We start from the raw sequence: 57420 nt of genomic DNA on the forward strand, positions 1-57420 counted from the left end.
CTCCGCCGGACAGGCTGGCGCCGCCGATGACCACGGCCGCGATGACGTCGAGTTCCTGCCCGATCGCCACCGTTGGGTCACCCACACTCAGCCTGGAAAACAGGAGGAGCCCGCCCAGTCCGGCGAAAAGCCCGCTCATCGTGTAGACCAGCAGTTTCACACGCTCCACCGGGACGCCGCAGAGGCGCGCGGCCGCCTCACTGGAACCCACCGCCACAACGTGTCGGCCGAACTGCGTGTAGCGGAGCGCCCACGCGACGGCCACCGCCAGAACCAGCATCAGCCACACGCCGGCGGGGAAAAGCATCGCACGTTGATCCGGCCCCAATCGCGCGACAAGGTCGTTCAACCAGGTGATGGGGGCGTCGATTTTCTGCTCGTGCGCCATGCCTTTCGCGGCGCCGCGGACGATGAGGTAGGTGCCCAGCGTAACGATGAACGGGGCCACCTTCAGGCGTGTGATGAGGAAGCCGTTGACGAGTCCACAGAACGCTCCGGCGCCAACACCGGCCGCCAGCGCCGCCACGGGCCCCATATTCCGCTGGAGTATCCACGCCACCACCACCGTCACAAACGCCATGATGGAACCGACGGACAGATCGATCCCGCCCGAAACGATAACGTAGGTCATTCCCAGCGCCGACATGCTCACAACGGTGCCCTGGCGCGCCAACGTCTCCAGGTTGTCCATCGTGTGGAAACTGGGGGCGTAGTAACTGAAATAGCCGAACACGGCGAGCCACGCGAGCGCCAACCCTCCGAGGTTCACCGCTCCAGCAGGAAGACGAAGCCTCTTCTTCATCACGATCCGGTTGCCTCTCTCATCAGGGTTTCGGCGGTCGTCCGGTCCACCGGGACCGCCGCTCCGAGTTCACCCTTGTGCATCACCGCGATGCGATCGCACACCCCCATCAATTCCGGTAGGTAACTGCTGACCATCAGGATGGCCTTGCCGTCCCGCGCGGATTCATCGATGAGGCGGTAGATCATCTCCTTGCTGCCTACGTCGATGCCGCGCGTAGGCTCATCCAGCAGCAAAACGTCGACCCCGTGCAGCAGCAGGCGCGCCAACGCGACCTTTTGCTGGTTGCCGCCGGACAGGTCGCGCACGGGCTGCTGGGGCCCCAGGCACCGGATGTCGAGGCGTCGGATCCACTCCGCAGCGGCCGTATTCTGTCGCCGCGGCCGGATCGTTCCCGCCGTTCCCATGCGGTGCAGGCTGCTGAGCGTTACGTTGTCGGCGATGCTCATTGGGAGCGCGAGGCCTTCCAGTTTGCGGTCTTCGCTCAGCAGGCCGGCGCCCTGCGCCCAACGGCGGGCCGGCGACGCCCATCCGATGTGAACCCCCAGCCTGATCTCACCCCGCCGGATCGCGTCCAGGCCGAACAGCGCTCGCAGGAGTTCCGTGCGGCCCGAACCGTTGAGACCCGCGATTCCCAGCACTTCCCCGCGATGCAGGACAAACCCGGCGCTTTCGGGCTTCGATACACCGGCGAGGCCCGCCACTTGCAGCAGCGGCTCGCCGAGAGGGCGGTTCGAGCGAGGATACAAGGAATCGATCTTGCGGCCGACCATCATCGTCACGATGTCGTCGGGTGTCGCGTCGCCGGTGATTCGCGTCCCTATCATTTTGCCGTCGCGCAGTACGGTCAACCGGTCGGAAACGCGCTGGATCTCGTCCATGAAATGCGAGATGTAGACGATGGCGTGCCCCTGCGACCTCAAGATGGCGATCACATCGAAGAGCCGCTCCGCGTCTCTTTCCGACAGACTGCTGGTGGGCTCGTCGAGTACGACTACGCGGCAGCCAATCGCAACGGCGCGGGCAATTTCAGCCACCTGGCGGATGGCGATTGGCAGGCTTCGAACCGGAACGTCCGGATCGAGGTGTCCGTAGCCCAGCATATCGAGGGCTCGAAGGCAGCGGCTCTTCATCTCGCCTCGGCGGAGGACGCCAAAACGGGCGTCTTCCATGCCAAGCAGCACATTCTCGGTCACGGAAAGATGGCCGCACAGCGACAATTCCTGGTGGATCATTGCCACGCCGCGTCGGCGGGCGTCCATCGGGTTGCGCGGGCGGAACGCTTCACCGGCGAAGGTCATCGTGCCTTCGTCCGGCCGCAGAGCGCCCGCAAGCACATACATCAAGGTGCTCTTGCCGGAGCCGTTCTCCCCAACAAGGGCGTGCACTTCCCCTTCGCGCGCCTCGAAATCCACTCCATCGAGCGCAGTCGTAGCGCCAAACCGTTTGGTGATGCCGCGCATCGCCAGAAGGGGGGGTGAATCGGGAGTGCCGGGAGACTGCATTTGAACTCAGGGTAATTGAGAGGAGGACGGGGATGGGGGCCAAAACCATCCCCGTCTGCCCGCTTCTAGATCCGGGGCGGCGCGAGGAGCTTCTGGATCGCCGCTGTGTCCATATTCTCCTTCGTCGCGAGGGTCACGCCGGTGTCGATTCGCTTCTCCACCTTCGTACCCTTCAGGCTCTGCACCAACGTCTTGACGCCCAGGTAGCCCATCTTGTACGGGTTCTGCAGCACCAGGCCATCTATCTGGCCCGCCTTCAGAGCATCGACAAGTTTCTGTGACGAGTCGAATCCCACGAACCTCACCTTGCCAGCGAAACCGCCGTCCTGCAGCACGCGCAGCATCCCGAAGGTGGTGCTCTCATTGGGGCAGAAGATGCCGTCGACGCCCACTGAGCCGTCCGGCGTCTTGTAGGGCGTCAACAGGTTTTCGCCCATCTTCTGGGCCGATTCCGTGGTCGCGCCGCCATACTGATTGGAGCTCAACACCTGAATCCCCGGCGCGGCCTTGATGGCGCTCAGGAAGCCCTCCTCGCGGTCGTGAGTGCTGGCCGAGCCCTCCTGGTAGCGCATCATAACAACCTTGCCTTTACCGCCAAGCAGCTCGATTAACTGCTTGCCGGCGATCTGGCCGCCTTTGAAGTTATCCGTGGCGACGAAACTCACGTAGTCCTGGCTTTTCAGAGCGGAATCGATAATCAGCACCGGGATGCCGCTCTTCGTGGCTTCCGCGACCGGCGTCCGAAGCGCAGTGTCGTCCAGTGGCGCGAGGACGATGCCGCTCACCTTGTTGACCACGAAGTCCTCGACGACCTTGATCTGGCTCTCCCGATCGTCTTCCTTCAACGGACCCTTCCACACGATCTCGACGCCGTCTTCCTTCGCCGCATCGGCGGCCCCGGCGTGGACCGCTTTCCAGAACTCGTGGGTGGTGCCCTTGGGGATCACCGCGATTTTGAGGGATTTCCCGGCCTCGCCGGTCGGCGGCGGGGCGGACGATTTATTGCCACACCCGGTAAGAATCGCGGCAAACAGAGCCAACCCGATCATTCGCTCGAATCTCATAGGGTCCTCCCCCGGAACGACAACCATTCCCGACAAGACGGAAATGTTGTCTGTGAAATAGCAGGCATCCGCCGCCTGAATCTATGGTGTCCCGCCTGGCGCGTCGAATGCCAAAGCGGTCCGTTCGGAACGATCCACTATGGCGCCGACCGGACCAGCTACTGCCACAGCTTCCTATCGAGGCTCCGGTACTGCAACGCTTCGGCCACGTGGGCCGGCGCGATGGACGGGACGTCTGTCATATCTGCGGCGAACTCACTTCATCTGTAGTTTTCGCAGCCTGCTCTCAATATCGCGTTCCTGCCGCCCTAACATCGCTGCCACCGAACGAACGCTTTGCCCCTGCTCGTATGCGAGCCGAAGTCGCGCATCCTCAGTTTCCGTCCATGGCTCGTAGGCGCGAGAACACATTGATCGAGTATCCATTCGTCTGGGCTCACGGTTTGGTTCATCCATGCTCGCGTCAATAATGTGTGGGTCACCAAGCACGGCCATTGCGCGCGTGAGCGCCCAGCAAAGGTCGGGAGCGTGCTCTTCGAATATGAACACACCTCGCCGTTCCTCCTCGTCTCGGCGGGCGCGGCGCACATCCACCATTCGCAGGTAGCGCGAGCCAGTCGAAGCCTCGCGCACTTCTAGACGGTATTCGTGACTTCCCCCGCAAATCTCCGTTTCAAACAGCAATGGATTTGAATTCGGGAAAGGGCTACTCATAAAAGTCACTCCCTTCGCGCTATCTACTGCCACAACTTCCTATCAAGGCTCCGGTATTGCAGGGCCTCAGCCACGTGGGCGGGGGCGATGTCCGGCAGGGCCTCGAGGTCCGCGATGGTACGGGCCAGTTTTAGCACGCGGTCGTAGGCTCTTGCCGAGAGCGCCAACTGGTTGATGGCGGCGCGCAGGAGGCTCTGGGTGGCATCGTCCACAATGCAGAACTTGCGCAGGTGCTTGCTGGTCATCTGGGCGTTGGTGTAGATGCCCAGGCCGGCGAAGCGCTCGCCCTGGATATCGCGCGCCTTCTGCACGCGGACGCGAATCTCCTTGCTCGCCGGCCCCGTGCCGCCCTTCTGGACCATCTCCTCCTGCTTCAAGCGCGGGACCTCGATGTGGATATCGAGGCGGTCGAGAAGCGGACCGCTAAGCCGCTGGCGGTACTTCTGGATCTGGAACGGGTTGCATGTGCACGCGCGCATCGTGTCACCGTGGTGACCGCACGGGCACGGATTCGCCGCGCCGATGAACATAACGCGCGCCGGGTAGGCGATGCTGCCAGCGATGCGGGCTATCGTGACGACGCCGTCCTCGAGAGGTTGGCGCAGCATCTCGAGGATATCGCGGCGGAACTCCGGCAACTCGTCCAGGAACAGCAAGCCGTTGTGTGCGAGACTGACCTCACCCGGCTTGGGATACGACCCACCGCCGACCAACCCCGCGTACGAGATCGTGTGGTGCGGCGCGCGGAACGGGCGCGTTGTGAGCAAGGCGGTGTTGGATGGCAATTGGCCCGCGATAGAGTAGATCTTCGTGACTTCCAGCGCCTCGTCCAGCGTAAGGGGAGGCAGGATGGTCGGCAAGCGCCGCGCCAGCATCGTCTTGCCGGATCCCGGAGGACCAACCATCAGACAGTTGTGACCGCCCGCCGCCGCCACCTCCAGCGCGCGCTTGGCGTGGTCCTGACCCTTCACGTCGTTGAAATCGACCTCGAAGATGGGGTCTTCCAGGTCGCTGAACGGCGACGGTCCGCTGAACGGCTCCGCGCCGACGCCGTCGTTCAGCAGTCCGACGACCTCCGCCAGCGACTCCACCGGGTAGATCTCGACGTCTGTGACGACGGCGGCTTCATGTGCGTTCGCTGTGGGCACGATCAGGCGGCGCATGCCGGCGGTCTTTGTGCCGAGCGCGATCGGCAGCACGCCGGACACGGGACGCACGGCGCCATCGAGCGCAAGCTCACCAATGAGCACGGTGTCCTTCAGAGCGAGGCGTTCGATCTGACCGGATGCCGCCAGCAGGCCGCATGCGATGGGGAGATCCAGGCCGGGCCCTTCCTTGCGCACGTCGGCGGGCGCGAGGTTCACCGTGATACGCTTATCCGGAAACGCGAGGCCGGTATTGCGGATGGCGGAGCGCACGCGCTCGCGGGCTTCCTGGACCGCCGTGTCGGGGAGGCCGACGATGGGGAACTGGCCGGCCATGCCGCGGCCAACGTCCACTTCCACCTCAACGAGATACGCGTCTATGCCGTGAACCGCCGCGGAGAACGCTTTCGCAAGAGCCATGGGGCTGTGCTCCTTCGCCGTGCCGTCGTTATGGGAATGGTACGCCGAGGGGGTGGAAGCTGTCAAGCGAAGGGCTGGCAGCGGAGCCAACATGCCTCCGCCCGCGATGCCTCGCCACAGTCAGCGAGAGCCGGGCGGAGTATCGCCCGGATCTCTTCAATGCGCCCGGCGGACGGGCCGCCGCCATCCCGTAGGTGGTGCGTTAGTGGCGTATCAACTGGCGCAGTTCCGCCGGGTCCGGTGAGGTGACGAGAGCGGTTTCGTGCGTGATCGCGCGGCGCTCCACCAGTTCGGCGAGGCTCATGTTGAACGTCTGCATCCCGAAATGCGCGCCTTCACGGATCGACTCGGAGAGGCCGGCCATCTCGAAACCCTCAATCTGCCGTTTCACCGTCGGCGAACCGGTCATAACCTCCACGGTCGGCACCCGTCCTACCCCGCCGGCGCACGGGACCAGGCGCTGGCTGGCAACACACAACAGACCGCCCGCAATCTGCGCCGCAATCTGCGAACGCTTCTCGGACGGAAATGCGTTCATGATGCGCTCTATCGTCTGCGGAGCGCCGCTGGTGTGAAGAGTGGTCAGCACAAGGTGCCCAACTTCGGCCGCGGTGAGGGCAACTTCGATGGTGGCCGGGTCGCGCATCTCGCCCAGCATGATCACGTCCGGGCTCTGGCGCAGAACGGAGCGCAGGGCGGTGGTGAATGAGCGGGTGTCCTGGCCGATTTCGCGCTGCTGGATCATGCTGCGTTTGTCGCGGAAAACGTACTCGATGGGATCTTCCACGGTCACGATGTTGGCCGCGCGGGTGTTGTTGATCTCCTCGATGAGGCCCGCAAGGGTGGTGGACTTGCCGCTGCCGGTCGGCCCCGTGACGATGACCAGGCCCTGGGGCTTGCCCGCCACGTCCCTCAGGATGTGAGGCAGGTTCAACTGCTCGATCGTTCGCGGCACGAGTGGTATGATGCGCAGCGCGGCGGCAATCGTCCCCTGCTGAAGGTAGAGGTTTGCCCGCACCCGAATGAGGTTCGGGATGGTGAAGACGAGGTCAAGTTCGTCCTGCTCGCGGAGGTGGGCCAGCGCGACGTCCGCGTCAATCTGGTCGATTTCCTCCACGCGCCGTCCCGCGGCGCCCAGCTTCAGAAGGCGATCGCGGCTGGCCGTGTCGATGATGTTGAGGGCGATCGCCTCAGTGTCTTCCGGCGTCATCGCCTGCTGCTGGGCGGCGACGATGCGCCCGTCAACGCGGATAGCGGGAGGCGCCCCGGCCTTGATGAGAAGGTCCGACGCGCGGCTTTGTATGGCTTGTTCCAGTAGGTCGTGTATGCTGCTCAATGAATTATTCCCAATCCGATAGACGAAGGAGGCCGGCGAAGTGTTGCATATGCGGTTCCAGCCTCCTTACAATTGTGGTCCGCCGGAACCGCGCGCGGCCACCGGTGTAGACAGGATGCGACCGTACGGAGCATGGTATCCCCCGGGAGGCGGGCCGAATCGCCCATACGGTCCATCCGGCCGCCCGCGACAGGCTCTGTGCTTTCTGGAAAGGGATGATTATGCGTTTGACACGGCCCCGAATGGCGCGCTCCGCATTTGCAGCTTTCAGCGTGGTCACAACCACCCTCAGCCTCGGCATCCTCGTTCACGCTCAGGACGGCGCCGAGCCTCCGAAACCGGAGACCGCGGCGCACCGCTTCAAGAACATCAAGGTGCTGAAAAAGCTCCCGGCCGACCAACTGATGGGGAACATGCGGGTGTACGCCAGATCGCTGGGCGTCCGCTGCACATTCTGCCACGTTGAAACGGCGCCGCGACAGGGGTTCGAGCGGGATGACAAGCCGACGAAACTCACCGCGCGCAAGATGATCGCCATGACGGCCAACCTGAACAAGCGCGAGAAGGCGCTGAAGGGCAAGGTGACCTGCTATACGTGCCACCGCGGCCAGCACGAACCGGAACCCATGCCGGCCATGCCGATGAGGGATGCGCCTCCCGGTGGCCAGCGCCCGCCCGAAGCCGGTGGCCAGCGTCCACCCGAACCAGAGGGCGAGCGAAACGAACGGGCGGAGAACGGGGAGAAGGACTGAGCGGTGGCTGGTCGTTGGAAGTGGGAAGCTGGAGGTTAGATTTCGGGAACCCAGACTCCAGCTTCCGCCCTTAGGTGCCATGCGGGCTTCTAGTCTTCTTCCGTTTCGCCTAATGCCCAGCGTCCTCCCTCAAACCACGGCACCAGCTTGTCGGCCCGCATCGCGTTTCGCCGCAATCTCATTCGACGCGCTCGTGTGTGGATTGGGCATAATGTAACCGGCGGTGCAGTGCGATACGCGCCCGGGTACGTCGAAGCACGGACGTTACACGGCATGCCGCGCCTTTCAGTGCCTGGCGAATGGATAGGAGAAGCAGATGAACACAAGATCCGTGTTGGTTGTCGTAGCCGCGGCGCTCGCCACGGCCGTCCCGGTGAACGCGAAGTTGAAGGTGGGAGATGCCCCGCCGCCCATGAAGATCGCCCGTTGGGTGAAGGGCACCCCGGTAACCCAGTTTGCGAAGGGCAAGGTCTACGTGGTGGAGTTCTGGGCCACATGGTGCGGCCCGTGCCGCGTCTCCATCCCGCACATCACCGATCTCGCCAAGAAGAACAAGGCCGTCATCTTTACCGGCGTGGACATCTGGGAGCGCGAGAAGGGCGCCGTTCGCGTGGCGAACGTAACCAAGTTCGTCAAGGACATGGGCCCGAAGATGGGTTACAACGTTGCGATGGAGGATGACGCGGGCACCATGGCCAAGACCTGGATGACCGCGGCGGGCCAGAACGGCATCCCCACGGCGTTCGTGATCGGCAAGAACGGACGCATCCAGTGGATCGGGCACCCGATGGAGCTGGACAACGTCCTCGGTCCCGTCCAGAAAGGTACGTTTGACGCCAAGGCGGCCGCCGCACTGCGCGAAAAGGCCGAGGCGGAGCAGGCAGCCAGGGGCAAGATGCTGGAACCGATCTCCAAGGCCGTTCAGGCGAACGATTTCAAGACGGCCGTCGCCGAAATGGACAAGCTGTTCGCCGCGCAGCCGGATATGGAAAAGCAGCTCGCCGGCGCGAAATATCAGTTCCTTTTCAAGGTTGATGAGAAGGCCGCGTTCGATTACGGAAAGCAGCTCACCGAGGGAATCTACAAGGACGATGCGATGCAGTTGAACGCCCTCGCATGGCTCGCGCTCGACGATCAGCGCGGCCCGAAGGTCAAGGACTACCCCACCATCATCGCCATGGCCGAGCGCGCGAACACCGTCACGAACGGCAAGAACCCCAACGTTCTGGACACCCTCGCTTCGGCGTACGCCAAGAGCGGAGATGCGGACAAGGCGATTGCCACGCAGGAACTGGCGGTGGCGAATCTGGACAAGAGCGCTTCGGAAGTGATGAAGAAGCAGTTTGCTGATCACCTCGCGGCATACAAGGCGAAAAAAGCCTAGCGATGCGGTTAGCGAATAGACACAACGGGCGCCGCATCCGCACCGGAGCGCGGCGCCCTCCGGCGCGCCTGCCCTCGAGAACCCGCCGCCCCCGGAGCGTTTCGTGACGGAGATCGTGCGAAACGCTCTGGGGGGGTTCGTGAACCTCCCGGTGTGGGTGGTCGGGGGCGCCGTCCGCGATTGGGCGCTGGGCCGCCCGGCGAAAGATATTGACCTGGCCATCGACGGCGACGCGGCAGCCTTCGGGCGCGAGATCGCCTGTTCCGCGGGAGGCCATTTCTTCGTCATGCATCCCGCCTCTCAGACGGCGCGGGTGGCTTTTGCGGATGGCGCGTGGCTCGATATCGTGCCGCTTCCCTTAGGGCTGGATGCCGATCTGAAGCGGCGCGATTTCACGGTCAACGCGATGGCGCTTCCGCTGGACTTCTACATGCAGGCCCCCGAACCCGGGGGCCTGCCGCCGGCGCCCCCCTCACAACTGGCGGATCCAACCGGCGGATGGAGCGATCTCGGCGAGCGAATCATACGGGTGACCCATCCCCGGGTTTTCGAGGAAGATCCGCTTCGCACGCTGCGCGGGCTGCGCTTGCTGGCAACCCTCGGCGGCTCGCACATCCAAACCGAATCCCTTGCACTGCTGCGCGACGCCGCGCCCCTTCTGTCCACGACCTCGCCGGAACGGCTCCGCGATGAGTGGCTCAGCACGCTTGATGTGCCGGATGGCGGCCGCGCTGTGCTCGCCGCCGCCGAGATGGGTCTGCTGGATTCCATCGTTCCGCAATGGCGCGACATGGTCGGCGTGACCCAGAATCCCTACCACCACCTGGACGTGTGGGACCACACCCTTGCGGTGCTGCGCGAGTTCGATGGTTTCTGCGGCTCCGGAGGCGGCATGCCGGGTGAACTGCAAGGGCCAGTGCGCGAGTATCTCCGGGAATACGTTTCGCCGCCGCACAGCCGTCGGGCGCTGCTGAGGCTGGCGATCCTTCTGCACGACAGCGGTAAACCGGAGACGCGCTCCGAAGACGAAGAGGGGCGGATTCGCTTCCTCTCCCACGAGCACACCAGCGAGGGTCTGGCTCGCTCCTGGGCCGTGCGTCACCGTCTCAGCGGCCGCGAACGCGCGTTCCTGGGCGCCGTGGTGGGGCTTCACATGCGCCCGGGCGGTTTGCTTGCGCCGGAGGTGTCCACCCGCGCCGTGACGCGGTTCTTCCGGGACGCCGGCCCTGCTGCACCCGCGCTCCTGTTGCTCAATGTAGCCGACCGTCTCGCCGCGCGCGGCCCCTGGACCACCGACGAAGAGGTGGAGACGCAGGTTGAGGGCTCCTGGCGCCTGCTGGGCCAGTGGGTTGAGATGAAGAACACTGTTGCCCTGCCACTGCCCATTTCAGGCAAGGACCTCATGGAGGCGTTCGTCCTCTCCCCCGGCCCCCGCATCGGACGCATAATCCAGGCCCTTCGCGATGTCCATGCGGAAACGCCGTTCGCGGACCGCGAAAGCGCGCTGGAGGCCGCTCGGCAGATTGTGAACGGCGCCGAGGATACCGTGACGCCGCCACAGGGTATACAGTAACGTCGGCGTTCGCGGAAAAACCTCAATCTCCATTTAAGACTCCCGGCCTATACTCCTACCTAATTGGAGGGTTCTATTATGAGACTCATTGCTATTGGATTGGCCGCATTGGTTGGTTCCGGGTCGCTTGTCTCCGCGGCGGTCGATCATACTGCCCTTGTTCCGCCCAATGGCGGCGCCACGCCTATCTCCGAAAACAACTGGGGCATGGTGACCGCACCGGTGTATGGCACCTCGGAGTCGGGGGTGTATAAAGACGCCGAACTGTTCGCCGGGCCTGCCAAGTTCCATTCGACCTACTATCACGGCGTGCTCCCTAACGGGCGCATCGTCAAGCCCGCGGGGATCAGCGTGCAAGTCGGGATGAACCCGCTGGCCATCCGCCTGACGCCGGACGGCAGGTACCTGGTTACCAGCAATGACGACGAGCGCAACGGCAGCGTGGACAGCCCGTCCGGCAAGTCGCTGCGGAGCGATGTGAACAAAGGCGGGTATTCGGTGTCGGTCGTCGATGCGAAGACGATGTCGGTTGTGTCCCAGATCGGCGCGGGGCCGGTTTTCGCCGGGTTGCAGATTACCGGGAAAGGACCCTACACCGTCTGGGCCTCGGGCGGACCATCGAACAGCATCAAGGTATTCACCATCTCGCCGGCCGGCGTGATCGCGTCCGGCGGTCCGGACATCCTGATCGCCCCGATCCTGCCGTCCGACAAGGGATATGTGTCCAACTACACGCCGGCGCCGGCTTTCAACACTGCAAACACCGACGGCGTAAGGCCCGCCGTTCCCATCGGGTTTGACCGGGCATCCGGAGCGCATACAACATACCCGGCGGGCTCGGCCCTCAGCCCTGACGGGCGCTTCCTGTACGTGGCGTGCAACGGTGACAACAGCGTTGCCGTCATCCGCACGGCATCGCGAAAAGTCGTCCGCCAGGTCCCGGTCGGATATTTCCCGTACGACGTGGCCGTAAGCGCTGACGGCGTGACGGTGGCCGTATCGAACTGGGGCATCACCGAGTACAAATTCAAGGCGCCGGAGTACGACGAAGCAGGCCGGTTGACCGCCATCAAACCGTTGAACGGCAATCAGCCGGACGGTTTCTATGTGCCCACGACCGACACTGAAGGCAAACTGCCGAAGACCTCGTCGGTGTCTGTACTGATCGCGGCAGGTGGAGACGGCGCCCGCCTCGAAGCCTCCAATTCCGTTTACCACGGGAAAGCCCTCGACGCCTTGAACCAGGTTGGCGACACTCACCCCTCCGCGTTGGCGATCGCCAAAAGGACAGCGGGCAGAAAGTCCGAGAACGTGGTCTTCGTCGCCAAGGCCAACTCGGACAGCCTGGGCGTCTTTGTGCCCGGTGCGAAGTCGCGGATGCCTGATGTTGATCTTTCGCCGGTGCGCGTCTCCCTGAAAGACGGGCATCCCGTCCACGGAGCCTACCCCAACGCCATCGCGTATTCACCCCGGGACCGGAGGCTATACGTCGCGGAGGCCGGCATCAATTCGGTCGCGGTTCTGGATGCGTCCAACCTGCTGCGTCCACGGTTGATCGGCCGGATTCCGACCGGGTGGTATCCCACGGGTGTGACGATCAGCCCCGACGGCCGATCGCTCTACATCCTGAACGCCAAGGGCATCGGCGAGGACATCAACCCCCGTACACCGGTGCCATCGGAACACAATCCCACCGGCCTGGAGTCGTTCGCCGACAGCAACTACGTGTTCGGCAGCGTGCAGAAAATGGACCTTGCGGGACTGCGACTGGACAACACGGCCGTCCTTCAGAGCAATTTTGCGCTCCACAAGCCGGCAGACACCTCTGTCGTCCCGGCCGGCGGAAAGCCGTCATCGAAGATCGACCACGTGTTCTTCATCCTGCATGAGAACAAGACGTTCGACTCCATGCTGGGGTCAGCCGGCGACCATTTTGGCCCGTACGCCAGCCTCGCCTACAACAACCCCGATGGCTCTGCCTACACCGACCGCCAGTACACCGGCGTCTCGGTCAATACGCAGTCTCTGGCCAGGAACTTCGCCACCGCCGTGAACTACTACTCCGATTCCGAAGAAAGCGATGCCGGCCACATGTTCGCCAGTTCGGGAACGGCGACCGATTACACGGAGAAGACGCTGCTCGTTAAGCGCGGCCGCGGAACGTTGGTGGAAAAGAACATGGAGCCCGAGGATTACCCGGAAGGCGGCTTCATATTCAACAACGCCGCCCGCCACGGCGTCTCATTCAAGGACTTCGGAGACCTGATTCGGATCGCCGGCACCGACGAGGGGACAAGCACTCCCACAACGATGGGCGATCCTCCCAGCGGCCTGGCGGGATTCCCGGCCCTTGCGCCGGACGCGTCGTCGGTTTCGAATCCGTTGAGCACGGTCGGCGACGTTGATTCGCCGACGCGCGGCCTTGGACAGTCCTACTTCCTGTCGCTGCCGATCCTCGCCATCCTTGGTGGCAAGAACGCAAATGGCGAGGATCGGCTGGACCGAAACTACCCGGGTTACAATTTCAATATTTCGGACCAGCGCCGCGCGAAGGAGTTCATCCGCGATTTTGACCGGATGGTCGCCAATAACACGCTTCCGAAGTTCGTGCATATCTACCAGCCCAACGACCATACGGGCGGTCTCCAGGCGCCGAACAAGTCCGAGGTTGGGGGGGCGCCGCTCCAGCAGGTTGCGGACGGCGACGTGGGGCTCGGGATGGTGGTCGAGCATATCATGCGCAGTCCCGCCTATTACAATGCGGCAACAGGCAAGGGCAGCGCTATTTTCGTGAGTTACGACGACGCGCAGGGCTGCCTCGACCATATCCACCCGCACCGAACCCCGCTTCTCGTTATCAGCCCATACGCCAAGCCGGGATACGCCGGGAAACGGCACTACGTGACGGCCTCCATCGTCAAGACGGAGGAGCTGCTTCTGGGCCTGCCGCCGAACAATCTGGGCGACCTGTTCGCCACAGATCTGCGCGACATGTTCCAGTCCGGGTACAACGGCATCACGGCCGACAGCCTCCACATCACCAAGGTTGCCCGCTATGACGCGACTCCCGAAGGCAAGAGGATCTGGAAACTGGTTGACCGCCTGGACCTGTCCGGTCCGGACCGCGACAGTTACCGCGTAGCGCGTCTCGGCCGGATTTCGGCGCAGGCCGACACGTGGCACCGGGAAGCAGCAAGGCGCAATCGCCTTGGCTCGCCGGCGTACGCGAGATTGCAGGACCGGCTCTTCGGCGCGGCAACGCGCCTAGTGGCTTCAGCGTCAAGGGACGACTAGTCGGGTGACAGGTGGCTATGCCGCAGTGTGGCCGGCCTCCGCGCCGGCCACCCGTCATTTGACACCCGCCACCCGGCTACAATGAGCGTATGCAAAGAGCCGATCTCCACCTGCACACAACCGTCTCGGACGGCGTTCTCGAGCCCCTCGCCCTAGTCAAGGCCTGCTCCGCGCTGGGCCTCGCCGCTATCGCCATCACGGACCACGACGTGACCGACGGCGTGGAGGAAGCGGTGGCTGCGGGGTTGAAGCACGGCGTGGAGGTCATCGCCGGCGTGGAGATCAACACGGACCACGGGCCAACCGAGATCCACATCCTGGGTTATGGGCTGAATCTTGCCGACCCGGGCTTTCAGAAGACGATGACGTGGCTGCGCGAAGGCCGCGTGAGCCGCGCCCGCGAGATGGTCGGCCTGTTGCGCCGCCTGGGCGCGCCCGTATCCTGGGAGCGCGTGCAGGAGATCTCGGGCCGCGGCGCCATCGGCCGCCCGCACCTGGCGGAAGCCCTCATCGAGGAAGGCCATGTGCCCAGCCGCGCGGAAGCGTTCATCCGCTACCTCGGCAACGACGGCCCGGCCTATGTGCCGCGTGAGCGTTTCAACGCGGTCGAAGCCATCGCCACGATCCGTGGCGCGGGCGGGGTGGCCGTTGTCGCACACCCGGTGAAGATCGGTGACGACACGCTGATTCCGGCGCTCGTGGAATCAGGCCTCGGCGGTATCGAGGCATACCACCCGGACCATTCCGACGAAGATGCTGCGCGATATTGCCGAATGGCGGATCAACTGGGCGTCGTCTGGACCGGCGGAAGCGATTTCCACGGCAACAACGAATCCCGCCCCCTCGCCTGCCGCACCGTACCGTACTCCCAGGTGGAAGCGCTACTCGCGGAGACGCAACGATTCCGAGCCGAATTGAACCATTGACCAATGGTCAACTGACATTTGCCATTGATCGGACCCTTCGCCCGGCCAATGGCAAATGACCAATGGCGAATGCTCAATGGCTGATTCCTGAACTAGAATAAGCCTATGAGCACAGAACAGAGTCCTCTCAACGGCAAGACCATCATCCTGGGCGTGACGGCCAGCATCGCGGCCTACAAAGCGGCGGACCTCTGCAGCCGCCTCGTCAAGGCCGGCGCCGATGTGCGCGTGCTGATGACGCCCAACGCGACGAAACTGGTCGGGCCCTGCACTTTCGAAGGGCTGACCCACCGGCCCACCGCCGTGGATATGTTCGCGCCGGACGACACGTGGGAGGCCGTGCTGGAGCGCGAAGGCGCCGCCGACCTCTATATCATTGCGCCGTGCACCGGCGACTGCCTCGCGCGGATCGCCGCCGGCATGGCCAATGATTTTGTCTCCGCCGCCGCGCTCGCCGCCACGTGCCCGGTTCTGGTGGCGCCCGCGATGGCCACGCCGATGTGGCTCAACTTAAGGACCCAGCGCAACGTTGCCGAGTTGAAAGCGGATGGTATCCACTTCGTCGGTCCCGATGAGGGACGCCTCGCTACCGGCCGCACCGGCCCCGGCCGGATGAGCGAACCGGCGGACATCGTGGAAGCCGCGGAAAGACTATTGTCAGTGGGTCAATGGGTCCATGGGTCAACCGGACAAGGCCCGGATCCGTTGACTCGTTCACCCATTGACCCATTAACTCGTTCACCCCTTCCCGTTTCCCATCGCTTCCTGGTGACGGCCGGGCCGACGCAGGAAGCGCTGGACCCCGTGCGGATGCTCACAAACCGCAGCACGGGCAAAATGGGCATCGCGGTGGCGGAAGCCGCCGCCGCGCGCGGCGCCGATGTGACGCTCGTCCTGGGGCCAACTCACTTATCGGACCCGCCGGGAGTCAAGACCGTCCGCGTGACGACCGCCGACGAGATGCGCGCCGCCGCGATGCAGGCGTTCGAGACCGCCGATGTCGTGGTGGCCGCCGCCGCCGTGGCCGACTATCGCCCCGCCATTTCGTCGCCCCAGAAAGTGAAGAAGTCGGAAGGTCCGGCCTCTATCGCCCTGGAGCGCACCCCGGACATTCTGGCGGAAATGGGCCGCAACAAGCGTCCCGGCCAGATCCTCATCGGATTCGCCGCCGAGACGGAAAACCTCATCGAAAATGCCCGCGCGAAACTGGCCGCCAAGAACCTGGACGCGGTGGTCGCCAACGATGTGACGCGCGAGGGCGCCGGCTTCGGCGCGGACACCAACGTTGCCACGCTGATAACGGCGGAAGGCTGCTCGGAATTGGGCCCGATGCCCAAGCGCGCAATGGCGGAGGCCATCCTGGATGCCGTTCTGGAGCCTGGAGTCCAGGGCGGAGCACCCGAGCTCGAGTGACCTCATCCAACTTCCCACCTCCGTCTTCCAACCTCCAATGAACGGCACGCCGATTGCTGGTGTTTGACCTCGGGAAGTCTCGGGTCTAGCATGAACGCTGGTGGCTGGGATCCAACTTCCAATATCAAACTTCCAACCTCCAATTTCCGTTTACCCGCAGCCCGTATGGGCTAGCAAGAAAGGAGCTGAGACGAGATGAGCAGTGAGAAACACCTGTTCACGTCGGAGTCGGTCACAGAAGGCCACCCCGACAAAATGGCCGACCAGATATCCGACGCGGTACTGGACGCCATCCTGACTGAGGACGAGAATGCGCGCGTCGCGTGCGAGACGTTCCTCACCACCGGCCTGTGCGTCGTCGGCGGGGAGATCACGACGAACACCTACGTGGACATTCCCACCCTGGTGCGCCAGACCATCGCGGACATCGGCTACACGCGCGCCAAATTCGGCTTCGACGCCGAGACCTGCGGCGTGGTAACGGCCATCCAGCACCAGAGCCCCGACATCGCGCAAGGCGTGGACATCGGTGGAGCGGGCGATCAGGGCATGATGTTCGGTTTCGCGTGCACCGAAACCGAAGAACTCATGCCGATGCCCATCATGATGGCCCACAAACTGTGCCGCCAGTTGACCTACGTTCGCAAGACCAACCAGATCCCGTACCTGCGCCCGGACGGCAAGAGCCAGGTAACCGTCGAGTACGATGGCACGAAGGTCGTCCGCATCGACACCGTGCTCATCTCCTCCCAGCACGCGCCGACGATCCCCGCGGAAACGATCAAAGAGGACATCATTGAGCGCGTCATCAAGCCCATCCTCCCGGCCGGCCTCTGGGATGCCGACACCCACTTCCTGGTAAACCCCACCGGCAAGTTCGCCGTTGGCGGCCCGCAGGGCGATACCGGCCTCACAGGCCGCAAGATCATCGTGGATACCTACGGCGGCGCGGCCCCGCACGGCGGCGGCTGCTTCTCCGGCAAGGATCCGACCAAGGTTGACCGCAGCGCCACCTACATGGCGCGTTATGTGGCCAAGAATATCGTGGCCGCCGGCCTGGCCGAACGCTGCGAACTCCAGGTTGCGTACGCGATCGGCGTTGCGGAACCGGTGAGCCTCGCGGTGAAATCCTTCGGCACCGGCAAGATCAGCGACGCCGAAATCGTGGCGCTCGTGCGCCGCTACTTCGATATGACGCCCAAGGGCATCATCACGAAGCTCGGCCTGCGCCGGCCGATCTACAAGCAGACGGCCGCCTACGGCCACTTCGGCCGCACGGACCTTGCTGTGCCGTGGGAAGAGACCGACATGGCGGAGACGCTGAAGACCGCCGCCGGCCTCAAAGCCGCCGAAAAGCTGATCGAAGCGTAGGCTAAGGGCTGAGGGGCAAGGGCCGAGGGCTGAGACCCGAAAACCCAAAACGTGACCGGGGGGTCGTCCATTCGGACGGCCCCCTTGTTCGTTTTACTCCAAGGAGATTCTAGGGTTCTGCTGGAAGCCCCTTTTCGAGCATTCCTGCGACGGCGGCTCGCAACACTGGAAGCTCAGCCGTGGCGGCATTCCAGATGATGGTCTCATCGGCGGCGAAGTAGGCGTGCACGATTACGTTGCGGAAACCACGTTCACGCCGCATAGAGCACCTTCGCGCTGGTCAGGACCTCGTCGCGGATCAGTGGTTTGAGGCCGCGCTTGGACACAAGGTCAACCCGGCGCCCCAGCAACTCCTCCAATTGCTGTTGCAGGCCGATAAATGCGATCAGGCCGATCTTCGCGTCCGGCTGAAACGACACGAGGAGGTCAATGTCGCTGTCCGCGCGAAAGTCTTCACGCACGGCGGAACCGAAGACCGCCAGCTCGGCGACTTTGTACCGGCGGCAGAGGTCCTCTATCTTCTTTATCGGTATGTTCAGATCCTTCAGCATGTCTGTTTCCAACACAGATTGTAGCCCAAACTGTGCTCCGTCGCCACAACCGGCCAGGTGACTTCCATCAGGGCGCGGCCCCCTTTGGTTTGCCGGTTTCACCTGCGCGGCTCCAAACTGAGCTTGTTGCCTCTTTAGCGTACCGGTTCGGAAAGGGACTCTCCCGACTATGAAATGGATATTCCTGGTAACGCTAGTGGTCTTCGCCTGGAGGGCTGTCGATGTAGGCCTGTACCTGCTGCACAAGAGGACGAAGGAACCCGTTCTATATTTCATCTACTACCTGGCATGCCTGCTCCTGCTGGTGCCCATCGTGCTGCAAGCCTTCAGCACAAACCATGGAAATGAAATTGAAGGCTGGTGGGGTTGGCTGGTCGCTGTTGTGTTCCTGGGTCCGGAGATTATCGACCGACTGTGCGGAAAAGAAAGCGAATGGCAATACCTCTGGCGCCACCGCCACGACCCCGTGTGGCCGTACGGGCGTAAGCAAGATGAACCACCCTCAGGCGAACCTGGTGAGCGGCGATGAACCAGGCATCCTCGGGTCCGGGTTCCGGATTCCAAGACTCGAAACCAGGAACTCGAAACTCGGAACTGAAAAATAATTTGTAGGTTTTGGTAGAAATTTGTTGTATTAGTTTGTTTTAGGCTATTTGTTGCATGACGACCCTGGATCGCCACTCTTTCGAGAAAGGGACACACCCATGCGACACCGGTTCAGCTTCGCGACCCTCGCAATGCTCCTCTGCCTGACGGCCGTTCCCGCCTCCGCGACGACCATCCTCTACGTAGACGACGCAGCGCCCGGCCCCGTTCACGACGGCTCCACGTGGGGAACCGCCTTCACCACCATCCAGCCGGCCCTCGACATCGCGCCGGCCGGGTCGGAAGTGTGGGTGAGGGGCGGTCTATACTCCGTAAGCCTCGTCGTCACCCGGCCCGGCATCACCCTCCTCCAGAAGGAGCAGGACTACTCGGTGACGCTCTCCGCCGCCGATCCGCTCCTGCCGATCGTCAATATCGCCGCCACCGCGACAGGTTTCACGCTCGGCGGCTTCAACCTAACGGGGGCCGGGACGCGGGGCGCCATCCGATGTGACGCAACCGGCGTTGCCATCACCGGCTGCCGGATACTCAACAACGGCGTCGCCGGCGGCGATGCCGGAGGCATCTACTGCCGCGCCGGTTCCTCCGCAACGATCAGCCACTGCGAGATCGGCGGTAACAAAGCCCGGAACGGCGGCGGGATACTATGCCTCAACGCCACGACCAGCATCATCAACAACGTGATCAGGGACAATGCTGCGTCTTACACCGCCACGGGTAACGAGGGCACCGACGGCTTCAGCGTCGAGGGTGGCGGCGTAGCCGTCTTCGGCGGGACGGCCGTCATCCGCGACAACGAGATCCACCACAACACGGCAACGGTCACGGTGACGATGCCGATGGCGGGGATCATCTACTCGGCGGGTGGGGGCCTGGCGGTGGACGGGGCCAGCGCCACTGTGGTGAACAACACGGTGGCTTATAACACGTGCAGCCACAACAGGGAGAACCCGAACGGCTCGGCTTACGGAGGTGTGTTCTTCTACGGATCGGGTACGTTCGGCAACAACATCGTTGCGTTCAATACCGCGTTCGTCAACGGTTCGCCCTCGGGCTATGGCAGCGGGTACATCGTCCCCCGGTGGTGGACCTCGGACACCCTTACGTCTCACAACAACCTTTTCTGGGGAAACACGCCGGACGACAGCGCGCAGTGGACCGTTTCGGGCGGCAATTTCACGGGCGATCCAAAATTCGTCTCGGGCGGCGTGAGCCCGTACGACTATCGGCTGTCACTCGGATCCTCGGCGATCGATGCCGGCGACGACAGCTACGTGCTGCCGGGCGAGATCGACCAGCGCGGCAACCCCCGCCTCATCGGCCTGCATGTTGACTGCGGCGCGTATGAGTACCCGGAAGCCGTCGTTCAGCCCGTTCTACGCACCTATGTCCGCGCGGACGGCAGCGACGCGGCCGACGGCACAACCTGGGCGACCGCGAAGGCCACCCCCAACGCGGGCATCAGCGCGGTATCGCCGGGCGGCGAGGTTTGGGTTGCCCAGGGCGTGTACACCGGCAAGGTGTATTTCCGGACGAAGGTATCGCTTCTCGGCGGATTCGCTGTCGGCGATACGGACAAGTCGGCCCGCAACCCCGCCACCCGCACTACCGTGCTGGACGGCGGGCAGTCGTCGCCGGTTGTAACGATACCCGACACGGCCAGCCTGGTGACCGTGGACGGCTTCACTATCCGCAACGGCAAGATCGGCTGGGGGCAGAGCCCGTATGGCGCCGGCATCTACTGCCTCGGACAGAGCGCCGTCATCTCCAACAATATCATCAGCGGCAATGTCATTGACTTCGGGGAGGACAATCCGGAGGCGTACGGCGCCGGGGTGTACGTGCTGGGTGGATCGGTTGCTGTGCGGAACAACGTCTTCAGAGCGAATAGCATTCACCTTGTCCAGTGGATGACGTTCCCCCAGTTTGGCAATATCGTCATCACGCAAGGGGGGGCGTTGTATCTTCGCAACACAAGCGCCCAGGTGGTAGGTAACTTATTCGACTCGAACTACCTGAGGTCAGTCGCCGAAGGCGCGGCGGCCTCCCAGAAGGAAGCGCTGGGCGCCGCGATCTTCGCATCCGGCACTTGGGGGAGCATCACGAACAACACCATCGTGTCCAACACCGTAACGGATTCGATGAGCTTCTCGCACCCCGGGGCGCAGGGTGGCGCGGTTTACCTGGAATCGGTCGGTAGCTCACTGGTGTTCGGCAACAACCTGATCGTGCAGAACTCATCGGGTGTAATGGGCCTCACCGCCAACCCGCCGCTCTCGAACAACGACGTGTGGGGCAACGCCGGCGGTAACTACGGCCTGCCGGATCCCACCGGTACAGGCGGCAGCATCAGCGCGGATCCTCTATTCGTTGACTCTATACACGCCAACTATCGGTTGGCCGCCGGTTCGCCCGCGGTGAATACCGGGTCGAACGCCATCGCGTGGCCGGTGACGGACCTGGACGGCAAGCCCCGCATCATCGGCGGCACGATCGACATGGGCGCCTACGAACGTGGGCCAGCCACTGCCATCACCATGGGGGACGTTGCCTCCGCCCTTCGCATCGCCGCCGGCTTGGCAACCGCAACGGGCGCAGATATGGACCGCCTCGACACCGCGCCAACCCCACCCCGAACGATCGACGTGCTGGACGCCGTCATTCTGGCGCACGCATTCTAGTTTCGAGCGGACCATCACGCAGATATCAACCGAGGGGGATGTCGACAAGGACAGCCCCCTCGGTTGATTCCTCACCGCCTTGAGTTCACTCCTCAGGTTGAGGGGGTTCTCTCTGCGGCCATATTGATTCCAGGTCCCGTGCGCCGTGGACGAAGGCGAGTATACAGATGCGCTGCGGAGAGACCTGATAGATTAGCCGGTAGCGTTGGACAACGATTTCACGGATGTCGTTCAGCTCAACTTCCGGGACGATCCGCCCGCTCCCTGGGAATAGGCTCAGCCGCTCTACGGCGAAAAAGACTGCCGAAACGAGGGCGGCAGCGAACCGTGGAGAGTCACGCGCTATGAACGCCGCCGCTTCATCCACGTCGCCGAGCGCAACATCCGTCCACTCTATGCGTCTAGCCATCGGGAAAGTCGTCGCTCCGCGTCTTCGTGGCTCATAAGCCGTCCCTCCTGCACGTCGAGCAGGCCTCGCGCCACCTTCTGCCGGACATAGATGTGGTACTGGATATCCTCGTACGACACATCGTCTGGCAACTCCTCGAGCATGCGCGAAACCTCGAATTTGGCTGATCCCATCTCGTCCTCCTGTACTATTGTGCCATGGGGCGAGGGATACCGCCAACCAGGCTGGTCCGGCCTTAGGCAGATCGAGGTGTAAGCAGGGATACCGCGTGCCGGGTGGCGGGTGTCAGCACTTGAAACTCGACGCCCACTACCGGAAACCCGACACGGGGGCCGCATCCACATCGAATGCGGGCTGTTAGGTCGTGAGGTTTCGGGGTCTGCCACGTCAGACACCTATACTGACCGTGGCATAGTGTACAATCGCCGGGCGGAAGGGGTCTGATCACCGTGAAGTGGTTCTTGCTGGCGCTCGTAGTCTTCGTGGGTTTGAGTGTCATCCTGGAGATCCGCGCGGTCTATCGGAAGCCGACGAAGTACGAGGTGCTCTCGCTCGCGTACTGGGTCCTGATGCTCCTCTTGCTAGTGCCGTTGGTGCATGAGTTCCTCGGCCTTCACAGAGAGGCGGAGATCAACCGGCGCTATTTCCCACTGCTCCTTGTCTGGTTTTTTGGACAGGAGATTGTCAACAGGTTGTGTGGCCGAGAGGGCCTGTGGAGCGGAGTCTGGCGTAATCACAACGATCCGGTTTGGGCGTCCAAGCCGGAATCGGACGCCGCGAAGCCAGGGGCGCAAGGTCCGACGCCCCCGTCAGGAACCTAGCACGCTTCCTCTGTGCTCTAGGTGCCTCTGTGGTTCACAACCTCGGCGCTATCCACACGCCTCAACTGTGGCGTCCTCGACCGTCCAGACGGCGGCATCCTGCAGGAACGCGTGCGGGAAGCGGCGGGTGTGGGTGCTGGTGATGAACGACTGGCGGCCGGCCATCGCAAGGTCCACAAGGCGCCGCGCGCGGTCGTCATCGAGTTCGGCGAGGATCTCGTCCATCAGCACCACGCAGGGTTCGCCGGCCTCTTCCTCCATCAGGCGCAGTTCCGCCACGCGCAGGCTTAAGGCGACGCTGCGCTGCTGGCCGAGACTGCCGTAGGTTCGGGCATCCGCCTCGCCAAGCGTGAACGTGAGGTCGTCCCGGTGCGGGCCGGCCAGCGTGATGCCACGGACGTACTCGTCACTCCGGACGGCTATCAGCCGCTCCTGGAAATTGGCCTGGATTCCCTCCACCGTGCCACCGTCCAGCGGAACGTTCGGCCGGTATTCAACACACAGGCGTTCGGTGCCGTCCGTGAGGCTGCCGTGGACGTCGCGCGCGCGTTCGTTAAGATCGGCCACGAAACGGATGCGGCGGTCGATGACCCGGGCGCCGTAGGAGACGAGCTGTTCGTCCCACGCGGACAGCGAGTTGCCGCTATCGTGTCCGCCCCGCTGGCGAATGATCTTCAGCAATCGATTACGCTGTTCCAGAACACGGCGATACTGCGCCAGATGGAAGCAGTACTGCGGGCTCAACTGGCAAAGCGCCGTGTTGGTGAAGCGCCGCCGTCCCGACGGTTCGCCGCGGACCACCTCCACGTCGTCCGGCCAGAACCCGACGGTCTGAAGCTGACCCAGAAGGTCGACCGCGCGCGGGTGCTTGACCGTGTTGATGCGGACCGTCTTCACGAATGACGCGGGCGGCGCCGGCTGCTCCGGCGGAGTCAGGATGACATCCAGAGTGAGGTCGTTCGCATTTTCGCAGTGGACCTCCGTAGCGATGTGCATCGTATCTTCGCCGAAACGCATGAGTTCGGCGTCCCGGCCGGCGCGCGGGCTCCTGCTGGTTGACAGGATGGAAAGCGCTTCCAGGATGTTCGTCTTGCCCTGCGCGTTGCCGCCGATAAGGAGGTTTGCGCCGGGGGACGGGGCGAAATCCAGGGAGGCGTAGTTGCGGAAATTGGTGAGCCTCAGCCGAGTGACCTGCATACAGGCAGTTTAGCAGGGCGGGGGACGGGGTGTCGGGTATCGGGTGTGAGGTGGAAGGCCCTGGGGTCTGTTCGCTCAGCCCTCCACGCGGATCACGCTCTTCACGGCGTTGTCGGGGTCGGCGGCCTCGATGGCCCAGAGCGACCTGCGGAGGTCCGCGTCCGGGCAGGGATGCGTGATGAGCACCAGTTCGGCCAGGCCATCGGCCATTTCGTGCTGTGATACGCGGCCGATGCTGACGTCGTGATCTCCCAGTGCTCCGGCGATATTGCTGAGGCAGCGGGGGCGGTCACCCACCTGGAGACGCAGGTAATAACGGGACACCGTTTCGGCCACGGGGACAACGGCCGTGGGTGCGAAGCACAATTTGGGCGCGCTGGCGCTGGAACCGGCGCAGATGTTGCGCGCCACCTCCACGATGTCGCCCACCACGGAACTGCCGGTGGGCATGGAGCCGGCGCCGCGGCCGTAGAACATGACATTGCCGACACTGCTCCCGTTCACAAGGATCGCGTTGAACACGTCGTCCACATGGGCCAGCGGGTGGCTCTCGGGCAGCAGGGTCGGGCTGACCCGTATCTCCAGGCGGTCGTTGCTCCGCTTGGCCAAAGCCAGCAGCTTGATGCTGTAACCCAGTTCGCCGGCGTAATCGAAATCGCGCTCCGTGATCCGGGAGATGCCTTCGGGGTGCACCGCTTCAACGTCCACGTCCGCCTGCATCGCGATGGCGGCGAGGATACACATCTTATAGGCCGCGTCCCAGCCGTCCACGTCCGAAGTGGGGTCCGCTTCGGCGTATCCAAGCTTCTGCGCGTCCGCCAGAACCTTCGCGAACTCGCGCTTCTCCAGGGCCATGCGGGTGAGGATATAGTTCGTCGTGCCATTGACGATACCTTCAATACGGTCGATCCGGTTGCCGGAAAGGCTCGAGATGAGCGGCCTGATGATGGGGATGCCGCCCGCCACGGCGCCTTCGAAGTAAAAGTCCAGGTGCCGCTCGGACGCTTCCGTAAGGACCTCCACTCCGTGCTTCGCGAGGAGTTCCTTGTTTGCGGAGACGACGTGCTTGCCCTTGGCGAAGGCCTGCCGGATGTAGGTCTTGACCGGCTCAACGCCGCCGATGAGTTCGACGACGATGTCGATATCGGGATCGTTGATGACTTCGTAAGGGTCGCCGGTGAGCACGCCGCGGTCGATGGCGACGGCGCGCGGGAGGTCCGGATGCGCGACGGCGATCTTCTTAACGTTGAGGGTCGCGCCAACTCGCGCTTCGATGGCCGGCCGGTTGTCCGCCAATGTGCGGTAGGCCCCGGTGCCCACCGTGCCCATTCCGAGAAAGCCGATGTTGATCGCTGATTTCATGCTTCGGCCGATGCCCCGGTCTTCTCACAACGGTCTAATAACCACCAGGACGGTGCCGGCGTGCACGAGCTCGGCGTCCGCCGCGGGGATAGCGACGACTTCGCCGGCTATTTCGGCCGGCAGTTCGGACATCACCTTCATCGCCATGATGATGCCCACAGTCTGTCCAACCTCCACAATGTCCCCAACGTCCACAAACGGGGGCTCTCCGGGCGCGGGGGCGCGGTAGAACGTTCCGGTAGTGGGAGAAAGCAGCGGCGTGCCTTCCGGTTCGGGGGGGAGCGGAGGCGAAGCGGGAACGACAGGCGGGGCGAATTCTCCCGTGTCGTGCTCGGCTGTGAGAACGGGGGCCGGCGCGGCGGCCACGGTACGCGGCGCCGTTTCGAGCCGCACGGTAACCCCATCCTCGGTGAGGACGAGACGCGACAGGTTCCGCTTCTCCATCAGCGCGATGAGCGCGCGTATCTTCTCTACATTCGGCTTGGCCGTATCTTCCGCCATGGTACGCTTAGTTTAGACCCTGCGCACGCAGCGAGGGAAGCATCGCGGCAATCGGGCCATCGCGGGGGCACATCTCAATGCGGGCTCGCTTCGCCTTCCCGTCCGCCCCCGCTCACCAATCTCTGGACGCTGCGCCGCGCTTGAGGGGCGAACTGGCTGTCGGGAAACATGAGCACGAACGCCTGGTACCGGCTGCGGGCGTCGTCGTTCCTGTCAAGGCGCTCGCACAGCACTGCGGCGCGCAGGGCGGCGCTTTCCGCCTCCGGCCCCTCGTCCGCCGCGAGGCGGTCGTAAACCGCCAGGGCGACGATGGCGTGACCCGTCTCCTCCAACACGTGCGCGGCGCGCATCTCGAACGCCGGCCTGGGCGCTTCAAGCGCGGCGGCGCGCATCGCCAGATATGCGTCGGCCGCCTCCCGATTGCGCCCATGCTCGAGGTGGATTTCCATCGTCCGCGCGTAGGTTCGCGCCGCCTTTTCCGTTTCGCCAAGCTGCAAAAGCACCCCGGCGTAATCGCCGCGAGATGTCGCGTCATCCGGGTGATCCCGCAGGTATTCGGCGAGGCGCCGGGCCTTCTGGTCCAGCGATTTCTGGGTTACGGCGTCCTCGCGTCTGCCGGCCCTGTACATTCCGGTCATCACCGCAAGGCTCATCCCCGCCAGAAAGCCTCCGATATGCGCCCAATGGGCCACAGCGCCGCGCCCGGCGGCGATCTCCAGCCAGCCCAGAAGCACTTCGCTGGCAAGCCAGCCGCACAAGACCCAACTGACCGGAACGGCGAGCCTGGACAATCGGACGTTGTAGTACCGCACGGTGTAAACACCGAGAAGCGCCGAGATGCCACCGCTGGAGCCGAGGAGGGGTTGTGACGCTTCGGCCGGCATGAAGAGGTACACCATCGAAACGTGCAGTAACCCGGCGACCGCCGATCCAAGCACGAAATACGCCAGAAGCGCCGGGGTCCCCACTCCACGCTCCAACCGCGGGCCGATCAGGAGGAGAAACGCCATGTTGACGGCCCAATGCAGCACGTCCGCGTGGAAAAAGGCGTACGTGAGTGCGCTTCCGATGGAAACGTGACTGGGGGCGAGCAGCCAGAGCGATCCCCAATCGTAGGGCATCATCGCCTGGGCCGTCAGGACGGCGCCGGTGGTGAGAAACAAGGCCCCGATCCCGTAAGGAAAGCGCTGCCGCGCGCCGGACCCGTACCACCCGGTGGTACTGCCGAATGCGGTTGCTATACTTCGCCATGGTACCTTCGTCGTCACGCTCAAATCGTAGCAGTTCCGCGTTTCGAGTTACTAGCCCGCGCACGAGGGGGGAGGCGGAAGGTGGGAGACACAGGAGAGGAGGATCGAAGCAGGCAGGCACTTCGGCGCCCCCCCGAGACCCAGCCCCCGGCCCTGGAATCGTTCATTGCCGCCCTCCCCAAAGCGGAACTCCACCTCCATCTCGAAGGTACGGTTTCGCCCGAAACCTGGCTCCGCCTGCTGAAACGCCGTGAACCCGGCGCTTCGCTCACCGTGTCCGATCTACGCGACCGTATGCGCTTTCGGGATCTGCCGGCGTTTTTCGACGCCTGGATGTCGTTGATCCTCGCGCTCAGGGAACCCGAGGATTTCCGGCTCATCGCCTTGGAATGCGGCCGCCAGCTTGCGCGCCAGAACGTTCTCTACGCGGAACTCCATACCTCTGTCGCGGGCGCGGCGCAGGCCGGTCGCTTAAACCCGGACGAGGTGATCCCGGCGATTGCCGAAGGGCTGGACGAAGCGCGCCGCGAGGGTGGCCCCGAGTGGCGCATGATCGTTGACATCATACGCGACCTCGCCGCCGCCGGCGATGCCGGCATCGGCCTGGATATCGCGCTCCGCCACCGCCACAACGGCGTGGTGGCGGTCGGATTGGGCGGCTCCGAGCAACTGTACGACGCCGGAACCGCCGGAGAAGCATTTTCGACGGCGCTCGACGCCGGACTCCACGCAACCGCGCATGCCGGCGAAGGCGCCGGCCCCGAAAGCATCTGGGCGGCGCTCGGAATAGGCGCACAGAGGATAGGACACGCCGCCCGCGCCGTTGAGGATCCCGTCCTTGTGGAGCACCTCGCCGCCAACCGTATCCATCTCGAAATGTGCCCCTCAAGCAACGTCTGCACGGGCGCGGTGGGTTCGATGGGCGAGCACCCGTTGGCTCGCTTTCTGAGGGCAGGCATGGCGATCAGCCTGAACACGGATGACCCCGCCTTTTTCGGCGCGGATCTGAACACGGAATACGCCCGCGTGGCGGCCGCTTTCGATCTCACGCGCCTCGAACTGGTCAGGCTGGCACGCAACAGTTTCGAGGGCGCGTTTCTACCCGCGGCGGACAGGGCCCGCTACCTCAGCGCCCTGGATGCCGATTTGTAATCGAAATGCTACAATAGCGGCTAAGGAGGATTCACCATGCTCCGCAAGGGATTCACACTTATCGAGCTGCTGGTCGTCATCGCGATTATCGCGATCCTAGCCGCCATCCTCTTCCCGGTTTTCGCCCGGGCAAGGGAACGCGCCCAGCGTGCAACGTGCATTTCCAACCTCAACCAACTCGGCAAGGCTCTGATTATGTATGGCGACGACAATGACGGGCGTTTCCCCTATGCCGGGGACTACATCGACGTCATGCCGGGCGGAAGCCTGAGCAACCTTACCCCCAAAGTGCCATTCCTGCAGAATCAAAGCCCAGCCATCGCGGGGGTCAATTGGCGGCAGACCGTCGGCCCGATCGGACAGTACCTGAAGAGCGCAGACGTGTGGAAATGCCCCAGCGACAAAGGCCTGCGCAATATGACACCGCCCGGGAACCACAGCGTTTTCGCGCTCGCCAATTCCAGCTACACGTGGCACGTCCGGGTATCGTTCCGAGGCAGCCCTTATAAGTACAAACCCTACGATATGGCCAGCCTCAAACTGCCCAGCCGCGTGTTTCTGCTGAGCGACCAGGTTCCCGATCCCCTTTCAACGTTCGCGGAAGGCCCCGGCGTAACCCCCCCGCAGGTCGCTGGAACGTGGCACGGGTGGGATGGCAAGAACTGGACAAGCCGCCGCCTCAACACCGTCTTCGCGGACAGCCACGTGGCCTCTGTGAGCGGCAAGGACTGGTACCAGCCGCCCGAAATACCCGCAACATCGTATTGGTACGGGTGGGGTCTGTACGCAGACTACTTCGCCACCGGCAACCTCAACGGTTGAGCCCGCAACCCGGTGTGTAATCCGGCGCCCCGAGCCACTCGGAGACCGTAGGGAAGGATCGTTTGACGCGTCGAAAGGCGGCGGGCCTATACTCCTGTACGCTTGTTCAGGAGGCTTCCGTTGCCGATAACCCATTTTCTACCGCCATATACCCGTCGCGGGGTCCCGTTCGTCCTTTCGGGTCCGTCCGGCGTCGGCAAAGACGCCGTGCTTGAGGCGGTCGCGCGGCTCGATACCCCCCCGGGCACTAAGGTTCACCGCGCCGTAACGGCCACCACCCGCCCGCCCCGCCCGGGTGAAATCGATGGCGTGGACTACCATTTCTGGACGCACGCTCAATTCCGCCAGCACATCTTCGACGACGAAATGCTGGAGTGGGCCGAGGTCTACGGAAACCTGTACGGAATACCGCGGGCTTTCGTCGAGGTAGAGCTTACGGAGGGGCGCTCGGTGGTCATGAAGATTGATGTTCAGGGGGCAGCCTCCGTGCGGCGGGCGCTTCCGGATGCCGTTCTGATCTTTCTGGTCCCGCCAAGCATGCCGGAACTGCAGGCCAGATTGAACGGGCGCCTCACCGATTCCCAGGATGCCATTGACCGCCGCCTTGCCACCGCGCTGCACGAGATGCAGGCGCTACCGGATTACGACTACGTTGTGATCAACGATTCACTGGATGAAGCCGCGGCGGAAGTGCGCGCTATTTTCCAGGCGGAGCAGATGCGCGTGCGCAACCTTCGTATCTCCCCACCATGAGTCCGTTGGGTACTGGCTCGCCCGCCTGCTTCTCGGGCGGGTTGGCCCCGTTGAAAGGAATCCCCTTGCACTTTGCACTCCCGGCAATCGCCATCCTCGCGCTGACCGCCACGGCCGCCTGCGCCGCGCCAACAACCCTCCACTTTCCCAGCGGGGCCAAGGTCCTCACCGTGATGCGTTGGGCTGCGGACGGACCGGGCCGGCATCCGGTGGTGATCCTGCTCTATGGAAGCGCCGGACCGGACCTGATCCTCAGCGACCCTCAATACCGACGTTACCCCGAGATGCTGTCTCGGGCCGGCTTCACGGTGTTCATGCCGTACTATTTCGACCGGACCGGCACGAAACCGCACCAGGATTACTCGCCCGAGCAGTTCGCGATTTGGGTTCAGACCGTTCGCGACACCGTGAAGTGGACCGCGGCGCGGAATGATGTCCAGCCGAATCGCATCGCGTTGGCCGGCCTCTCGCTAGGCGCCTTTCTGGGGCTGGCGGTCGGAACCGAGGAACCCCGCCTGGCCGCGCTGGCCGAATGCTACGGCGGCATGCCCGATGCCTATCGGGACCGCGTGAAGACAATGCCACCGACGCTTATCCTTCACGGGCAGAAAGACGTGCTGGTTGGTGTGGAGGAGGCGCACAAACTGGAGCGTCTCTTCTCGGAGCGGAAGGTGGCCTTCGAGACCCACATCTATCCGGAACAGAATCACGGTTTCATGGACGGCGATGGCGAGGACTCCGCGCGGCGCATGATCGCGTTCTTCCGGGAACGGATGAAGCTCCACCCGCCCGATTGAGCCGGCATCAGCCAAAACGGAGGGCCGCCCTTCCTTGGGCGGCCCTCCGTTTTGGCTGCGAACCAGGGGAGAGAGAACTCACTTGCGACGGCGACAGAAACCAAGAAATGGAAGGGCCGTTGTGCCCAGTAAGGCCATTGAACCGGACTCCGGGACGGGCGGCGGACCGGTTACGCTCCGCTCGTCCTGGCCCACGGATTGAAACCAGGTCGCCGTGCCGGTCTGGCCTTCGGAAAGTGCCGTATAATGTTCAGTCCCGGTCAATCCCGCGGCGAGGGCGGAATGAATGCACTCGATGCGGCCGCGCCGGCTGAGGCCGGCGCCGGGCAGACGCGTCGCGAAGACGTCACGTGCCTGACCGGGCGAGGTAGAACGGTTCAGGTATACGCAAAGAGCGTTGAACGCGCTCATGTTATCGGCGGGCGCACCGTTAAGGGTGCCGTTGAAAATGCCTTCGAAAGTGCGGGAACCGGAGTGCCCCGGGAAGTTGATGGTAACGTTCGGGCCGATTTGGTTGTTGTTATAAGTTAGTTGGGAGGCGTCCGCGGCGATGGTTGTTGCCGCAAAGGTGAGAGACAGCATGTATCCGATTATGCGCTTCATTTTCGGGGCGACCTCCAGAGATCCCGATTTTCAGGAATTCGTTGCCAGGGAGTGGCGTCTGGATTGTCTTCTGGCAGGTAGCTTGCCATAAGCGAGCAGCCATTACACGGGAAAAGCGCACGGCATCAGCCCTGGAGCGTCAATTGCTACTAACGGCGGGCGCAGGTTACATCCTCCGCCCGTCCGGTTTCAGGCTTCTCCATGAGGGGTGGCCGGAGGCCCGTTGCGGCCGGTGAATGACGCCGCCTGCGACGTGGGACTTACACGCTTTACGTCCGACACGCCGATCTGCAAAGCAAAGGCGCCGATTGTCACTTTGGCGGACACGCCGGGACGGTTGCCTGCAGTACCGGATCGCGTTCGCCGATGCTATGGAAGGCGCTTCGGGAACCAGACGGCTCCCTTGGAGCGTCAACAACATGACGCACCGAGCGCCATTCTCTTGGTGATTTCACAGCGTCAATCGGGTAGACATTAATCGGAGAGCCGCGCCGAAATCCCGAACAAGCCCGCTCCCCGGAACAGAAGGAACCGCAGTGGCAGCCGACCGGAAAAAGGAAGACAAGGAATTCGGACCCGCGGAAATCGAGGCCCTGATACTAAAGGGCCGCGATAAAGGCAATCTCACGTTCGATGAACTGAACGAGGCGATTGCCGGCTATTCGCTCGATCCGGACCAGATTGAGGACATTCTTCAGACTCTCTCCGACGAGAGTATCCCGGTTCTGCGCCGCGTCCTTCCCGGCAAGGCCCCCGAAGACGACGCCAGCGACGACGCGCGCGCCGCGGAATCGGCGATCGCCGCGCTGGATAAGGTCCCCGTGGATGATCCGGTGCGTATGTGGCTGAAGGAAGCCGCCAAAGGCCGTCTCTTGACCCACGCGGAAGAGATCGACCTGGCCCGCCACATCGAAGCGGGCGATCCCGAAGCCAAGGCCCGTCTGGTGGAGTCCAACCTTCGCCTCGTCATCAGTGTCGCCAAGAAATACATCGGGCGCGGGCTGAGCCTCAGCGACCTCATCCAGGAAGGCAACGTTGGCCTCATCCGGGCGGCCGAGAAATACGACCACCGAAAGGGGCACCGCTTTAGCACGTATGCCACGTGGTGGATCCGGCAGGCGATCACGCGCGGCCTGGCCGATCAGGCGCGCACCATCCGCGTGCCCGTCCACATGGTGGAAACCCTGAACCGGATCGCCAAGGCCACCGCAACGCTCAGCCAGCACCTGGGACGCGAGCCCAGCCTGGAAGAGCTGGGGCAGATGGTCAGCCTTTCACCGGAGCGCGTTGGCGAAATCATGAAGATGGCGCCGGAGCCGTTGAGCCTCGAAACGCCGATCGGCGAGGAAGAGGAGACGCAGTTGGCGGATATGGTGGAGGATACCACCCGCGAATCGCCCATTGAGGCGGCCGAGGGAGTCCTCCTCCGCGAACAGATCCAGCGTGAACTCAACGGTCTTTCCGAACGCGAACGCGCCGTGCTGCGCCTGCGCTTCGGCTTCGACGACGGCTACCCCCGCACACTTGAGGAAGTGGGACGCGTGCTCAAACTGACGCGGGAGCGCATCCGGCAGATAGAGAACAAGGCGCTGAAAAAGCTGCGGCACCCCAGCCGGCGTCGCCGGCTGTCCGGCTACATCGAAGTATAGGTTAACGGCGCAGGCGCGAACGTACGTTCAGAGCACGTGCCGAGCAAGCAGACTCTCGCGGGTTTTGGGCGCCCAAACCCCGAAAATCGCCCGAAATACCGACTCCCGGGGGATTGACAGGCACTACAACCCCATGATACGATTGCCCAGTGGCTGAGAGGACGTTGTCTTTAACAGCCCTCGGGGCACGGGAGGCCCAGCTCCCGTGCCCCACCCCTTTTTATGGCAGAGCATCTGCCGCCGGCCTGGCCTGGCCCGACAGCACGTCTTTCATCACAGCCGGAACGTTGGTGATGATGCTGTCCACGCCAAGCGCGATCAACCGGCGCATCTCCGCCGGGTCGTCCACCGTCCAGACGTTTACTTCAAGTCCCTTGCCCTTCGCGAAGGCCATGAAATCGCGTGTCACCGTGGGATACATCGGGTGAAGCGCCGTGATGCCATTCGGGAGCGTATCCGGGGTTTTACCACTGTACAGAAATCCCGTAGCGATCGCCGGGTTCTTCAGATGCACACGCTCCAGCGCGGGCCCGTTGAACGACGAGACGATGACGCTCTTTTCCAGGCCGTACCGCTCGATCATCGCTACAACAGTGTCCGCCAGCTTGTTGACATCCTTTACGACGGCCTTGATCTCGATGTTGATGTACGGCCGGTTCTTCATCCGGAACACATCCTCCAGAGCCGGCATATGTTCGCCTTTGAACCTGGCGTCCTTCCATGAACCGGCGTCCAGTTTCCTGATCCGGGCATACGTCATCGATTCTATCGCGCCCTTGCCGTTGGTGGTCCGGTCCACCGTCCCGTCGTGACACACGACGGGGACGCCGTCCGAGGTCAGCGAGGTGTCCAGTTCGACAGCCTCGGCGCCGAGTTCCACGGCAAGCTTGAACGCCGCGAGCGTGTTTTCCGGAGCGGCGGAGGAGGCGCCCCTGTGGGCGCAGATGTATGGTTTGTACATTTTGGTGGTTGCACGCTGCGGGGCCGCGAAGGCCGCGCCGGCGTAGATCATGGCCGATGCGATGATTATCCTCTGCATGTGATCGCGTTCCTTTCCGCGGCGCCTGTGTCCGCGAATGCAGGCAGTTTCGACGTTCCACTCAGGCGGCGAAGCGGACGCGCGATTTCCTCATTGTGGGCACGGAGAAACGACGAAAGACCGCATGTTTCAAGCCGTGGAGGCCGTGAAATTGCCGTTACCGAGCCGGCCGCTTAAGATTCCCGGCATCTCACGCCGATACCTATGCTGAAGCAGGCGCCCCCTTGCGTGTTTGCCTGCCATGGTGTACAATCGGGCACATAGCAAACATGCTCGAGGGAGGCTGTGTATGAAGCGTATAGTCGCCGTCTGCCTGGTCGGATCCATGGTTCTCGCGCCGGCCGGCGCGAGCGTTCCCAGCGGTATTCCTCTCCAGGGCCGCCTTACGGATATAACCGGGAGGGCCGTGCCTGACGGACCGTACAATGTGCGGCTCTCGCTCTACAACGGGCCGGCGGAACCCCAGAACGCGACGGACACCGTCAGCTTCTCCGGCGATACCATCACGCTCAGCCACCGGCCGGTTGTCGTCAACTCCGAGACGGTAACGAAATCGGACAACTCGATCACCTACACCCGGAACATCGCGTATACGATGGATTACGCGAATGGCAGGATCACCCGCACCAGCGCGACCACCATTCCGGACGGGACCGCGGTGACCGTTTCTTATCAGTGGACGCCCACCGCCTCCACGTCCGCAACACAGACCGTTCAAGCCGTTTCCGGCGTCTTCGCCACGACCATGGCCCTGGAGCCGTACAACCTGACCGGCGCCGACTGGGTTCAGGTGGAAGTGGACCGCGGCGGCGCGTGGGAGGTGCTCCTTCCGCGCATCCGCCTCGCTTCGGTCCCGTATTCCCTGAGGACTTCATCCCTGGACGGGGCAAGCGGAGGGAACGTACTCGGCTCTCTCAACGTGGACGGCGGCGTAAGCGCCACCAGCACGGTATATGGCGTAGGCAGCAGCCGCACGATCCTGAACCGTTCGATTACGTTCCCCGGCCTGCAGGGCAACGGAGTGACGGGGCTTGGCGGGGAGGCGCCGGGAATACTGGCCGTCGGCGCGAATAGCGGAAGCGGAACGGCATTGGTGGCGCAGGGCGGCGTGAAAACGACCGGCAGCGTGTCGGTTGGCGGCGACACCAACGTCACCGGCCAGGTGAAATCCGCGGGCATCCAGACTGGCGTAATCGTCGCCACCGGGCTGACCACGAACGGTTACCTCCCAACCGTACAGGCCATCCACACGGACAAGGACGTGGCGACGGGCAACATCTACGCGCAGGGAGAGATAGCCGTCACACGCGGCATGGCAGGCGCTTCTTTGAGGGTGGGGACCGCCGAAGTTATCCAGGGCCTCACGGCGGCAAGCGCGAACGTGACCGGAACCGCCACGGCCGGCGCGTTAACCGCCGGCAGCGCGACCGTGACCGGCAACCTGGCTGCCGATACCGCCAGTATCACCGGTTCGGCCGCCGTCAATACCCTGAACGCCTCCAATGCGGTGAATTCCTACTACGTGATGGGGTCCGAGGGATATTTCGGCTATGTGCACTCCAACACGTTTTCCGGATTCGGCGCGCTGCAACCGGATTTCAGTTCAGTGGGTTCGGTCTGGCAGGAGGCGGGCCACTACACGCAGTTCTTCACGCTGCCGGCAGCGATACAATTCCCGTCGGAACTGCTGGTAGACGTGATGGAGTACAGTGACTCGTCGGGCGTGCGAACCTACTGGTCACCGCAGCACCTGACATGGAACACTACCGTCACCAACGGCCTGGCGGTGTCGCTATCGAAAACCAACCCCGGCTCCGGGGTCATCACATATCGCATACGGGCGTGGATGCTCCGTTAGGGACACGGCAGGAGCATCAAGCGCGGGCGCGCCACCAGTTGAGCGTGTCTTCGAGCGTCCGTTCCAAGGGTATGCCGGGCCGCCACCCTGTGGCGGCGCGAAGCCTGGAGGAATCGCCGGTGCTGCAAGGGTTGTCCGAAGGGCGCAGGCGCTCCGGATCGGTTTCAACGCGGATTTCCGCGGTGGAGAAGCCCAGAAGCAGGTCCAGAATCCGCCTGACGGTGCATGGCCAGCCGCTGGAAACATTGAACACGCGTCCCGCCTCCGGCGGCAGGAGAGCGAGCGCCATATACGCCCGGACGACATCGCGCACGTCCATCATTTCGCGCAGTGCGTCCAGGTTGCCGACGCGGAGGACCGGCTCGCGCTTCCCGGCCTCGATCTCCGCGATCTGCTGCGCGAAGGCGGGCGCCACAAATCCCGGCCCCTGGCCGGGACCGGTGTGGTTGAACGAGCGCGCGATGACTACGTCGGCGTCGGCGAATTCCGTGTTGGCCATGCGTTCCATCGCGGCCTTGCTGGCCGCGTAGTCACCGATGGGGTCCAGCGGATCCGACTCGACGGCGGGGCGTTCCGGCGAGGTGCGCCCGTATACATAGCCGGTGCTGGCGAGCAGGACCCTCCGGCCTTCGGCGGCCCGCAAAACATTGCGGGTGCCGTCCACGTTAGCCTGCCATGCTTCGGCCCCGGCCGCCCCCGAGGAAATGGCGGCGAGGTGCACGATGTGGGTCGCGCCTTCAAAGCCCTTGCGAAGGGCTGTGGGGTCCATCAGATCGGCGATCGCGACGTCGGGCGTGGAAAGCGCGACGGCACGGTCGCGCTCGGCCTCATTCAACACCGTTCCGCAAACCGCTATCCCGGCGTCGCGTAACGCGGCGGCCAGGTGCCCGCCGACGAAGCCGGCGAGGCCCGTGATAGCGATGCGAGGGGGTTTCACGTTTGGATCGGGGTTACCCGCGGGCGTAGGCAAGGGGCTATCCTTTTCCCCCGGCGCCATCGGTGAGGCGCTTGAGATCGGCCTCGACCATCATCGCCACGAGTTCCTCGAAGCTCACCTCCGGCTTCCAGCCAAGCTTGCTGTGCGCCTTCGCCGGATCGCCAATCAGCAGGTCCACTTCCGCCGGACGGATGAAGGCCGGGTCCACCACCACGTGATCCTGCCACGTGAGTCCGAGGTGCTTGAACGCCGTTTCCACCAGGTATTCCACGCTGTGAGTTTGCCCGGTCGCCACCACGTAGTCATCGGGCTTGTCCTGCTGGAGCATCAGCCACATGGCCTTCACGTAGTCGCCGGCATAGCCCCAGTCCCGCTTCGCGTCCAGGTTGCCCATGCGCACTTCTCCGGCCAGGCCGAGTTTGATGCGGGCGGCTCCATCGGTGACTTTTCGCGTTACAAACTCGAGGCCGCGGCGCGGTGATTCGTGATTGAACAGGATGCCGCTGCACGCGAACAGGTTGTAACTCTCACGGTAATTGACGGTGATAAAATGGCCGTAGACTTTGGCCACTCCATACGGGCTGCGCGGGTAGAACGGCGTGTGCTCGTTCTGAGGCACCTCTCGGACCTTGCCGAACATCTCGCTGGAACTCGCCTGATAGAATTTGATCTTGCGGTCGTTGTAGCGCACCGCCTCCAGAAGCCGGGTGACGCCCATCGCGGTAAACTCGCCGGTGAGCACTGGTTGAACCCAGCTGGTTGGCACGAATGACTGTGCGGCGAGGTTGTACACTTCGGCGGGCTGCGATTTCTGCAGCGCCTCCACCAGCGAGAACTCATCAAGCAGGTCCGCCTGCAGAAGGGTAATCCTGTCCCGAAGGTGCTCGATGCGCTCGAAGCTCTCGGTGCTGGAGCGCCGGACCATCCCGAATACCGTGTAGCCTTTCTCCAGCAGCAGTTCCGCGAGATACGAACCGTCCTGCCCCGTAATACCTGTAATCAATGCGTTTGGCATAATGCTCCTTGTAGGGGTGAGAGATGAGGGTCGAAGGCTGAGATGATCGGCTCTCAGCCCTCTCCCGTCAGCCCTTAAATCTGTTTCTTGGAGGAAAGCCCGCGGCGAAACTCGCCTACCCTGCGGACGGCGCCGGCGCCTACAATCGACGCCGCATCCGCGGCCGTATCCGAAAGCGCCGCGCGAAACTTCAGCGAATCGACCGTGGAATAGTGGGTTGAGCCATAAATCCGCTCCGGCGTAAGCCAGGTCTGCATCGCCCTGGCATCCGCGCCGCCAAGCTGCCGCAGTTCCTCCTCATCGACTTTAGCACCCAGCAATGTCGATGCCAGCCAGACGCCGGCGAACACGGCCCGGCGAGCCCGAGAACGGTGCGCCGTCTCGGCGAATCCGCCCGGCACCATCGGGAGGAGGCCGGCGATGTCACGCAGCCATATCAATTGCGAGAACGCGTGCGGCACCGCGTGCGCGCACAGGAAAGCCATGTTGTCCGCCGGGCTCAGTGCTCTCGCCGGAACCCCCTCGAACGGATACTCCTCCGACCGCTCCCAGAACTCGTCCACCGGGAACCAGTGGTGGCGCGTCGGGCGGTTCAAATCCGTGTGCAGTTCGATGGTCACATCGTGAACGCCCGATTTGTCCAAACGTATCTCACGATCCGCGGCGAGGCCGAACGCGGCTTTCCTGGCATCCGGCACATACCCGGCATCGCGCAATGCGTGTACCGCCTGGGACGCATCCTGTGGCTGCACGAGGAGGTCGAGATCGCTGAGCGGACGCAGCGCCAGATTGTGGTAAACGGCGTCCATCAGTTGCGCGCCCTTCAGGAGAATGACCGGCACGTTGGCCGCAGCGAGAGCGGCCAGCGCGATCTTCAACTCGGCGGCGAACTGCAGGTTTCGATGAAGCGTCGCCATCGCCGCGGCTTTGAAGGCTTCGGCGGAATCGGCCGACAGGTCCAACCGCTTCGCGTTCTCATGCACAAGCGACGCCACGCGGTGGAACACCGCGAGGCGAAGCAGCAGATGATGGTCGGGGAGGCCTGGCGGCAGGGCAGGAGGCTCCTCGCCCAGGTAGCACGAAGAGATGAGAACGCTCACCTCGATTTTAAGCGGCGTTGGCATATCGGGTCTCCCACAATTCTCAGCCGGCCAGGATTTCCTTCTCAAAGGCGAACAGGGCTGGAAGGCCGCCCGTGTGCCAGAAGACGACGCCCGCCGAGTTCGCAAACCGGCCTTCCTCCGCCAGCCCGATAAGGCCGGACATGGCTTTTCCGGTGTAAACTGGATCCAGGAGCAGTCCTTCCGTACGCGCGGCCAGCCGCATCGCCGCCAGCCCCTTTTCGGACGGAACTCCGTAGCCCGGCCCAACGTACTGGTCGGAAACGTCGTAATCGGCGCCGCTGACGCGGGTCTCCACCTCGATCAAGTCGGCGATCTCGTTGGCCATGTCCGCGATGAGCGTTCCGAGGCGGTCCAGGGACCGGCTGACGCTTACGCCCTGGACTCGCACTTTGGGCGCGAACATCTTGAGGCCCAGAAGCAGCCCGGCAGACGTACCAGCGCTTCCAACGGCCAGCACGGCGGTATCGATGTCCAGACCAGCCGCCTGTTCCGCGAACTCCCGCGACGCATTGAGATAGCCCAACTCACCCATCGGGACGCTGCCGCCCACGGGGATAGCGTACGGCTTTTTGCCCGAGGCCCGGAGGCGTTCCATCTCGCGATCGACGCCGGCATGCATCTCCTTGAGGTTCGCCTCCCCCAAGAAGACCAGTTCCGCGCCCAACACCTCATCCAGGATGAGGTTGCCCGCGCGATTTCCGGGATCCGGGTCGCCGAACACCAGCGTGCAGCCGAGACCGCATTTGTTTGCCGCGGCGGCGGTCATGCGGGCGTGATTGCTCTGGCGTCCGCCGGTGGTCACCAGGTGGTCGCATCCCTTCGCCATGGCGTCTGCGACAAGGTATTCGAGTTTCCGGGCTTTGTTGCCGCCGCCGGCGAGCCCGGTGAGATCATCGCGTTTCACCCAGAGGTTTCTGACCCCGATGGCCTCGCCAAGGCGCTTGAGGGATTCCAGCGGCGTCGGAGCGCAGGCGAATGAGATACGCGGGAAGGAGTAGAGCTTGCCTGTATCAACAGCGTTCATACGTGTATCTTTCGTAAGTCGTGGCGGGCCGGCGCATCGCGCGCGGCCTATCGATCCCTGAGTTTTGAATGCTCCAGCGCGAGGCAGCGATCCTGGACCACAAACAGCCCGGCCGCTTGCGCCCGCGAGGCCGCTTCCTCATGGCGAATGCTCTGCTGGAGCCACAAAGCGGTCGCCCCTATGGCGATCGCTTCTTCCGCAATCTGCGGCACAAACTCCGCGCGCCGGAAGACATCCACAATGTCCACATGGCCCGCGATGTCCGTCAGCGACGCGACCGCCGGGATGCCTTTCCACTCCGAAATGCCCGGGTTGACGGGGATGATCCGGAAACCGGCATCTTGAAGGTAAGCGGCCACGCCATAGGATGACCTCTCCGGGTTATCGGAGAGGCCAACCACGGCAATCGTCTCCGCGGTCTTTATGAGCGTTGAGATGTCCATCCGTGTTCGATTGCCGGTACCGGATTTCCCGGCTCAGCAATGCCGGATCCCCGGCCCGTGGGGTTACGCGTGCCTGAACGACCGCTTCGCGTCCGGGTCCGCGGACATTTCCTTGCGCGATTCCTCGTCGCGGATGAAATCCTCCAGCATGCCGAGACGCGTTTCCAGCAGTTCCACACGCATCAATAGATCATCGACCTGTTCCTTCATGGTATCACTATCGGGCATCGTATTCACTCCTTGGACGGTTGCACATCAGTGAGGGTGGCTTGATCCCCTGCGAAAGCCCTTACGCTATTCTACGCTGCATGCGTATCATGCGGCGACCTTCGCGGCAATTCGCACCGCCACTGTGTATACTTGCGCTATCGCCCCGGTGTTCCGTTGCCATGTGGCGGCGCCCCTCCAAATCCCGGCCCCGCGCTCAAATCCTGGAAGGTCTCCGAGAGACGACTGACAAAACAAAGGACGGGGGGCCCGTCTGGGTCCCCCGTCGGTTTCGTTGCACTTTCCTCCGAGATGGACTATGCGCCGTCTGAACGGACGCGAACGATCTTCACATCGGGATGCTCATTGCATACCTTGCGCTGGGCGCCTTCGTCATTGCCTGCGCGAACCCGCAACGTCTGCTCTACGTTCTTCTCCGTCAGTACCGTCACAAGCCAGTTGTGCTTCATTCGGCATCTCCTTGAGGCTGAAGGGAGTAGCGACCAAGGGGGCGTAACCCCGATATCTTATCGACTCATCCATAGAACACTTTGATCTCCGGACGCGTTCTTCCCCCCTTTCTGTATTCTGCAATCGACCGCCCTCCGGAAGCTACCGGACAGGCGACACCCGCACAGATCAGCCTGTAGTCGCAGCGCTTTCCCCCTGCAGTAGGGCCGTCCCTGAACCCACGGACCCGGAGTTTCTACGCCTATGGTTGCTCGGTTGGCACAACCTGTGCACGCTCACATATTGCCGTGCTATCGGTGTCCCGGATCATCAGCCTCGGGTGGCGAACTCGCCTTCCGTTCGACGAAGTGCAGCCAGGGACTCTGGGCATCCCCGGCGCCTTCTGGCGGCCGGCGAATTCCTGGTCGGTTGTCCTGATCCGATTGTCACGACTACCGGCACCAGACATCTTCAGCGACGGGCCGATCGCGCCCGAATTTGAAAGGGAAGCCAATGCGCAAATACATCATCTTGTTGGGTGCCGCGGCGCTGTTCGCCGCGCCCCGCGCGGCCCACGCCTACGTGGCGGTTCTGAACGAAACGATCGTCCGGAACGCAGATACCGACCAGAGTGGCACCGCCACAGTCGGCGATCTCTTCACTATCTCCAATGCCAGTTTCAGCGGCTACACCCCATGCCAGGGCGATCCGGTCATCGGGTTCAACAACGGCCCGAACGATCTTGGGCGCTACCTTCTCAACGTCGACGGCGTCGTCGCCTCCGTATCGCCGGATCCGCTCGTCGGGCCCAACGTACATTACGGCGGCTCTTATTTTCTGTACTATGATCAGGACGGTTCCGGCGCGTTCAGCGTTCCCGACTATCGAATCTCCTCGGGCACCATCAGCATCGACGCCCTTTTCGACACCGGCACTGGCGCGGCCACGCTCAACGGAACGCTGGACCAGATCCTCGGCCCGGAAATAACCCCGCCTTTCGCCAACCTCGGCCCTCAGGTTATTGTTTCCGGGACCTACATCCCTAACGTTGACGGCCCGCAGATTGGGAAAATCATCAACGGCACGCTCACCCGCGCCTGCCCGGTTCCCGAACCAGGCAGTCTCGTCTTCCTGGCCGGCGGTTTGCTGCCCCTCTTGGGACTGCGCCGCCGAAAATGATCTCTAGGGAGTGAACGCAGAGAGGGCTGCCCGCGAGGGCGGCCCTTTTTGTCAACGCCTGCCCGCTCATGTGACACTGCGCGTCCATGTTGCGTCCGCCGGAAGGTGAAGGCCGAAGGAGCGGGTGGCTGCAAGCGACTTCGATCTTTGTGCTCACACACGCAAGGCCGCTGGTTGTATGGAGCATGCTCCAATAGTTGCGGCGCCACCGGGATTTGGCGTGATTTGTGCAAGCCATGGGACATGCGAGGATTGTACGTGTTCCGCTAGCCGCGTGCAAACCCAGCACTGTCTCTTCGCGCGCTGATTACTTGTAAGGAAGGTGACAAAATGCGCAAGTACTTGCTTCTCCTTGTGGCTGCGGCATTCATTGCAGCCCCCAGGGCGGCTCACGCCGGCTATACGGCCGTTACTGGCGTGGATGCCGTCCTCACGCCCGACACCAATGGCAACCATATGGCGGACGTCGGCGAGACGTTCGACACGACACCCATGCCCGTTCGCGGCGGCACGTCCGGCACTTTCACAGCCTTCGCGCCGGATGGCCCGACTGATCCTCAGATCAACAATGCTGACCTTGGCCTCTATGGCTACAGCCTGATGGGCGCGGTGACCGCCGTAAACGGCACCCAGGTAACCTACAAGGGCAACTATAAGATTCAGTATTTTGATCCGAGCTCGGCGGTATTTGATGTTTCCACGGGTACATTCAGCATCGACGCCCTGTTTGACGCCAATGGCGGCGCGGCGTTGAGCGGCCTGCTCACCCAGGTCGCCGGCCCGAGCAACCCGGCCTTTGCAGACCTGAGCGAGGGCGGCCAGCTGGTGTCCTACACAGGCACATACACCCCCGTGGTCTTCGGCCGCGATGGCGTTATCAAGGGCACGCTCCGCCTGCCGGCGGGAACCGCCCCGATCCCCGAGCCCAGTAGCCTGGCGTTCCTCGCCACCGGCCTGCTGCCGTTGCTTGGCATCCGCCGCCGCAAATAAGCGTCGGCGCGTGGTGAGTACGAAACAACCGGGGCGAGACCACAAAGGTCTCGCCCCGGTTTTGTTTCGCGTATTCCTGGAGCACATCACTCGAATGCGCTGTCCTGAACCGCTTTGCACCACGTCACATAGAACCGGTGGGGCCCTGTATTCAGCGAGGCGCCGAACTGCTCCATGATCGCCCGCCCGTATCCACCTTCACCGCACGGCTTTCGGCTGTAGCGGCGGAATTGGCCGCGCCGTTCGTTGCGCACCTCAAACCCCGCGCTGTGGAGCATCAACTCCGCGTGCGATGGCCCGCCGTGTTCACGCACGTTCGCCATCGCCTCGCTGAAGACGGCCGCCGCCTCGGATCCCATATGGTTCTCAATCAGCCGGCGCACCCGCCGCACAACATGCGGACATTCCGGATCGACTGTCATTCTTGCCATCGCGACCTCCCGTTCGCGGCCGGTGTCCGATGTTTCCCGGCTCGCTCCACCCAGATTGACGTACCCGGCTGGAGGGTCGTTCTCATACAGAGAGTGGATCAGCGCTCATAGCGGCGCAGACTTCAATCCGGAGTCGTCTGAACAACGAACCTGGAGGCCGAGAGGTTCCATTTCGGGAATGTGACCCGGCGCGGACGCGATAGACGGGGCTATAGCATCTTTCGGAAGACGTGGCTGGTTCGATCGTATCCCATTCTGCCTTCATAGAAGCGATGGGCCTCGATGCGCTGGACGCCGGACGAAAGGGCGATCCTCTCGCATCCTTCGCGGCGCGCGAACTCCTCAATCCACTCCAGCAATGCCTGGCCGTGACCTTCGGAACGCCGGTCGGCGCGCGTGACGAGGTCGTACACCCAGACGTGACGCAGGTCGTAGAGATTGGTTGTCACCGCGATTCCGGCGACAGCGACGACTTCGCCGGCGTCCACCCGCGCGAATAGGCGATATCCATCCGGGCGCATGCGTTCCACGAGATCGAGGAAGGTTGCCTCGTCAAGATGCGACCGGAGCTCACGCATGACCGGCCAACACCGCCGTAGATCCGATTCAGAGATAAGTTCGACGATCTCACTCATGGCGGTTCCTCGCTATGGCGGCCGCCATCTCGTCGGCGTGTTGGGATCCCAGCAGCAGCCTTTCGCCGCTCACGAGTTCCAGCTGCACGCCGCGATTACCGCTGACGTTGTACGCCTTTCCGTTTCGCCCGAATCGCACGCCCCAGCCCCCATATTCCGCGATGGGACTATAGCGGCGGGCCGCGCATGCCCGGATTTCGGAATAGGGGATCACCCGGCCGCGAATAAACGGGAAGAAACGGACAAACAGCGCGTCATCGCGGACTTCCACACGAAGGTAGGCGGCCAGCAACAGCCAGATGACAGCTCCCAGCACCAAAAAAACGGCGATCGACGTCCAAATGAATGCGCGGTCGGAAGCGGGGTTAATGTCGAAAGTATGGCGCCAGACCAGTTGACGATAAAGGCCGGACCCGAACGGACCGATCTCGACGACCACCAGAATCACCATCATCAGCCACAGCCACGGCTGGCGGAAGCGTTGAGTTTCCTCGAAGATCATCATGCCTCCCATTACGTCGATTGATGCGCCGCGGCCCGGTCGGCGGGCAACATCGGGTGCGCGCGATGCGCGTTGGCATGAATCCCTACGCCGGGGACCGGTTTCAGTCCGGGCGATCGTCACGCGGGAAATCACCCTGCTTCGGCTTCCATTTGGGATTGAGCCGGACGAGGGGGGTGATCTTCGGCTCGAGCGGTCGCCGCCCGGATTTCCTGGCGTCCTCCGCGGCGTCGCACATGCCGCACCCGGGGCATTGGCCCGCGCGGTCGGGGTGAATGAACCCCTCGACCTCGCGCCAGAGGTGCCGCAAGACCAGAAAGGCCGCCGCTCCCACTACCAACCAGGTTATGATCTGTTGAGCCATACCGGTTTATCCGTATCCCAGGGCCCTGCCTATATGGACGACGAGGAAGGTGCCGATCCAGGCGAGACAGGACATATACGCAATCTGAAATATCGGCCACTTCCAGCCATTGGTTTCGCGGCGGACGACCGCTATCGTGCTGATACATTGCATGGCAAGGACGTAGTACACCATCACAGCGATACCCATCAGGGGCGTGAACAGGCTGCGCCCTGTGTTTGGATCAACCGCCTGGCCCATCTTTGCCTTAAGGGTTCCGCCGCCTTGTTCATTATCCTGCGCGTTGTAGATCGTCGCCATCGAGCTGACGAATACCTCGCGCGCGGCGAACGAGGTGATGAGGCTGATGCCGATGCGCCAGTCAAAACCAAGCGGCCGTATGAGCGGCTCCACGATGCGACCCGCCCGGCCCGCCAGTGAGTTCTCAACCTGCGTCGATTTGTCCACTCCGGGAGTCCGCGGGTAGGTGGAAAGGCACCACAGTACCACGCTCATGGACAGGATGACGGTGCCGGCTTTGCGCACAAACAGGCCGGTTCGCTCCAGCATCTGCAGGGCTACGGTCCGTGGCTGGGGCAGGCGGTAAGGCGGCAGTTCCATCAGGAACAGGTTGGCCTCGCCCTTCAGAAGCGTCTTTCGGAAGACCCAAGCCATCGTGAAGGCCGTGACCATTCCCAGTGCATACATGCTGAGCAGGGTGATGCCCGGCAGGCTGAATATGCCCAGGACGCGCCGGTTGGGTATGCATGCGCCGATCATGAGCGTGTACACGGGCAGGCGGGCGCTGCAACTCATCAATGGGGCGACCAGAATAGTCACGAGGCGCGCCTTGCGGTTGTCGATGGTCCGCGTTGCCATGATTCCCGGGATCGCGCACCCAAACGACGAGACAAGCGGGATGAACGACTTGCCGTGCAGGCCAACCCGGCTCATCAACCGGTCCATCAGAAACGCCGCGCGGGCCATATAGCCGGTGTCTTCAAGCAGGCCGATGAAGAAGAACAACAGAAGGATCTGAGGCAGAAACGTGAGCATCGTTCCCACGCCGCCGAACACTCCGTCCGCAATCAGATCGCGCAAGTCCCCCGGCGGCAGGTGGTTGGCGATGAAATGGCCCAGGTGGTCAACGCCGGCCCCAATCCAGTCCATAGGCGGCTGCGCCCAGGTGAAGATCGTCTGGAAAACGAACGCCATCAAGGCGAAGAAGATGATATAGCCCAGCGTTCGATGCAGAAGCAGACGGTCGACGCGATCGCTCCACGTCGTCGCGTTGCGCTGTGAGCCCTGCGTGGCGGTGCGCGCCACCGCCGATGCCCAGGCGTAGCGCGCTTCGGCTACGGACTGCCCGAAGTCGAGGCCGGATTCCTTCATCCCCGCGCACAGGCGTTCAACCGCCTCGCGGACCGGGGCGGGGCAGTCCGCACCCACGGAATCGGGGCCGCGCGAAAGGAACAACACCGCCTCGCTGAACGCCTTCGCCGGATCCGTATTGCAGTGCTTGCACACGATCTCCTGCAGATCCGCAACCGCTCGCTCCGCCTCTTCCGGCAGACGCCACTGGCGCGGCGGCGGAGTTACAAGGCCCTTGCCCGAAAGCGACTGGCGCAACCCATCCAACCCGTGGCGCCTCGGGATAACGACCGAACGCACCGGCACACCCAGCGCGCGTTCAAGCCGGCCCGCGTCAACCACCAGGCCGCTCTTCTTCGCCACGTCCGTCATCGTCAGAGCCACCATCACCGGCAGGCCAAGGTCCAGCAACTGGCACGTGAGCAAGAGGTTGCGCTCCAGGCTGTTGGCGTCCACAACGTTGATGATCGCGTCCGGGCGCTCTGTATCGGACCGCCTTCCAAGCACGATGTCCCGGGCGATCGCCTCATCCGGTGACTGCGGGTTCATGCTGTAAAGCCCCGGCAGATCCAGCAGGTGAACGCGGCGCCCGCCGACTTCCAGGTTGGCTTCCTTCTTCTCCACGGTCACGCCGGGGTAGTTGCCAACCTTCTGCCGCAGGCCGGTGAGCGCGTTGAAGAGCGTGGTCTTTCCGCTGTTCGGGTTGCCGGTCATCGCGTAGGTGATCGGGGCGCGCGAAGTTGCGGTTTCGGGGACGCTTCGTGGGCAGTGGGGATCGAGGCACAGCCCGTTCTCGACCGGGCAGTTGTGGGAACAGGCCCCGGGATGCACCTTCACGGCGTCTGCCTCGCGGCGGCGCAGGCTGAGGCGATATCCCCTCACCTTCACGTCCACGGGATCTCCCATGGGCGCGAACCTCACCAACTCCACTTCGGTGCCGGCGGTCAGGCCGAGGTCCAACAGCCTCTCCCGAGCGCGCCCGGGGGACAGGGAGACGATCTGCCCGACATCGCCGGGCTTCAATTGGGTGAGGGGTATGGTCTTTTCCAGCAGCACCGGAACGTGCGGGCATCCACCGACGAGCCCCGGCCGCAGGGGACACGAGGCGTTTGGCGGCGCGCCCGTTTCATTGGCGTCCACGGCCGCCGCTATGTCGGTTGTGTCATGTTCCACAGGTGCTCACCCTCTATGCACAGGGGAGCATCCTTGCATTTCCCCCTACTATGAGCATACTCCCCGCCGTGGAGCCCTGTCAATATATCCGACCATTTTTGTCGGAATCATTTGGCCGCAACCCCTCCAATTGTCTATGCTTACCAAGCGGCAAAACATCAGCCGACTCCCATTCTTGACAGGACAGCACATGGATAAGGACGTACTGGAAATCACAACGGACCGTGAAGATGACCTCGTGATAGTCCGTCTGACAGGGGAACTCGATTCCATGAACGTCGCTGACCTTTCGCAGACCTACACGGGTCTCCTCGACGGCGGCGGGCCTCTCTTTGTGATGGATCTTGCCGGCCTGGAATTCATCGACAGCGCCGGACTCGGCGGCCTGGTGGCGCTCTGGGAACGCACGCTCGAACGAGGGTGCTTCGTGGCGATCGGGGCGCAATCGCCCCGCGTGAAGGAAGTCCTTCAGATCACTGGGCTCAACAGCGTTCTCAAGTCCTACGACAGCATGTCCGCGGCGGCGGGTGCGGTGCGCCAGATGCTCGCGTCCTTCCCTACCCGGGTGTGAGTTCTAGGCGCGGGCGGAATCGTTGATCGCCTGCTTCAACGCTGCGCCCGATTGCTGAAGCGAGTGGAAATCCTCGTCGCTGAGTTCGCCACGCCGGAACGCCCCCTGAACGTACAGCCTGGTCAGGCGGTCCAGCGCGGACGCCGCATCGGAGGACAGGCGCGGCTTCACCTGCGCGGCGTATTCGTACGGCGTCTGATACGGCAGCCTCGCGCCCGCGCGGCGCTGAACCGGCTGGCTCGCGCGCACGTAGACCGCGTCCCATCGCTCTTCCGGTGTATACCGTTTTGGCCGGAGGCCGGAACGACGTGTCTTCCACCAGGTTGAAGAGCGGACCGGGTCCCAGGCGAACGATTTCACCATGTAGCCGCCCAACCCGGCGATCAGCATGACGATTACGAGCGGTCCGGTCGTTCGCGCGGTTGCGCCCGCCAACAGGTTTCGCAGGTATTCACGCGCCATTTCCCCCCACGATGCATGGGCTGTCCGCGAAGAAGTCGGGTCGAACGTAATCCAGCCGTAGCCGGGGAAGTAAACCTCGGTCCAGGCGTGAAGGTCGCGTTCGCGAAGCGTCCACACCCTGTCGCCGTCGACGGACTGGTCCGCGCTGGGCACTCCCGGCGCGAATCCGGTGGCGAGGCGGGCGGGGATGTTCAACTCCCGGCACAAGACGGCCATCGCGCTTGCGAACGCCTGACAGTATCCGACCTTGCTGTGCGTGAGGAAGAAAGTAACAGAGTCCTCGTCCGGCGGAGTTCGGGGTGGCGTCAGCGAGTACTCAAAATCGTTCCGCAGGTACGTCTCAAGGGCCTTCACCTGATCGTACCGGTTAGTCATCCCCCTGGTCACTTCATGGGCGATGGAACTGAGCGTTTCGTTGCCGCCGTCGGGAAGCAGCGTATTCGTCTCTCGCAACCCCAACGGGTAGGTGTCACCCGCGCGCCGCAATTGCTCCGGCGTGGCCACCGACACCATTGAGAGAACGCCATACGACGTCAGGGAGCGGCCGTCCGAGGCGCGGAGGCATCGTTCCCGGTCCTGATGGACGGGTACCGGTGACGACACGGCAACGGGTTCCGCGGCGGCCACCAGAGCGCCGCCGATGGGTGGGTCGAGCAGGCGAACGATCTGGCGCAGGGGCACACGCGCGCCCAGTTCGCCGGTGGCCGGATCCCGATGGATGCCGGTAACGCGCCACTCGTTGTAGGACATGGATCTCAGCGGACGCGTCTCCGGATCGACGGTCCAGGCATACCCGGCATAGTCATCGAAGACCTTGGCGCGCCAGTACATGGGACGCGCAGATGCGATCTGCATCACCACGCGGTCCGAAAGGCGCGGCGGGGCCCCTGTAAGGTCCAACTGGTTGATGTACCGGCTGGACACCTCCGCCGAAAACTCGGCGGCGGCCGGAATATTCAATTGCGGGGCGCGCTCCGAGAGAACGGCGCCTGCCATACGGATCGGTAGGCTGGCCACGAACCCCAGTGCCAACGCCAACCCGAGGACCGCTACCGTGAGGGCCAGCGGCGACCGCAGGTCGTGCGCGCCCGGGAGCGCGATGCCGGCGTCCGCCGGCAACCCGGGAGTGGAGTCCGATTTCGCCTCGGGCGCCTTGGAAAGAACGTTGTCGTAAACCAGGACGAACACGGAGCAAAGGACCATGCCGAGGAAATAAACGACGATCTCGGCGTTCGGGTTTTCGCTCGCCATAAGCCCCAGAAGGGCCAGGCAGGGCACGATCGAAAACACGATCACTTCATCGGTGATCATCGCAAACGAGTAGACGACCACGAACCAGGCGAGCATAGTACCCGGGCCGGAGTTGTGTTCCGAGCCGATCAGGGTGAGGAGGTCCGACACCGGCGCGGCGCTTCCGGCAGAAACCCAGAACACGAGGACCACCAGAACCGCCGCAAGGACCCCGAATGCGGTGTTCTGAGAGAGGCGCTTGAGCCGGCAAGCGATGCTCACGAGGCCGCCTACGATAACCAGCAGCGTGCCGCGCGTGCCGAACCTCTCATCAGCGGTCGTCGCCGCGAACGCACCCAGGGCGCACAACAGCACCGCGTACGCCGCGAAATACAGCGGGAGAATCTTCCGCAGACTCCGATCGTTGTTCCGTGTATTCAGCGCCCGCGCATTTTCCAACGCACTGGTTCTCCGAAGGTCCATCTCAGACCTCCCCCGGCACTATCAGCGTATCGGCTCCGCCCTCGGCCGCTGCATCCATCGCCAGCGTGACGCCGCCCGGATCCGGGCGCATTTCCTTCGGTTCTACATACACAACCGTCACTCGCGCCCCCGAACGGACCAACCGGGCGGCCGCATCGGCGATGGCAGGCGTCGGGTATGCGGTGACCAACGCAATCGTCGTGCGCTCTTGTACGTCCATTTCTATAACGGTCTGCGCCAGCGAAAAGTCCCCACCCGAATCTACGCGCGCCAGCGCATCCAGGATGCGCCAGCGCTGGTCTTCAGACGCTGCGGGCGCGATGACAGTCGCAGCCTTGCCGGGAACCAGCAATCCGACGGCGTCGCCATTGCCCAGCGATGTGTCCAGGATCGAAACGGCGGCCTTCACGCAGCGATCGAAAGAAGGCATTCCACCGTCGGCCATCCGGGCACCGCCTTGGGAATCCAGGCAGATCCAGACCGTGGACTGCAGTTGGGTCTCGCGCTCCGCGACCACCAATGAGCCGTGGCGGGCACTGGAGCGCCAGTGAATCCGCCGCAGATCGTCGCCCAGACGATACTCGCGGGTGCCGTAGAATCCTTCTTCGTCCCCCCGGTGACCCAGTTGCGCATTCGTCGGCCGCCCGGCATTTTGATGCCCCAGCGCCGAAATGGGCCGCATGGGGAGCGCCGTCGGGAAGATGGTCAAAGTGCGATGCTGGTCGAAATGCTTCCTGATGACGAAGATGCCCAATGGATCGTTCACCATGACCGCGGCGAAATCGAGGTCGTACACGCCACGCCTTTCCGCAACGATGAGCGACTCCTGGCACACGCCGGAGGGGATGGTCACGGAGATGTCGGAACCATCCACCACATGCATCCCATCGGGCAGCCTCATCCGCGGCTGGGCGAGAACGGAAAACGCAGGAAGCGGCGATACGACTTCGACGCGGATCGCGATTTCATCACCCTCGAACGCCGATTCCGGTGCGATCAGGGTGAACCGGAGATGGTGCGCGCCGTACCAGCCGACGAACCAGGACGCCACCGGAAGCGCCAGGAGAACGGTGCCCATCATGTACATCGACGGAATGCTGAGGCGCATCGCCACCAGGAGCACGAAGACGCTGCTGAGCAGAAGTACGAGGAGCCGCTTGTTCACGAAGACGGCCACAAGCGCCACGCAGCACAGAATCGTCGCGAATATAAGAAGGTCACTCATGCCTTGCCGCCCTGCGCCGGTTCACTCATCCGGCCCCGGCGCCCCGCTACCGGATATGGCCGGGCACCGGCAAACGCCGGAGGATGTCATCGACCACCGCCTCGGACGTGACCCCGCGATGGCGCGCCTCCGGCTTGAGCAGAAGGCGGTGTCCCACCACGGGGCCGGCGAGCGCCTTGACGTCGTCGGTGATCACGTGGTCCCGGCCGCGGATCGCGGCCCACCCCTGGGCCGCGTGCATCAGGTTGAGGCTGCCGCGGGGGCTTGCGCCCAGGGCAACGCTTTCGTGATCCCGCGTGGCGGCGACGACGTCCACAATGTAGTCCTTGAGGCCCGGCTTGATGAAGACGCGGCGCACAGCGTCCTGCAAGTGTCGTAGCTGCGTGGGGTCCAGCACCGGCCGCACCTCAGTGATCGGGTGATGCAGGACCTGGCGCTCCAGCACCGCCACTTCCTCATGTTTGAGCGGGTAGCCGATGCGGATTCGCAAGAGGAAGCGGTCCAACTGCGCTTCCGGCAGCAGATATGTGCCGGCCATTTCGACGCTGTTTCCGGTGGCGATGACGAAGAACGGCGCGGGCAGTGTGTGGGCGACACCGTCCACGGTAACCTGGCTTTCCTCCATACACTCGAGGAGCGCGCTTTGTGTCTTCGGCGTCGCGCGGTTTATCTCGTCCGCCAGCACAATGTTGGCGAAGACGGGCCCGCGCCTGAACTCGAACTCCGTGGTCCCCTGGTTGTAGATACTGGTGCCGGTGATGTCGGACGGCAGGAGATCGGGTGTGCACTGGATGCGCTTGAACGTGCCGCCGGTGGCGACGGCCAGCGCCCGCGCAAGCATCGTTTTGCCAACGCCGGGCACATCCTCGATGAGGCAGTGACCGCGGCACAAGAGGGCCGTGACGGCCATTTCCACGGCCTCACGCTTTCCCACGATGACTTTCTCAATCTCGCCGATCGTTCTTCCAACTGCGTCGGTCAGGTTGTCGATATCGGATTGGTCGTTTGTAAGCAAAGCCTTGAGTCCTGGCAACCTGTGCCGTAATCAGCGCGATGGCCGGCGTCGCCGCTGTCGCGGGGTTCATTCAGGGGAGTGCGATCTCCTCCGCGTCCAGTAACCGCGCCTCCATCATGGCGTGTGCGCGTATCAATTCGGGATGGTACATCTTGATACGCCCATAGATCCGCTGCGCAGTTCCGCGCATGTACGAGCCTCCGGACAATTCGTACTCGTCCTTCAGCATCTGAATCCACAGGTCGGGGTCTTCCAGCCAGCCTTTGTCGTGAGCGTAGCGCACAGCGTCGCGCGGCATATGCGCCTCAACGCCGCGGGCGCGGAGCAATTCCTTGACGACTTTCCAGCAAACGCTCATCGCGTAGACGAACGCTTGAGCCGTGTCTTCGGTGCATCGGCTGGAGGTCTCCGGTTCAGACAGGGCATCGCTGAGGCGCTCAAGGGCGGCTCCCAGTTTGTGAACGTCGTGTTCGATCATCTCATCGACCATCACACTGCCCTCCGTTGATCCAGCGGCAAATCCCCTGGATGGCGCCGGTGTTGTCCCACAAAGGTTGGACACCCGCGGGACGTGTGACGTTCCCGCTCAGGCGCCGCTCACTATACCACGAAGATAATCCATCAGGCCCGGCGCCAGGTCCGGCCGGCGCAGGGCAAAGTCAATATTGGCTTTCAGGTACTCCAGTTTGTTTCCGCAGTCGTAGTACCTGCCGTTTTGAATAACGCACGCGTACACGTCCTGCTGGCGCATTAGCTCGTTGATCGCGTCCACCAGCCAGATCTCGCCGCCCTTTCCGGGCGCCACGTTCTCCAGCGCTTCCATGATACCCGGATTCAGGACACAGCCACTGACCATGGCGAGATCGCTGGGCGCATTTCCGGCTCCCGGCTTTTCCACGATGCGGCTCACCTTCACGAGACCCGGCTCAACCTCTTCGCCTTCAACGAATCCATAACGATTTGCGTCTTCTGGGTTGGTAGTACGTATGACGGAGAGAACACTGCTCTGGTAGCGGACATGGACGTCCTTGAGCTGCTGCACGCGCGGCGGGGTCGCATCGATGAAATCGTCTCCCCACAGGACCACGAACGGCTCATCGCGTTCCACAACGTCCTTGGCGCACAGGACCGCGTGCCCGTTTCCCAACTGCTTCTTCTGGCGTACATACACAAACGTTGCCATATCGGAGATCGCGCGGAGTTCCTCCACTACGCACTGCTGTCCCGATTCGGCAAGGTGATATTCCAGCTCGAAATTGTAATCGAAGTGATCCTCGATGGCGCGCTTGTTGGACCCCGTAATCAGCACGATCTGATCCACCCCGGACGCCACGGCCTCCTCGACGATGTACTGGATAACCGGCTTGTCCACAACCGGCAGCATTTCCTTGGGCAGCGACTTGGTGGCGGGCAGGAAGCGGGTTCCAAACCCCGCGGCTGGGATAACGGCCTTACGCACTGGTTTCAAAGAACGAACTCCTTAGTCTTGTACGTCAGATTATAGCAGTGATGCGTGTTGCGGGGCCTCGGCACGCTCGCGGATGCCCGGTCTGAGTGTCAGCGGGGGTTCGACTGCCCGGGGAGAACTCGGGTGTCTCACATTACGAGTCATTGACGTGAATACGATGGCATAATGGGATGGTGCCACCTGTCTTCTCGCGCGATGTGACCATCAAGACCCGCCACAAAGCGCCATTACGTTCGCGAGGGGGTTCGTTATGCGTGTTCGTCTGGGCCTGTTGACGGCCCTCTCCCTTCCACTTCTGCTCGCCGCCGCGCCACCCTGTCTGGGCCGTGTGGGAGGACTGCTCAACCTCAAGAGCCAGGCCGGCCAGGTCGACGTCATCTGCGTGGGACGGGTCGCGGCCGCGACCGCCCCCCCTCAACGGGCCGATGGGTCAGGCTCACCACCTGCTGACCTCGATGGGTCAGGCTCACCACCTGTCGACCTCATCGTTGAGCGGGTGATGAAGGGCGAACTCCGACCCGGCGACCACATACAGATAGCGGGAGACCAACCGCGTAGCATTTATCCCCTGTCTACCGGACACGATCTCGTACTGCTGTTAAGGCAAGGTAACTCCTACGCGTTTGCCCGAACGGTCGAAAACTGTATGCCGGTGTCAGGGAAGGAGCGCACTCCCTATCTCAAACAGTTGGACGTTCTCGCTAATCTCAGATGGGAAATTGTCAACTCACTCCAGGACGCCTCGCCCGCAGTCGTGCAGGCGGCCCTTGCGCAGGGCGCCCTCCTGACCAAACCCTACGCAGCCACGTACGTGAAGCCTCTCACTTCGAACGCCGACGTGACTACCCGGGCGTTGGCTCTACGGGTCTGTCTCAAGCTATGCGACGAGGCGCCGGTCGCGGAATCCGTGAAGCTTGTGTTGAGTGAGCTGTCTCGCGCAAGGCCGTCAGCCGGGTTGGGAGTGTTTCTGCTGCGAAACGCCCTCTATGAGGTTCGGATCAAGGGCAACCAGGTCCCTCTGTTCGCGTCCAGCCTGTCTTCGCCGTTAACGGAGGCCCGGCGGTTCGCCAGCTACATGCTCAGGCTCTCCCTGCGTAACGAGGCGGTGCCGCTGCTCAAGTCCGCACTGGACGACGCCGACTCGGAGGTGAGGTACAACGGGGTCATGGGACTTGCAGAGCTCACAGATGACCATGAAGGGCATGGCCCCGCCTACGCGATATTCCTGAAGGACGAACGGCCGTACCTGACGTACTGGCGGGAAAAGAAGGTTCAGTAACAACCTTCGGAGCTCGCACGCTGCGGGACCGCGGCTTATCATTACTTGGGGCACGACACTGACGGCAAGGACCGTGATGAAGATGTGCAAAGCACTTGACACCGACGAGTTGATCGACCGCTTAGTGGAGACTATCAACCGCCTTCCTCGGGAGCCGGGCTTCGAAGACGCCCGGTGAACCCAGAAGAACGACCCACGCCGCGTGCGGTAGGGCTCGGTCCCTCCCGCCGATTCTAGCGCGCCAGGAGATGAAACCGATGAGACACGCATGGCTGCCCCTGCTTCTAGCCCTCACCGCCCCCGTACAAAGCGATGTAGTGAGGACGTCCAGGACCGCTGGTCCCATTGTCGCCGGTATCCCGATTCTGAAAGTGGACAAGCCCCGGTTCGCCGTCGGGGAGAACGTTCGCGTCTGGGTGGGCCTGGAGCCGGCCGAGAAGCGCGGGCGCATCCGCAAGGAAGGGCGCGACACGGGGATCATCCGCATCACGCGCCCGAACGGGACCGTGAAAGAAGACAGATTCGGGTGGCCCACCGACGGACCTTGGGACGCGGAAACGGGCATCGCCAGCTATGGGACGCTGGGCGGCTGGGGCCTGGGCGAAGAGAAGCCCGTACCCGGCACGTACACGGTGGTATTCACGTATGACGGCCGACAGGCCGGGCCAGTCACTTTCACCGTCGAGGAGTTGCCGATCCTGAAAAAGATCGAGCGGTCCCTGACGTTTGGGAAGAAGGGGCGAATCGGGCGTGGAGAAATGGTCCCCATCACCGTCACAGTACGGAACGGCACCGACCAGACCATCCGCTTCCCGCTGCAAGGCACGCACGACACGATGGTCTCGGGCCAGATCAAGCGCGAGAATGCCGGCGGGCCAAATTTCTTCTTCCCCGACAACGTCCTGCTCGGCGCGAACCGCAAGGCCCCGACCAGCTTCTACGACAACTACGATTGGACCACCGCCGCGAAGACACCCACCATCGTCCTCAAGCCGGGCGAGACATTCCGGCGCACGTTCGCCCTCCATGAGGGATTCCACAGCGCCGTCACCTCGCCGTCGCGCGAGGCGGAGCTATGGAAGCCGGGCAAGGCCAAGGTGGACATTACGATGACGCTGACAATCCTCATAGGCGAGCCGGGCGGCCGTTACGCCGGGTTCAGCCCCGTCAAGGTGCCGGTGTCCGGGACCGAGAAGTTCGAGATCGTGGAGCCATAGAAGCTAACACAAAAAGGACCCAAGGCGACACATTCAGAGAGGCTGCCCGTTGCGTACCTTTCCCACGCTCGGACCTGCGTCTGACACCATGCCTATACGATCGTTCCTGAGCACGGGACCCGGCAGGTTGCGGGGTGGACCCCGGCCTATTAACCAACCACTTCACGGTGGCCTAGGAAGTGGAGGCGACCACCTTCGTCGGCAACCGCTTCCGCAGTGGGATGATCACCAACAACAGCTCGGTCAGCGTGGAGGTGGGGCTGAACGCGAAGCGGCACGGGAAAATCGCGCAGTGATGTCCATGCCGGCGAAGCACTGGACGATAGGACCTGTCAAAGCTCCGTTTCACCACTCTGTCTCATCATGCGTCTCGCCTCGCCGCCCACCGCCCTGCTACCTTGAAGGCACGATGCAGAACACAGGGGAATCCTCGAAGGCGATTGCGCGGCGCGGCCTCTTGCGCGGCCTGCGGCTGTTCTTCACGCTGTTAAAGGTGATGGTTCCGGCGTACCTGGCCGTGTCGCTGCTCAAGCAGACGCCGTTCCTCGATGCCGCCGTGCAGGGCGTGGCGCCGTTGATGCGCTGGGTTGGTTTGCCTCCGTCCGCGGCGATCCCGCTGGTGGTGGCGTTCTCCGGCAGCCTGTACGGGGCTATCGGCGCCATGCAGAGCCTCCATTTCACACCCGATCAGATCACCCAGATCGCGGTTGTGATGCTCATTGCGCACAACCTGATCGTCGAGTTGAGCATTACCTCCCGGTTGCGGACGCGCTGGGTGTTGATCGGCCTCTTCCGTGTGACCGCCGGCCTGTCGATGGGCGCGCTCCTTCACTACGCTTTCGGTTTCAACGCGCACGCGTCAGGGGGCGAGGCGGCGTTCGCCTCGCTCCGACCGG

At 63.2% G+C, this 57420-nt stretch carries 54 protein-coding genes (1 of these 54 cut by a window edge); 22 read left to right on the top strand and 32 right to left on the bottom strand.

Annotation, left to right across the window (positions count from 1 at the left end; all coding sequences use genetic code 11):
• From VGM51_13260 to VGM51_13280, 5 genes are all read right to left on the bottom strand, one after another.
• Positions 1 to 802: the 5' portion of an ABC transporter permease gene (locus tag VGM51_13260; protein HEY3414003.1), read on the bottom strand. 164 nt of this gene lie to the left of the window's left edge; 802 of the gene's 966 nt are visible here — the first part of the coding sequence; it begins with the start codon at positions 800 to 802; the stop codon falls past the left edge of the window.
• A complete protein-coding gene (locus VGM51_13265; protein ID HEY3414004.1) occupies positions 802 to 2307 on the bottom strand; it encodes a sugar ABC transporter ATP-binding protein in 1506 nt (501 codons plus the stop codon). Before VGM51_13265 ends, VGM51_13260 begins: the two co-directional genes overlap by 1 nt.
• 65 nt (positions 2308 to 2372) lie before the next feature.
• Positions 2373 to 3371 (bottom strand): substrate-binding domain-containing protein, encoded by a 999-nt coding sequence (locus VGM51_13270; protein HEY3414005.1) that lies wholly within the window; start codon positions 3369 to 3371, stop codon positions 2373 to 2375.
• A 737-nt stretch (positions 3372 to 4108) separates the two neighbouring features.
• Positions 4109 to 5650: a YifB family Mg chelatase-like AAA ATPase gene (locus VGM51_13275; GenBank protein ID HEY3414006.1), complete on the bottom strand. Its 1542-nt coding sequence runs from the start codon at positions 5648 to 5650 to the stop codon at positions 4109 to 4111.
• Between the two features lie 202 nt (positions 5651 to 5852).
• Entirely contained in the window at positions 5853 to 6986 is a 1134-nt protein-coding gene (locus tag VGM51_13280) for a PilT/PilU family type 4a pilus ATPase (protein HEY3414007.1), read from the bottom strand.
• 221 nt (positions 6987 to 7207) lie between these two features.
• Here VGM51_13280 and VGM51_13285 point away from each other — a divergent pair, with 221 nt between their 5' ends.
• The 7 genes from VGM51_13285 to metK all read left to right on the top strand — a co-directional run bounded on the left by VGM51_13285 (position 7208) and on the right by metK (position 17699).
• Positions 7208 to 7738: a c-type cytochrome gene (locus VGM51_13285; GenBank protein HEY3414008.1), complete on the top strand. Its 531-nt coding sequence runs from the start codon at positions 7208 to 7210 to the stop codon at positions 7736 to 7738.
• Positions 7739 to 8054: 316 nt separating this feature from the next.
• A complete protein-coding gene (locus VGM51_13290; protein ID HEY3414009.1) occupies positions 8055 to 9122 on the top strand; it encodes a thioredoxin domain-containing protein in 1068 nt (355 codons plus the stop codon).
• 103 nt (positions 9123 to 9225) lie between these two features.
• A complete protein-coding gene (locus tag VGM51_13295; protein ID HEY3414010.1) occupies positions 9226 to 10695 on the top strand; it encodes an HD domain-containing protein in 1470 nt (489 codons plus the stop codon).
• A 78-nt stretch (positions 10696 to 10773) separates the two neighbouring features.
• Positions 10774 to 13989 (top strand): bifunctional YncE family protein/alkaline phosphatase family protein, encoded by a 3216-nt coding sequence (locus VGM51_13300; GenBank protein HEY3414011.1) that lies wholly within the window; start codon positions 10774 to 10776, stop codon positions 13987 to 13989.
• A gap of 89 nt (positions 13990 to 14078) precedes the next feature.
• Positions 14079 to 14915: a PHP domain-containing protein gene (locus VGM51_13305; GenBank protein HEY3414012.1), complete on the top strand. Its 837-nt coding sequence runs from the start codon at positions 14079 to 14081 to the stop codon at positions 14913 to 14915.
• Between the two features lie 105 nt (positions 14916 to 15020).
• Positions 15021 to 16328, top strand: a complete 1308-nt coding sequence (gene coaBC, locus VGM51_13310) for a bifunctional phosphopantothenoylcysteine decarboxylase/phosphopantothenate--cysteine ligase CoaBC (GenBank protein HEY3414013.1) — start codon at positions 15021 to 15023, stop codon at positions 16326 to 16328.
• 195 nt (positions 16329 to 16523) lie between these two features.
• Positions 16524 to 17699: a methionine adenosyltransferase gene (gene metK / locus VGM51_13315; GenBank protein ID HEY3414014.1), complete on the top strand. Its 1176-nt coding sequence runs from the start codon at positions 16524 to 16526 to the stop codon at positions 17697 to 17699.
• 109 nt (positions 17700 to 17808) lie between these two features.
• On the opposite strand, the gene VGM51_13320 is transcribed toward metK, so the two are convergent.
• Positions 17809 to 17961, bottom strand: coding sequence for a HepT-like ribonuclease domain-containing protein (locus tag VGM51_13320; GenBank protein ID HEY3414015.1), 153 nt, complete (start codon positions 17959 to 17961; stop codon positions 17809 to 17811).
• A complete protein-coding gene (locus tag VGM51_13325) occupies positions 17951 to 18250 on the bottom strand; it encodes a nucleotidyltransferase family protein (GenBank protein ID HEY3414016.1) in 300 nt (99 codons plus the stop codon). Before VGM51_13325 ends, VGM51_13320 begins: the two co-directional genes overlap by 11 nt.
• A 169-nt stretch (positions 18251 to 18419) precedes the next feature.
• Here VGM51_13325 and VGM51_13330 point away from each other — a divergent pair, with 169 nt between their 5' ends.
• Positions 18420 to 18779, top strand: a complete 360-nt coding sequence (locus VGM51_13330) for a hypothetical protein (protein HEY3414017.1) — start codon at positions 18420 to 18422, stop codon at positions 18777 to 18779.
• A gap of 175 nt (positions 18780 to 18954) precedes the next feature.
• Positions 18955 to 21537, top strand: coding sequence for a choice-of-anchor Q domain-containing protein (locus VGM51_13335; GenBank protein HEY3414018.1), 2583 nt, complete (start codon positions 18955 to 18957; stop codon positions 21535 to 21537).
• Between the two features lie 85 nt (positions 21538 to 21622).
• Here the strand turns inward: VGM51_13335 and VGM51_13340 are convergent, their stop codons facing one another.
• Both VGM51_13340 and VGM51_13345 read right to left on the bottom strand, forming a co-directional pair.
• The gene (locus VGM51_13340) at positions 21623 to 21946 is read right to left on the bottom strand and encodes a type II toxin-antitoxin system RelE/ParE family toxin (GenBank protein HEY3414019.1); all 324 of its coding nucleotides are present in this window, start codon (positions 21944 to 21946) and stop codon (positions 21623 to 21625) included.
• On the bottom strand, positions 21931 to 22119 hold the full coding sequence (locus tag VGM51_13345; GenBank protein ID HEY3414020.1) for a hypothetical protein: 189 nt from the start codon (positions 22117 to 22119) through the stop codon (positions 21931 to 21933). The genes VGM51_13340 and VGM51_13345 overlap by 16 nt, the downstream gene beginning before the upstream one ends.
• Before the next feature lie 276 nt (positions 22120 to 22395).
• On the opposite strand from VGM51_13345, the gene VGM51_13350 reads away from it, so the two are divergent.
• A complete protein-coding gene (locus tag VGM51_13350; GenBank protein ID HEY3414021.1) occupies positions 22396 to 22767 on the top strand; it encodes a hypothetical protein in 372 nt (123 codons plus the stop codon).
• Positions 22768 to 22815: 48 nt separating this feature from the next.
• On the opposite strand, the gene recF is transcribed toward VGM51_13350, so the two are convergent.
• The 4 genes from recF to VGM51_13370 form a co-directional block, all read right to left on the bottom strand.
• Complete coding sequence (gene recF / locus VGM51_13355; GenBank protein ID HEY3414022.1) at positions 22816 to 23964, bottom strand: DNA replication/repair protein RecF; 1149 nt, start codon at positions 23962 to 23964, stop codon at positions 22816 to 22818.
• Positions 23965 to 24039: 75 nt separating this feature from the next.
• Positions 24040 to 25326, bottom strand: coding sequence for a homoserine dehydrogenase (locus VGM51_13360; GenBank protein HEY3414023.1), 1287 nt, complete (start codon positions 25324 to 25326; stop codon positions 24040 to 24042).
• 24 nt (positions 25327 to 25350) lie between these two features.
• Entirely contained in the window at positions 25351 to 25827 is a 477-nt protein-coding gene (locus VGM51_13365) for a biotin/lipoyl-containing protein (GenBank protein ID HEY3414024.1), read from the bottom strand.
• Positions 25828 to 25901: 74 nt separating this feature from the next.
• Positions 25902 to 26990: a rhomboid family intramembrane serine protease gene (locus VGM51_13370; protein ID HEY3414025.1), complete on the bottom strand. Its 1089-nt coding sequence runs from the start codon at positions 26988 to 26990 to the stop codon at positions 25902 to 25904.
• A gap of 168 nt (positions 26991 to 27158) precedes the next feature.
• Between VGM51_13370 and add the strand changes: the two genes are divergently transcribed.
• The 4 genes from add to VGM51_13390 all read left to right on the top strand — a co-directional run bounded on the left by add (position 27159) and on the right by VGM51_13390 (position 30601).
• On the top strand, positions 27159 to 28229 hold the full coding sequence (add, locus tag VGM51_13375) for an adenosine deaminase (GenBank protein HEY3414026.1): 1071 nt from the start codon (positions 27159 to 27161) through the stop codon (positions 28227 to 28229).
• Positions 28230 to 28265: 36 nt separating this feature from the next.
• Positions 28266 to 29051, top strand: coding sequence for a prepilin-type N-terminal cleavage/methylation domain-containing protein (locus VGM51_13380; GenBank protein HEY3414027.1), 786 nt, complete (start codon positions 28266 to 28268; stop codon positions 29049 to 29051).
• A gap of 120 nt (positions 29052 to 29171) precedes the next feature.
• The gene (gene gmk, locus VGM51_13385; GenBank protein ID HEY3414028.1) at positions 29172 to 29804 is read left to right on the top strand and encodes a guanylate kinase; all 633 of its coding nucleotides are present in this window, start codon (positions 29172 to 29174) and stop codon (positions 29802 to 29804) included.
• Positions 29805 to 29869: 65 nt separating this feature from the next.
• On the top strand, positions 29870 to 30601 hold the full coding sequence (locus tag VGM51_13390) for a dienelactone hydrolase family protein (GenBank protein ID HEY3414029.1): 732 nt from the start codon (positions 29870 to 29872) through the stop codon (positions 30599 to 30601).
• A gap of 78 nt (positions 30602 to 30679) precedes the next feature.
• Here the strand turns inward: VGM51_13390 and VGM51_13395 are convergent, their stop codons facing one another.
• Positions 30680 to 31204 (bottom strand): hypothetical protein, encoded by a 525-nt coding sequence (locus VGM51_13395; GenBank protein ID HEY3414030.1) that lies wholly within the window; start codon positions 31202 to 31204, stop codon positions 30680 to 30682.
• A gap of 536 nt (positions 31205 to 31740) precedes the next feature.
• On the opposite strand from VGM51_13395, the gene VGM51_13400 reads away from it, so the two are divergent.
• Complete coding sequence (locus VGM51_13400) at positions 31741 to 32853, top strand: sigma-70 family RNA polymerase sigma factor (GenBank protein HEY3414031.1); 1113 nt, start codon at positions 31741 to 31743, stop codon at positions 32851 to 32853.
• 220 nt (positions 32854 to 33073) lie between these two features.
• Here the strand turns inward: VGM51_13400 and VGM51_13405 are convergent, their stop codons facing one another.
• Entirely contained in the window at positions 33074 to 33892 is an 819-nt protein-coding gene (locus tag VGM51_13405; GenBank protein HEY3414032.1) for a glycerophosphodiester phosphodiesterase, read from the bottom strand.
• A gap of 289 nt (positions 33893 to 34181) precedes the next feature.
• Between VGM51_13405 and VGM51_13410 the strand changes: the two genes are divergently transcribed.
• Entirely contained in the window at positions 34182 to 35750 is a 1569-nt protein-coding gene (locus VGM51_13410) for a hypothetical protein (GenBank protein ID HEY3414033.1), read from the top strand.
• A 16-nt stretch (positions 35751 to 35766) separates the two neighbouring features.
• On the opposite strand, the gene VGM51_13415 is transcribed toward VGM51_13410, so the two are convergent.
• From VGM51_13415 to VGM51_13445, 7 genes are all read right to left on the bottom strand, one after another.
• A complete protein-coding gene (locus VGM51_13415) occupies positions 35767 to 36720 on the bottom strand; it encodes an NAD-dependent epimerase/dehydratase family protein (GenBank protein ID HEY3414034.1) in 954 nt (317 codons plus the stop codon).
• Between the two features lie 4 nt (positions 36721 to 36724).
• Entirely contained in the window at positions 36725 to 37702 is a 978-nt protein-coding gene (gene gmd, locus VGM51_13420; protein ID HEY3414035.1) for a GDP-mannose 4,6-dehydratase, read from the bottom strand.
• Between the two features lie 74 nt (positions 37703 to 37776).
• Complete coding sequence (locus VGM51_13425) at positions 37777 to 38826, bottom strand: nucleotidyltransferase family protein (GenBank protein ID HEY3414036.1); 1050 nt, start codon at positions 38824 to 38826, stop codon at positions 37777 to 37779.
• A gap of 19 nt (positions 38827 to 38845) precedes the next feature.
• Positions 38846 to 39850, bottom strand: a complete 1005-nt coding sequence (locus VGM51_13430) for a D-cysteine desulfhydrase family protein (GenBank protein ID HEY3414037.1) — start codon at positions 39848 to 39850, stop codon at positions 38846 to 38848.
• A 47-nt stretch (positions 39851 to 39897) separates the two neighbouring features.
• Complete coding sequence (locus tag VGM51_13435; GenBank protein ID HEY3414038.1) at positions 39898 to 40293, bottom strand: CoA-binding protein; 396 nt, start codon at positions 40291 to 40293, stop codon at positions 39898 to 39900.
• A gap of 63 nt (positions 40294 to 40356) precedes the next feature.
• Positions 40357 to 40521 (bottom strand): hypothetical protein, encoded by a 165-nt coding sequence (locus tag VGM51_13440; protein ID HEY3414039.1) that lies wholly within the window; start codon positions 40519 to 40521, stop codon positions 40357 to 40359.
• Between the two features lie 296 nt (positions 40522 to 40817).
• On the bottom strand, positions 40818 to 40970 hold the full coding sequence (locus VGM51_13445; protein ID HEY3414040.1) for a hypothetical protein: 153 nt from the start codon (positions 40968 to 40970) through the stop codon (positions 40818 to 40820).
• A gap of 493 nt (positions 40971 to 41463) precedes the next feature.
• On the opposite strand from VGM51_13445, the gene VGM51_13450 reads away from it, so the two are divergent.
• Both VGM51_13450 and VGM51_13455 read left to right on the top strand, forming a co-directional pair.
• Positions 41464 to 42129: a hypothetical protein gene (locus VGM51_13450; protein ID HEY3414041.1), complete on the top strand. Its 666-nt coding sequence runs from the start codon at positions 41464 to 41466 to the stop codon at positions 42127 to 42129.
• A gap of 330 nt (positions 42130 to 42459) precedes the next feature.
• Positions 42460 to 43119: a hypothetical protein gene (locus VGM51_13455; protein ID HEY3414042.1), complete on the top strand. Its 660-nt coding sequence runs from the start codon at positions 42460 to 42462 to the stop codon at positions 43117 to 43119.
• Between the two features lie 86 nt (positions 43120 to 43205).
• Here VGM51_13455 and VGM51_13460 read toward each other — a convergent pair whose 3' ends face one another.
• The 5 genes from VGM51_13460 to feoB all read right to left on the bottom strand — a co-directional run bounded on the left by VGM51_13460 (position 43206) and on the right by feoB (position 47574).
• Positions 43206 to 43550, bottom strand: a complete 345-nt coding sequence (locus tag VGM51_13460) for a hypothetical protein (protein ID HEY3414043.1) — start codon at positions 43548 to 43550, stop codon at positions 43206 to 43208.
• A gap of 209 nt (positions 43551 to 43759) precedes the next feature.
• On the bottom strand, positions 43760 to 44185 hold the full coding sequence (locus VGM51_13465; GenBank protein HEY3414044.1) for a GNAT family N-acetyltransferase: 426 nt from the start codon (positions 44183 to 44185) through the stop codon (positions 43760 to 43762).
• Positions 44178 to 44690: a hypothetical protein gene (locus tag VGM51_13470; protein ID HEY3414045.1), complete on the bottom strand. Its 513-nt coding sequence runs from the start codon at positions 44688 to 44690 to the stop codon at positions 44178 to 44180. The genes VGM51_13465 and VGM51_13470 overlap by 8 nt, the downstream gene beginning before the upstream one ends.
• A 100-nt stretch (positions 44691 to 44790) precedes the next feature.
• Positions 44791 to 45051 (bottom strand): hypothetical protein, encoded by a 261-nt coding sequence (locus VGM51_13475; protein HEY3414046.1) that lies wholly within the window; start codon positions 45049 to 45051, stop codon positions 44791 to 44793.
• Between the two features lie 6 nt (positions 45052 to 45057).
• On the bottom strand, positions 45058 to 47574 hold the full coding sequence (gene feoB / locus VGM51_13480) for a ferrous iron transport protein B (protein HEY3414047.1): 2517 nt from the start codon (positions 47572 to 47574) through the stop codon (positions 45058 to 45060).
• A 190-nt stretch (positions 47575 to 47764) separates the two neighbouring features.
• Between feoB and VGM51_13485 the strand changes: the two genes are divergently transcribed.
• Entirely contained in the window at positions 47765 to 48145 is a 381-nt protein-coding gene (locus VGM51_13485; GenBank protein HEY3414048.1) for an STAS domain-containing protein, read from the top strand.
• Between the two features lie 3 nt (positions 48146 to 48148).
• Here the strand turns inward: VGM51_13485 and VGM51_13490 are convergent, their stop codons facing one another.
• The 5 genes from VGM51_13490 to VGM51_13510 form a co-directional block, all read right to left on the bottom strand.
• A complete protein-coding gene (locus VGM51_13490) occupies positions 48149 to 50320 on the bottom strand; it encodes a transglutaminase domain-containing protein (GenBank protein HEY3414049.1) in 2172 nt (723 codons plus the stop codon).
• A gap of 1 nt (position 50321) precedes the next feature.
• Positions 50322 to 51545, bottom strand: coding sequence for a DUF58 domain-containing protein (locus tag VGM51_13495; GenBank protein ID HEY3414050.1), 1224 nt, complete (start codon positions 51543 to 51545; stop codon positions 50322 to 50324).
• Positions 51546 to 51591: 46 nt separating this feature from the next.
• The gene (locus VGM51_13500) at positions 51592 to 52560 is read right to left on the bottom strand and encodes a MoxR family ATPase (protein HEY3414051.1); all 969 of its coding nucleotides are present in this window, start codon (positions 52558 to 52560) and stop codon (positions 51592 to 51594) included.
• Positions 52561 to 52630: 70 nt separating this feature from the next.
• Entirely contained in the window at positions 52631 to 53050 is a 420-nt protein-coding gene (locus VGM51_13505) for an HI0074 family nucleotidyltransferase substrate-binding subunit (GenBank protein HEY3414052.1), read from the bottom strand.
• A gap of 96 nt (positions 53051 to 53146) precedes the next feature.
• On the bottom strand, positions 53147 to 54019 hold the full coding sequence (locus VGM51_13510) for a UTP--glucose-1-phosphate uridylyltransferase (GenBank protein HEY3414053.1): 873 nt from the start codon (positions 54017 to 54019) through the stop codon (positions 53147 to 53149).
• A gap of 259 nt (positions 54020 to 54278) precedes the next feature.
• On the opposite strand from VGM51_13510, the gene VGM51_13515 reads away from it, so the two are divergent.
• The 3 genes from VGM51_13515 to VGM51_13525 form a co-directional block, all read left to right on the top strand.
• On the top strand, positions 54279 to 55307 hold the full coding sequence (locus VGM51_13515) for a hypothetical protein (protein HEY3414054.1): 1029 nt from the start codon (positions 54279 to 54281) through the stop codon (positions 55305 to 55307).
• A 257-nt stretch (positions 55308 to 55564) separates the two neighbouring features.
• Positions 55565 to 56524 (top strand): hypothetical protein, encoded by a 960-nt coding sequence (locus VGM51_13520; GenBank protein ID HEY3414055.1) that lies wholly within the window; start codon positions 55565 to 55567, stop codon positions 56522 to 56524.
• A gap of 409 nt (positions 56525 to 56933) precedes the next feature.
• Positions 56934 to 57420: nucleoside recognition domain-containing protein (locus VGM51_13525; GenBank protein HEY3414056.1), on the top strand; the 487-nt coding region annotated here is incomplete at its 3' end.

It is taken from the genome of Armatimonadota bacterium, assembly GCA_036504095.1.
Classification (GTDB): domain Bacteria; phylum Armatimonadota; class DTGP01; order JAKQQT01; family JAKQQT01; genus DASXUL01.

Coding starts and splice junctions, on each gene's coding strand:
- VGM51_13435 (HEY3414038.1), bottom strand. CDS start 40,293: ATGGACATCTCAACGCTCATAAAGACCGCGGAGACGATTGCCGTGGTT.
- VGM51_13495 (HEY3414050.1), bottom strand. CDS start 51,545: ATGAGTGACCTTCTTATATTCGCGACGATTCTGTGCTGCGTGGCGCTT.
- VGM51_13365 (HEY3414024.1), bottom strand. CDS start 25,827: ATGGCGGAAGATACGGCCAAGCCGAATGTAGAGAAGATACGCGCGCTC.
- VGM51_13455 (HEY3414042.1), top strand. CDS start 42,460: ATGCGCAAGTACTTGCTTCTCCTTGTGGCTGCGGCATTCATTGCAGCC.
- VGM51_13460 (HEY3414043.1), bottom strand. CDS start 43,550: ATGGCAAGAATGACAGTCGATCCGGAATGTCCGCATGTTGTGCGGCGG.
- VGM51_13360 (HEY3414023.1), bottom strand. CDS start 25,326: ATGAAATCAGCGATCAACATCGGCTTTCTCGGAATGGGCACGGTGGGC.
- VGM51_13330 (HEY3414017.1), top strand. CDS start 18,420: ATGAAATGGATATTCCTGGTAACGCTAGTGGTCTTCGCCTGGAGGGCT.
- VGM51_13285 (HEY3414008.1), top strand. CDS start 7,208: ATGCGTTTGACACGGCCCCGAATGGCGCGCTCCGCATTTGCAGCTTTC.
- VGM51_13405 (HEY3414032.1), bottom strand. CDS start 33,892: ATGCAGAGGATAATCATCGCATCGGCCATGATCTACGCCGGCGCGGCC.
- VGM51_13515 (HEY3414054.1), top strand. CDS start 54,279: ATGCGTGTTCGTCTGGGCCTGTTGACGGCCCTCTCCCTTCCACTTCTG.
- VGM51_13475 (HEY3414046.1), bottom strand. CDS start 45,051: ATGGCTCAACAGATCATAACCTGGTTGGTAGTGGGAGCGGCGGCCTTT.
- VGM51_13445 (HEY3414040.1), bottom strand. CDS start 40,970: ATGAAGCACAACTGGCTTGTGACGGTACTGACGGAGAAGAACGTAGAG.
- VGM51_13300 (HEY3414011.1), top strand. CDS start 10,774: ATGAGACTCATTGCTATTGGATTGGCCGCATTGGTTGGTTCCGGGTCG.
- recF (HEY3414022.1), bottom strand. CDS start 23,964: ATGCAGGTCACTCGGCTGAGGCTCACCAATTTCCGCAACTACGCCTCC.
- VGM51_13505 (HEY3414052.1), bottom strand. CDS start 53,050: ATGGTCGATGAGATGATCGAACACGACGTTCACAAACTGGGAGCCGCC.
- VGM51_13465 (HEY3414044.1), bottom strand. CDS start 44,185: ATGAGTGAGATCGTCGAACTTATCTCTGAATCGGATCTACGGCGGTGT.
- VGM51_13410 (HEY3414033.1), top strand. CDS start 34,182: ATGAAGCGTATAGTCGCCGTCTGCCTGGTCGGATCCATGGTTCTCGCG.
- gmd (HEY3414035.1), bottom strand. CDS start 37,702: ATGCCAAACGCATTGATTACAGGTATTACGGGGCAGGACGGTTCGTAT.
- VGM51_13345 (HEY3414020.1), bottom strand. CDS start 22,119: ATGGGATCAGCCAAATTCGAGGTTTCGCGCATGCTCGAGGAGTTGCCA.
- VGM51_13340 (HEY3414019.1), bottom strand. CDS start 21,946: ATGGCTAGACGCATAGAGTGGACGGATGTTGCGCTCGGCGACGTGGAT.
- VGM51_13425 (HEY3414036.1), bottom strand. CDS start 38,826: ATGCCAACGCCGCTTAAAATCGAGGTGAGCGTTCTCATCTCTTCGTGC.
- VGM51_13290 (HEY3414009.1), top strand. CDS start 8,055: ATGAACACAAGATCCGTGTTGGTTGTCGTAGCCGCGGCGCTCGCCACG.
- VGM51_13265 (HEY3414004.1), bottom strand. CDS start 2,307: ATGCAGTCTCCCGGCACTCCCGATTCACCCCCCCTTCTGGCGATGCGC.
- VGM51_13275 (HEY3414006.1), bottom strand. CDS start 5,650: ATGGCTCTTGCGAAAGCGTTCTCCGCGGCGGTTCACGGCATAGACGCG.
- VGM51_13520 (HEY3414055.1), top strand. CDS start 55,565: ATGAGACACGCATGGCTGCCCCTGCTTCTAGCCCTCACCGCCCCCGTA.
- VGM51_13335 (HEY3414018.1), top strand. CDS start 18,955: ATGCGACACCGGTTCAGCTTCGCGACCCTCGCAATGCTCCTCTGCCTG.
- VGM51_13380 (HEY3414027.1), top strand. CDS start 28,266: ATGCTCCGCAAGGGATTCACACTTATCGAGCTGCTGGTCGTCATCGCG.
- VGM51_13490 (HEY3414049.1), bottom strand. CDS start 50,320: ATGGACCTTCGGAGAACCAGTGCGTTGGAAAATGCGCGGGCGCTGAAT.
- VGM51_13450 (HEY3414041.1), top strand. CDS start 41,464: ATGCGCAAATACATCATCTTGTTGGGTGCCGCGGCGCTGTTCGCCGCG.
- VGM51_13270 (HEY3414005.1), bottom strand. CDS start 3,371: ATGAGATTCGAGCGAATGATCGGGTTGGCTCTGTTTGCCGCGATTCTT.
- VGM51_13305 (HEY3414012.1), top strand. CDS start 14,079: ATGCAAAGAGCCGATCTCCACCTGCACACAACCGTCTCGGACGGCGTT.
- VGM51_13325 (HEY3414016.1), bottom strand. CDS start 18,250: ATGCTGAAGGATCTGAACATACCGATAAAGAAGATAGAGGACCTCTGC.
- VGM51_13470 (HEY3414045.1), bottom strand. CDS start 44,690: ATGATGATCTTCGAGGAAACTCAACGCTTCCGCCAGCCGTGGCTGTGG.
- VGM51_13440 (HEY3414039.1), bottom strand. CDS start 40,521: ATGCCCGATAGTGATACCATGAAGGAACAGGTCGATGATCTATTGATG.
- coaBC (HEY3414013.1), top strand. CDS start 15,021: ATGAGCACAGAACAGAGTCCTCTCAACGGCAAGACCATCATCCTGGGC.
- VGM51_13430 (HEY3414037.1), bottom strand. CDS start 39,850: ATGAACGCTGTTGATACAGGCAAGCTCTACTCCTTCCCGCGTATCTCA.
- metK (HEY3414014.1), top strand. CDS start 16,524: ATGAGCAGTGAGAAACACCTGTTCACGTCGGAGTCGGTCACAGAAGGC.
- VGM51_13395 (HEY3414030.1), bottom strand. CDS start 31,204: ATGAAGCGCATAATCGGATACATGCTGTCTCTCACCTTTGCGGCAACA.
- VGM51_13320 (HEY3414015.1), bottom strand. CDS start 17,961: ATGCGGCGTGAACGTGGTTTCCGCAACGTAATCGTGCACGCCTACTTC.
- VGM51_13485 (HEY3414048.1), top strand. CDS start 47,765: ATGGATAAGGACGTACTGGAAATCACAACGGACCGTGAAGATGACCTC.